This is a genomic window from Pseudomonas sp. PME37.24/025 (assembly GCF_055556615.1).
This window is the reverse complement of sequence record NZ_JBVHNK010000007.1, coordinates 228,973-282,635: the sequence shown is the minus strand read 5'-3', so window position 1 is coordinate 282,635 and position 53,663 is coordinate 228,973. Positions and strand designations below refer to the sequence as shown.

The 53,663-nt window shown below is 57.9% G+C and carries 62 protein-coding genes and 2 pseudogenes (2 of these 64 only partly in view); 22 read left to right on the top strand and 42 right to left on the bottom strand.

Going from position 1 to position 53,663, the window contains the following annotated elements; translation table 11 throughout:
• A protein-coding gene (locus ACZ3HH_RS15090; protein WP_305426051.1) for a hypothetical protein crosses the window boundary here: on the bottom strand, window positions 1-31 show its start. 161 nt of this gene lie to the left of the window's left edge; 31 of the gene's 192 nt are visible here — the first part of the coding sequence; its start codon is at window positions 29-31; the stop codon falls past the left edge of the window.
• Between ACZ3HH_RS15090 and ACZ3HH_RS15085 the strand changes: the two genes are divergently transcribed.
• Entirely contained in the window at window positions 30-248 is a 219-nt protein-coding gene (locus tag ACZ3HH_RS15085) for a hypothetical protein (protein ID WP_461771649.1), read from the top strand. The two genes, ACZ3HH_RS15090 and ACZ3HH_RS15085, sit on opposite strands and share 2 nt — an antisense overlap.
• A 16-nt stretch (window positions 249-264) precedes the next feature.
• Here ACZ3HH_RS15085 and ACZ3HH_RS15080 read toward each other — a convergent pair whose 3' ends face one another.
• Window positions 265-741, bottom strand: a complete 477-nt coding sequence (locus tag ACZ3HH_RS15080) for a YmfL family putative regulatory protein (protein ID WP_305426053.1) — start codon at window positions 739-741, stop codon at window positions 265-267.
• Between the two features lie 29 nt (window positions 742-770).
• Complete coding sequence (locus ACZ3HH_RS15075) at window positions 771-983, bottom strand: DNA-binding protein (protein ID WP_305426054.1); 213 nt, start codon at window positions 981-983, stop codon at window positions 771-773.
• Between the two features lie 84 nt (window positions 984-1,067).
• Between ACZ3HH_RS15075 and ACZ3HH_RS15070 the strand changes: the two genes are divergently transcribed.
• Both ACZ3HH_RS15070 and ACZ3HH_RS15065 read left to right on the top strand, forming a co-directional pair.
• Entirely contained in the window at window positions 1,068-1,397 is a 330-nt protein-coding gene (locus tag ACZ3HH_RS15070; RefSeq protein ID WP_461771648.1) for a helix-turn-helix domain-containing protein, read from the top strand.
• Between the two features lie 184 nt (window positions 1,398-1,581).
• Window positions 1,582-1,743 carry a hypothetical protein gene (locus ACZ3HH_RS15065; RefSeq protein ID WP_461771647.1) on the top strand — a complete coding sequence of 54 codons (162 nt, stop codon included), beginning with the start codon at window positions 1,582-1,584 and terminating at the stop codon, window positions 1,741-1,743.
• A gap of 32 nt (window positions 1,744-1,775) precedes the next feature.
• Here the strand turns inward: ACZ3HH_RS15065 and ACZ3HH_RS15060 are convergent, their stop codons facing one another.
• From ACZ3HH_RS15060 to ACZ3HH_RS14995, 14 genes and pseudogenes are all read right to left on the bottom strand, one after another.
• Complete coding sequence (locus ACZ3HH_RS15060; RefSeq protein ID WP_465805648.1) at window positions 1,776-3,047, bottom strand: phage late control D family protein; 1,272 nt, start codon at window positions 3,045-3,047, stop codon at window positions 1,776-1,778.
• Window positions 3,044-3,484, bottom strand: coding sequence for a phage tail protein (locus ACZ3HH_RS15055; RefSeq protein WP_465805647.1), 441 nt, complete (start codon window positions 3,482-3,484; stop codon window positions 3,044-3,046). The genes ACZ3HH_RS15060 and ACZ3HH_RS15055 overlap by 4 nt, the downstream gene beginning before the upstream one ends.
• Window positions 3,485-3,489: 5 nt before the next feature.
• Complete coding sequence (locus ACZ3HH_RS15050; protein ID WP_465805646.1) at window positions 3,490-6,162, bottom strand: phage tail tape measure protein; 2,673 nt, start codon at window positions 6,160-6,162, stop codon at window positions 3,490-3,492.
• The gene (locus tag ACZ3HH_RS15045; protein WP_041752072.1) at window positions 6,152-6,271 is read right to left on the bottom strand and encodes a GpE family phage tail protein; all 120 of its coding nucleotides are present in this window, start codon (window positions 6,269-6,271) and stop codon (window positions 6,152-6,154) included. The genes ACZ3HH_RS15050 and ACZ3HH_RS15045 overlap by 11 nt, the downstream gene beginning before the upstream one ends.
• A gap of 8 nt (window positions 6,272-6,279) precedes the next feature.
• Window positions 6,280-6,609 carry a phage tail assembly protein gene (locus ACZ3HH_RS15040; protein WP_465805645.1) on the bottom strand — a complete coding sequence of 110 codons (330 nt, stop codon included), beginning with the start codon at window positions 6,607-6,609 and terminating at the stop codon, window positions 6,280-6,282.
• 54 nt (window positions 6,610-6,663) lie between these two features.
• Window positions 6,664-7,179, bottom strand: coding sequence for a phage major tail tube protein (locus tag ACZ3HH_RS15035; protein ID WP_305426064.1), 516 nt, complete (start codon window positions 7,177-7,179; stop codon window positions 6,664-6,666).
• Between the two features lie 56 nt (window positions 7,180-7,235).
• Entirely contained in the window at window positions 7,236-8,405 is a 1,170-nt protein-coding gene (locus tag ACZ3HH_RS15030; protein WP_465805644.1) for a phage tail sheath protein, read from the bottom strand.
• Window positions 8,406-8,566: 161 nt separating this feature from the next.
• Window positions 8,567-9,034 carry a hypothetical protein gene (locus ACZ3HH_RS15025; protein ID WP_465805643.1) on the bottom strand — a complete coding sequence of 156 codons (468 nt, stop codon included), beginning with the start codon at window positions 9,032-9,034 and terminating at the stop codon, window positions 8,567-8,569.
• Window positions 9,035-9,048: 14 nt separating this feature from the next.
• Complete coding sequence (locus tag ACZ3HH_RS15020) at window positions 9,049-9,870, bottom strand: hypothetical protein (protein WP_465805642.1); 822 nt, start codon at window positions 9,868-9,870, stop codon at window positions 9,049-9,051.
• 21 nt (window positions 9,871-9,891) lie between these two features.
• Window positions 9,892-12,105, bottom strand: a complete 2,214-nt coding sequence (locus tag ACZ3HH_RS15015; protein WP_465805641.1) for a phage tail protein — start codon at window positions 12,103-12,105, stop codon at window positions 9,892-9,894.
• Between the two features lie 272 nt (window positions 12,106-12,377).
• A pseudogene (locus ACZ3HH_RS15010) lies at window positions 12,378-12,908 on the bottom strand (phage tail protein I); the annotation flags it as partial.
• Entirely contained in the window at window positions 12,908-13,819 is a 912-nt protein-coding gene (locus ACZ3HH_RS15005) for a baseplate J/gp47 family protein (protein ID WP_465805640.1), read from the bottom strand. The gene ACZ3HH_RS15005 and the pseudogene ACZ3HH_RS15010, both read right to left, overlap by 1 nt.
• Window positions 13,816-14,160 (bottom strand): GPW/gp25 family protein, encoded by a 345-nt coding sequence (locus tag ACZ3HH_RS15000; protein WP_465805639.1) that lies wholly within the window; start codon window positions 14,158-14,160, stop codon window positions 13,816-13,818. The genes ACZ3HH_RS15005 and ACZ3HH_RS15000 overlap by 4 nt, the downstream gene beginning before the upstream one ends.
• On the bottom strand, window positions 14,157-14,747 hold the full coding sequence (locus ACZ3HH_RS14995; protein ID WP_465805638.1) for a phage baseplate assembly protein V: 591 nt from the start codon (window positions 14,745-14,747) through the stop codon (window positions 14,157-14,159). Before ACZ3HH_RS14995 ends, ACZ3HH_RS15000 begins: the two co-directional genes overlap by 4 nt.
• A 220-nt stretch (window positions 14,748-14,967) precedes the next feature.
• Here ACZ3HH_RS14995 and ACZ3HH_RS14990 point away from each other — a divergent pair, with 220 nt between their 5' ends.
• A complete protein-coding gene (locus ACZ3HH_RS14990; RefSeq protein WP_465805637.1) occupies window positions 14,968-15,204 on the top strand; it encodes a hypothetical protein in 237 nt (78 codons plus the stop codon).
• Complete coding sequence (locus ACZ3HH_RS14985) at window positions 15,201-15,668, top strand: hypothetical protein (RefSeq protein WP_465805636.1); 468 nt, start codon at window positions 15,201-15,203, stop codon at window positions 15,666-15,668. The genes ACZ3HH_RS14990 and ACZ3HH_RS14985 overlap by 4 nt, the downstream gene beginning before the upstream one ends.
• A 14-nt stretch (window positions 15,669-15,682) precedes the next feature.
• Here ACZ3HH_RS14985 and ACZ3HH_RS14980 read toward each other — a convergent pair whose 3' ends face one another.
• The 12 genes and pseudogenes from ACZ3HH_RS14980 to ACZ3HH_RS14925 all read right to left on the bottom strand — a co-directional run bounded on the left by ACZ3HH_RS14980 (window position 15,683) and on the right by ACZ3HH_RS14925 (window position 21,937).
• Window positions 15,683-16,144, bottom strand: a complete 462-nt coding sequence (locus tag ACZ3HH_RS14980; RefSeq protein ID WP_465805635.1) for a phage virion morphogenesis protein — start codon at window positions 16,142-16,144, stop codon at window positions 15,683-15,685.
• The gene (locus tag ACZ3HH_RS14975) at window positions 16,137-16,616 is read right to left on the bottom strand and encodes a phage tail protein (RefSeq protein ID WP_465805634.1); all 480 of its coding nucleotides are present in this window, start codon (window positions 16,614-16,616) and stop codon (window positions 16,137-16,139) included. The genes ACZ3HH_RS14980 and ACZ3HH_RS14975 overlap by 8 nt, the downstream gene beginning before the upstream one ends.
• Window positions 16,613-16,798 (bottom strand): annotated as a pseudogene (gene lysC, locus ACZ3HH_RS14970) (Rz1-like lysis system protein LysC); the annotation flags it as partial. The pseudogene lysC and the gene ACZ3HH_RS14975, both read right to left, overlap by 4 nt.
• Window positions 16,713-17,156, bottom strand: coding sequence for an Rz-like lysis system protein LysB (gene lysB, locus ACZ3HH_RS14965; RefSeq protein ID WP_465805633.1), 444 nt, complete (start codon window positions 17,154-17,156; stop codon window positions 16,713-16,715). The pseudogene lysC and the gene lysB, both read right to left, overlap by 86 nt.
• On the bottom strand, window positions 17,153-17,359 hold the full coding sequence (locus ACZ3HH_RS14960; protein ID WP_465805632.1) for a hypothetical protein: 207 nt from the start codon (window positions 17,357-17,359) through the stop codon (window positions 17,153-17,155). The genes lysB and ACZ3HH_RS14960 overlap by 4 nt, the downstream gene beginning before the upstream one ends.
• Window positions 17,356-18,198 carry an N-acetylmuramidase domain-containing protein gene (locus ACZ3HH_RS14955; protein WP_465805631.1) on the bottom strand — a complete coding sequence of 281 codons (843 nt, stop codon included), beginning with the start codon at window positions 18,196-18,198 and terminating at the stop codon, window positions 17,356-17,358. Before ACZ3HH_RS14955 ends, ACZ3HH_RS14960 begins: the two co-directional genes overlap by 4 nt.
• Window positions 18,195-18,518 carry a phage holin, lambda family gene (locus tag ACZ3HH_RS14950; RefSeq protein ID WP_223569374.1) on the bottom strand — a complete coding sequence of 108 codons (324 nt, stop codon included), beginning with the start codon at window positions 18,516-18,518 and terminating at the stop codon, window positions 18,195-18,197. The genes ACZ3HH_RS14955 and ACZ3HH_RS14950 overlap by 4 nt, the downstream gene beginning before the upstream one ends.
• Before the next feature lie 45 nt (window positions 18,519-18,563).
• Window positions 18,564-18,776: a tail protein X gene (locus tag ACZ3HH_RS14945; RefSeq protein ID WP_223569373.1), complete on the bottom strand. Its 213-nt coding sequence runs from the start codon at window positions 18,774-18,776 to the stop codon at window positions 18,564-18,566.
• Window positions 18,776-19,237 carry a head completion/stabilization protein gene (locus tag ACZ3HH_RS14940; RefSeq protein WP_223569372.1) on the bottom strand — a complete coding sequence of 154 codons (462 nt, stop codon included), beginning with the start codon at window positions 19,235-19,237 and terminating at the stop codon, window positions 18,776-18,778. The genes ACZ3HH_RS14945 and ACZ3HH_RS14940 overlap by 1 nt, the downstream gene beginning before the upstream one ends.
• Window positions 19,238-19,341: 104 nt before the next feature.
• Window positions 19,342-20,040: a phage terminase small subunit gene (locus tag ACZ3HH_RS14935; RefSeq protein ID WP_465805630.1), complete on the bottom strand. Its 699-nt coding sequence runs from the start codon at window positions 20,038-20,040 to the stop codon at window positions 19,342-19,344.
• An 11-nt stretch (window positions 20,041-20,051) separates the two neighbouring features.
• Entirely contained in the window at window positions 20,052-21,062 is a 1,011-nt protein-coding gene (locus ACZ3HH_RS14930) for a phage major capsid protein, P2 family (protein WP_465805629.1), read from the bottom strand.
• Window positions 21,063-21,106: 44 nt separating this feature from the next.
• Window positions 21,107-21,937, bottom strand: coding sequence for a GPO family capsid scaffolding protein (locus tag ACZ3HH_RS14925; RefSeq protein ID WP_465805628.1), 831 nt, complete (start codon window positions 21,935-21,937; stop codon window positions 21,107-21,109).
• A gap of 155 nt (window positions 21,938-22,092) precedes the next feature.
• Here ACZ3HH_RS14925 and ACZ3HH_RS14920 point away from each other — a divergent pair, with 155 nt between their 5' ends.
• From ACZ3HH_RS14920 to ACZ3HH_RS14910, 3 genes are all read left to right on the top strand, one after another.
• On the top strand, window positions 22,093-23,850 hold the full coding sequence (locus tag ACZ3HH_RS14920) for a terminase ATPase subunit family protein (protein WP_465805689.1): 1,758 nt from the start codon (window positions 22,093-22,095) through the stop codon (window positions 23,848-23,850).
• Entirely contained in the window at window positions 23,850-24,881 is a 1,032-nt protein-coding gene (locus tag ACZ3HH_RS14915; RefSeq protein WP_465805627.1) for a phage portal protein, read from the top strand. The genes ACZ3HH_RS14920 and ACZ3HH_RS14915 overlap by 1 nt, the downstream gene beginning before the upstream one ends.
• 158 nt (window positions 24,882-25,039) lie before the next feature.
• The gene (locus ACZ3HH_RS14910; RefSeq protein WP_465805626.1) at window positions 25,040-25,834 is read left to right on the top strand and encodes a DNA adenine methylase; all 795 of its coding nucleotides are present in this window, start codon (window positions 25,040-25,042) and stop codon (window positions 25,832-25,834) included.
• Between the two features lie 103 nt (window positions 25,835-25,937).
• On the opposite strand, the gene ACZ3HH_RS14905 is transcribed toward ACZ3HH_RS14910, so the two are convergent.
• The 3 genes from ACZ3HH_RS14905 to ACZ3HH_RS14895 form a co-directional block, all read right to left on the bottom strand.
• On the bottom strand, window positions 25,938-26,129 hold the full coding sequence (locus tag ACZ3HH_RS14905; protein ID WP_465805625.1) for a hypothetical protein: 192 nt from the start codon (window positions 26,127-26,129) through the stop codon (window positions 25,938-25,940).
• Between the two features lie 11 nt (window positions 26,130-26,140).
• Complete coding sequence (locus ACZ3HH_RS14900; RefSeq protein WP_465805624.1) at window positions 26,141-27,424, bottom strand: hypothetical protein; 1,284 nt, start codon at window positions 27,422-27,424, stop codon at window positions 26,141-26,143.
• Window positions 27,425-27,520: 96 nt separating this feature from the next.
• Entirely contained in the window at window positions 27,521-28,249 is a 729-nt protein-coding gene (locus tag ACZ3HH_RS14895; RefSeq protein WP_465805623.1) for a hypothetical protein, read from the bottom strand.
• A gap of 1,165 nt (window positions 28,250-29,414) precedes the next feature.
• Here ACZ3HH_RS14895 and ACZ3HH_RS14890 point away from each other — a divergent pair.
• From ACZ3HH_RS14890 to ACZ3HH_RS14855, 8 genes are all read left to right on the top strand, one after another.
• Window positions 29,415-29,597 carry a hypothetical protein gene (locus ACZ3HH_RS14890; protein WP_253551729.1) on the top strand — a complete coding sequence of 61 codons (183 nt, stop codon included), beginning with the start codon at window positions 29,415-29,417 and terminating at the stop codon, window positions 29,595-29,597.
• A gap of 319 nt (window positions 29,598-29,916) precedes the next feature.
• Complete coding sequence (locus ACZ3HH_RS14885) at window positions 29,917-30,237, top strand: YbjQ family protein (protein ID WP_465805622.1); 321 nt, start codon at window positions 29,917-29,919, stop codon at window positions 30,235-30,237.
• 217 nt (window positions 30,238-30,454) lie between these two features.
• The gene (locus tag ACZ3HH_RS14880; protein WP_008072999.1) at window positions 30,455-30,649 is read left to right on the top strand and encodes a hypothetical protein; all 195 of its coding nucleotides are present in this window, start codon (window positions 30,455-30,457) and stop codon (window positions 30,647-30,649) included.
• 341 nt (window positions 30,650-30,990) lie between these two features.
• On the top strand, window positions 30,991-31,356 hold the full coding sequence (locus ACZ3HH_RS14875; RefSeq protein ID WP_038979874.1) for a glycine zipper domain-containing protein: 366 nt from the start codon (window positions 30,991-30,993) through the stop codon (window positions 31,354-31,356).
• 256 nt (window positions 31,357-31,612) lie between these two features.
• Entirely contained in the window at window positions 31,613-32,038 is a 426-nt protein-coding gene (locus ACZ3HH_RS14870) for a glycine zipper domain-containing protein (protein WP_465805621.1), read from the top strand.
• 128 nt (window positions 32,039-32,166) lie between these two features.
• A complete protein-coding gene (locus ACZ3HH_RS14865; RefSeq protein ID WP_427625226.1) occupies window positions 32,167-32,337 on the top strand; it encodes a hypothetical protein in 171 nt (56 codons plus the stop codon).
• Window positions 32,338-32,445: 108 nt separating this feature from the next.
• A complete protein-coding gene (locus ACZ3HH_RS14860; RefSeq protein ID WP_465805620.1) occupies window positions 32,446-32,664 on the top strand; it encodes a hypothetical protein in 219 nt (72 codons plus the stop codon).
• Window positions 32,665-32,765: 101 nt separating this feature from the next.
• On the top strand, window positions 32,766-33,131 hold the full coding sequence (locus ACZ3HH_RS14855) for a hypothetical protein (protein ID WP_465805619.1): 366 nt from the start codon (window positions 32,766-32,768) through the stop codon (window positions 33,129-33,131).
• Window positions 33,132-33,268: 137 nt separating this feature from the next.
• Here ACZ3HH_RS14855 and ACZ3HH_RS14850 read toward each other — a convergent pair whose 3' ends face one another.
• Together ACZ3HH_RS14850 and ACZ3HH_RS14845 are read right to left on the bottom strand one after the other, a co-directional pair.
• Complete coding sequence (locus ACZ3HH_RS14850) at window positions 33,269-33,694, bottom strand: hypothetical protein (protein WP_465805618.1); 426 nt, start codon at window positions 33,692-33,694, stop codon at window positions 33,269-33,271.
• A gap of 2 nt (window positions 33,695-33,696) precedes the next feature.
• Window positions 33,697-38,565: an RHS repeat-associated core domain-containing protein gene (locus ACZ3HH_RS14845; RefSeq protein ID WP_465805617.1), complete on the bottom strand. Its 4,869-nt coding sequence runs from the start codon at window positions 38,563-38,565 to the stop codon at window positions 33,697-33,699.
• A gap of 263 nt (window positions 38,566-38,828) precedes the next feature.
• Here ACZ3HH_RS14845 and ACZ3HH_RS14840 point away from each other — a divergent pair, with 263 nt between their 5' ends.
• Window positions 38,829-39,524 carry an HAD-IA family hydrolase gene (locus tag ACZ3HH_RS14840; RefSeq protein ID WP_465805616.1) on the top strand — a complete coding sequence of 232 codons (696 nt, stop codon included), beginning with the start codon at window positions 38,829-38,831 and terminating at the stop codon, window positions 39,522-39,524.
• A gap of 190 nt (window positions 39,525-39,714) precedes the next feature.
• On the opposite strand, the gene ACZ3HH_RS14835 is transcribed toward ACZ3HH_RS14840, so the two are convergent.
• Complete coding sequence (locus ACZ3HH_RS14835) at window positions 39,715-40,461, bottom strand: 3-oxoacyl-ACP reductase family protein (protein WP_465805688.1); 747 nt, start codon at window positions 40,459-40,461, stop codon at window positions 39,715-39,717.
• Between the two features lie 124 nt (window positions 40,462-40,585).
• Between ACZ3HH_RS14835 and ACZ3HH_RS14830 the strand changes: the two genes are divergently transcribed.
• Window positions 40,586-41,509: a LysR family transcriptional regulator gene (locus ACZ3HH_RS14830; protein WP_465805615.1), complete on the top strand. Its 924-nt coding sequence runs from the start codon at window positions 40,586-40,588 to the stop codon at window positions 41,507-41,509.
• Window positions 41,510-41,642: 133 nt separating this feature from the next.
• Here the strand turns inward: ACZ3HH_RS14830 and ACZ3HH_RS14825 are convergent, their stop codons facing one another.
• From ACZ3HH_RS14825 to ACZ3HH_RS14815, 3 genes are all read right to left on the bottom strand, one after another.
• Window positions 41,643-42,371 (bottom strand): aspartate/glutamate racemase family protein, encoded by a 729-nt coding sequence (locus tag ACZ3HH_RS14825; protein WP_465805614.1) that lies wholly within the window; start codon window positions 42,369-42,371, stop codon window positions 41,643-41,645.
• A gap of 59 nt (window positions 42,372-42,430) precedes the next feature.
• Window positions 42,431-43,972 carry an NCS1 family nucleobase:cation symporter-1 gene (locus tag ACZ3HH_RS14820; protein WP_465805613.1) on the bottom strand — a complete coding sequence of 514 codons (1,542 nt, stop codon included), beginning with the start codon at window positions 43,970-43,972 and terminating at the stop codon, window positions 42,431-42,433.
• 575 nt (window positions 43,973-44,547) lie between these two features.
• Window positions 44,548-45,288: a phosphoadenylyl-sulfate reductase gene (locus ACZ3HH_RS14815; protein WP_008074131.1), complete on the bottom strand. Its 741-nt coding sequence runs from the start codon at window positions 45,286-45,288 to the stop codon at window positions 44,548-44,550.
• Window positions 45,289-45,462: 174 nt separating this feature from the next.
• On the opposite strand from ACZ3HH_RS14815, the gene thrH reads away from it, so the two are divergent.
• The gene (gene thrH, locus ACZ3HH_RS14810) at window positions 45,463-46,080 is read left to right on the top strand and encodes a bifunctional phosphoserine phosphatase/homoserine phosphotransferase ThrH (RefSeq protein ID WP_465805612.1); all 618 of its coding nucleotides are present in this window, start codon (window positions 45,463-45,465) and stop codon (window positions 46,078-46,080) included.
• A 110-nt stretch (window positions 46,081-46,190) separates the two neighbouring features.
• On the opposite strand, the gene pabB is transcribed toward thrH, so the two are convergent.
• The 4 genes from pabB to rloA form a co-directional block, all read right to left on the bottom strand.
• Entirely contained in the window at window positions 46,191-47,528 is a 1,338-nt protein-coding gene (pabB, locus tag ACZ3HH_RS14805; RefSeq protein ID WP_465805611.1) for an aminodeoxychorismate synthase component I, read from the bottom strand.
• A 248-nt stretch (window positions 47,529-47,776) separates the two neighbouring features.
• The gene (locus tag ACZ3HH_RS14800) at window positions 47,777-48,763 is read right to left on the bottom strand and encodes an alpha-L-glutamate ligase-like protein (protein ID WP_367372284.1); all 987 of its coding nucleotides are present in this window, start codon (window positions 48,761-48,763) and stop codon (window positions 47,777-47,779) included.
• Complete coding sequence (gene rloB / locus ACZ3HH_RS14795) at window positions 48,763-50,298, bottom strand: osmotic stress tolerance membrane protein RloB (protein ID WP_367372283.1); 1,536 nt, start codon at window positions 50,296-50,298, stop codon at window positions 48,763-48,765. Before rloB ends, ACZ3HH_RS14800 begins: the two co-directional genes overlap by 1 nt.
• A 5-nt stretch (window positions 50,299-50,303) precedes the next feature.
• The gene (gene rloA, locus ACZ3HH_RS14790) at window positions 50,304-50,840 is read right to left on the bottom strand and encodes a retropepsin-like aspartic peptidase RloA (RefSeq protein WP_258621002.1); all 537 of its coding nucleotides are present in this window, start codon (window positions 50,838-50,840) and stop codon (window positions 50,304-50,306) included.
• A gap of 297 nt (window positions 50,841-51,137) precedes the next feature.
• Here rloA and ACZ3HH_RS14785 point away from each other — a divergent pair, with 297 nt between their 5' ends.
• The 3 genes from ACZ3HH_RS14785 to prpC all read left to right on the top strand — a co-directional run.
• The gene (locus ACZ3HH_RS14785) at window positions 51,138-51,860 is read left to right on the top strand and encodes a GntR family transcriptional regulator (protein WP_007902102.1); all 723 of its coding nucleotides are present in this window, start codon (window positions 51,138-51,140) and stop codon (window positions 51,858-51,860) included.
• Window positions 51,857-52,747 (top strand): methylisocitrate lyase, encoded by an 891-nt coding sequence (gene prpB, locus ACZ3HH_RS14780; protein ID WP_465805610.1) that lies wholly within the window; start codon window positions 51,857-51,859, stop codon window positions 52,745-52,747. The genes ACZ3HH_RS14785 and prpB overlap by 4 nt, the downstream gene beginning before the upstream one ends.
• Before the next feature lie 183 nt (window positions 52,748-52,930).
• Window positions 52,931-53,663: the 5' portion of a bifunctional 2-methylcitrate synthase/citrate synthase gene (gene prpC, locus ACZ3HH_RS14775; protein ID WP_465805609.1), read on the top strand. It continues 395 nt past the right edge of the window; 733 of the gene's 1,128 nt are visible here — the first part of the coding sequence; it begins with the start codon at window positions 52,931-52,933; its stop codon lies beyond the right edge, outside the window.

Here is a 53,663-nt window from a genome sequence, read left to right as displayed (position 1 = left end):
GATTTCTTTCTAAATCGGAGATGTAGGTCATGGCGGCTCACTCAAAAAAGGATGTTGAAAGCTTGATGCAGCGCTTGCAGGAGCGGCATGAAGCGCTGGTGGAAATCATGCGTGGTCGCGAATCCATGAAGCTGACCGCTACCGGGGAGGTGCCAGCGCTATTCGTGAGGGCCGAAGACATTCGTTTTGCTGTCGATGACGTCGCAACAGCGCTGAAAGAGATCAAGGCTCGTCTCGGTAAAGGCTGAGTGCGGCTGTGCATGCTCACCTTCCTTCCGTCGTCTTACTGTGCAGTTGGATGGTCGCCAGTACCTCTGCATAGCGGGCAGACATGTAGTGCATCAAGGCTTTGATAATTGCTTCAGCTTCCCCAGCTTCAATGACTCCATCGTCCAGCGCTTTGGAAATGATCTGGTCGACCAAACCGCGCTTGGCTGCTGCTTTGACTGAGCGGCTATATAAATCGATATTGTCTAGGGTTCCCGGCATGGTCAGCGGCACAAACATTCCGCCATACAGCCCGCTGACGTAGTCAGGAAGGAACGTGGTCCCCGCGACTTGTTCCAAACGATGGATATGGTCATCGGTCAGCGGGCGGCTGCCGGCGTTTTCGTATGCCTGGTTATCGAACTTCTTGATGGTCATGCCGAGTTCGGCAGCGGCATATAGACGCCCACCGGGGTACGCGCAAATGACTGCACTGACTACATCCTTTCTGTTGGCTAGAACTGAACGTTTCATCTTCTGGTTTCCTCCCTGAGCCAACGGACCTAGTTTGTGACTACGCCGTCTTTTATGCCGAGAAGCACCGCGGCGCGGTGAGCTTCGCCCCGCAGACATTTCTTCTGTCCGTTTAGAACCGCGTACACCGTTGACGGATTGAGTTTGTGCTGTTCAGCCCAGTCTTTCGCGGAGAGTCCTTGGTGCGCCAAGCGACTTCGGGCTTCTTGGCATACTTGCTCGGTGGGGTATGCGTTCGGCATAGTCTCGTTTCGTGTGATTTCGTGTGATGACAAGCGCAGTATTTCCCATGATTGTGGGAATGTCAAACCGCTTTGGAGACGTTTGTGGGAATTGGTGATCGTCTAAAAGAAGAACGCGAACGGTTGGGATTGAATCAGACCGAATTTGCGGCGAAGGCCGGTGCCTCTAAAAACAGTCAGTACAACTATGAAAAAGGCGAGCGAAGCCCTGATGCCAGTTACTTGGCAGCAGTGGCTGAGCAGGGAGTTGATGTTCTCTATGTGGTGTCCGGAGAGCGAAAGCCGGCAGCAGCTGGCAGCCTTACCAGTGACGAGTCGAGCTTGCTGGAGTTTTACCGACTGATGGCTGAATCCGATCGTCAGTCATTGGTGCGGATGGCCTTTGCGCTTGCGAAGGCAGCAGGTCTGGCATAGCACATGCCCACAAGCGGGGTTAAACCGTATGACAGTCACATTGTGAAATGTAGTCGTACCAGTTTGTAATTGATCAGGGCTGGTGGCACGCCTCAACGTGCACAAAATTGGCTGTTCTCCGGGTGAGCTTTTTGAGGTGCTGTGTTGGCACCGGGCGCCCGTTGCGTGTGAAAGGAGTAATCGCATGTTGGAGAACAGTGTGTCGAAAACCGAAGTTTCAGTAGTTGATACTGGTTCTCTGAGCGAGCAGGAACAAACGTTGCTGACTAAGTTCCGGCGGATAAGTGAGCAGCGCCAGCAGGACATTCTGCGACTTTTGGAGGTATTCACTCAGTTCCCTGAGTAGGTTGGAGCAGACCCCGGCCAGGTGCTGGGGTTTTATGCTGGATCTGCCTCACCCATTTTTTTCCACTCTCGATCCACCGCACGCTTTGCTGTCCTTTCACTCGCATACAACCACCGCAGCCGCCTCGGTTTACCCTGATCCCCCGCCGTAATGGTTTTTTCCTTCCCCGTCTTCTTGTCGCGGTAGTAAGCGATGATCCCGGTGTAATCCCCCGTATTTTCTTCCGCCAGATCCTCGACCGTGTCTTCGGGTAGTTTGCTCTCCAGCTCCAGGCTCACGGTGTAGCCATTGTCAGCGCTGAGGGTGTGCTGCACATTGCCGCCGTACCAAATGATCTCGTCGATTTCCTGTTTCACACCCTGGAGCGTGTAGGTCAATTCCGGGATCAGATCCGGCCGGCCCATGGCCAGGGTATAGCTGAGGGTCGCGCTGCCGCGTTGCAGACGATTGAACTCGGCACGGGCAGCGCGCAGGGCGGACTGGCGGTCGCTGTAGGTGTGACGCAAGTCCTTTAGATTTTCCCCGCCACCGGCAATGGCTTCCTGTTTCTTGGCGCTGTTCACGTCGTAGAAATAGGCCCTCACGCCATCGTAGCTGTCACGGTCGGCTTGCAAGTAGCGGTGCTGGTCGCCGTCAGCGCGGGTGAGGGTGATGTGCGGCAGGTCTATACCGCTGGCGGTTTTACCGCCGCCGGCGGGGATACACAGCAGGCAGCCAGCCTTGACGGTGATCACCGCGTCGAACTCTTCCCCCACACGACTGATCAGATTGGCGTCGGATTCGTTGGCCTGGTCGAGTTGCAAGATGGGCAACCCATCCAGGGCGCCGGCAATGGTCGCGGTCAGGCCGTTGCCTTGGGAGATGTCCCCCAGGACATCTCCCAACGTGGTGTTGCTCCAGCTGCGCTCGCGTTTGGTTTTTAAGCCTTTGCGCAGATCTGCAGACCGAGCGCGAATACTCAGCACATCCGGTGCGCCGCTGTGTTCAGTTTCGTCGACCGTGTAGGTGCCCTTATCGATCAGACCAGTATCGCTCCAGCCAAGCCAAAGGTGGATCACCGCGCCCTTAGGTGGGATGGCCAGCAGTCCGTCATGATCGCTGAGGGTGAGGCTGAGTTGGTCCGCCTCGATCCCCCTGTTGTCGGTTAGATCCAGGCTCATCAGCCGCGGACTGATCAGTTTGGCGATGTCGTTGCCGTCAACGGTGATGCGGAACGCTGGCACCGAGTAGGCGGCCTCACGACTGTAGCGTTCGATGACGTTATCCAGAAAGCCTGTGACATTGGAGAGGGCGGCATCGATCACAGCAACGACCTCATGATACTGACACCTACGTTGGTACCGGCACCGAGCAGGTCTATCCGATCATCGTCGATGCGTTTGAGGCTGATGGAAAATTCGATACGGCGTGGTGTGCCGTCGCGGAAGAAGATGGTTTTGGTTTCGCTCAGGCTCTCAATGACCCACAAGCCATAGATTCGGCCGCTACCTTCAACCACGGGCCAGGCCTTGCCGGTATTGGCCATCAGGCGCACGGCGTCGAGGCTGAGAGCACTACCAGCCAACTCGGGGAGGATGACGCCGGGGAGGGTGATCGAGTCGTCACCGCGCCCGACAAACTGCCGTGCTGGCGCTGCGCCGAAGCGGTTGTTGCTGGCGTGGCGCCATTCGGTTTGGCGTTGCAGCTCCTGGTAGGCGGCAGTGGAGAGGCTGAACACGAACATGCCCAAGGCAAGCATCATGGTATTTACTCCAGGTCAGAGAGTTTGCTGCGCTTGCGAGCGCCTTTTTCGCTTTCGATACGGGCCAGCTCTGCGCGCACGGCACGGGCGATTGCTTGCGGGTCCATCCCAGGCATTGCCGGGATGTGGATTTCGTAAGTGTCGTGGCTGTCGTAAACAGAGCTGCCCGCGTTGCTGATGGGGGCACGAGTATCGACCGTTAACCCAGGCATTGAGGCTGTGCCCAACGCCATGGCGCCGGCAGTGGTGAGTTGCTTGCTCATGTCGGCCATTGCCCCCAACGGGCCGTTCTGACCGCCTTCCAGGCCTTGGGTGAGGCCGGCCATGGTGAAACCGCCCAATTCCGCAAACACGCGCGACGGGCTGTGGATGCCGAGCTTTTCCTTGAACCAGCCAATGGTGGAATCACCGATCGAGGTAATGGCACCTTTGATTTGACCCATGCCGGCAAACAGACCGTTGACCAGGCCATTGACGATCATGTTGCCGAACTCGGTGAAGCGGCTTGGCAAATCCACACCTAGATAACTCAGCACACCGGCAAACGCCTGGTAGATCAGACCGACCGGGCTGAAGTTGGCCAGGGTGTTGAGGATGGTGCCGATGCCACCGCTGAAGCCGGCTTTGATTTCGGTCCAGGTATTGGTGAAGTAGAGCTTCACCGCGTCCCAGTTCTTGTAGACCAGGTACGCCGCACCAGCGAGCGTTGCGACAACCGCAGCGATGGCGAGTACTATCGGGTTCGCGGCGAGTCCCCAAAGCGCGATGCTCACAGTGCGCAAAGCGGTCAGCAGAACGCCGCCCAGGGTACTGGCCACCGTCCGAATCCCCTGCGCAAGCATGGGGAAAGCGTTGCGCGCCAGGCCGGTCAGGGTGGGGGCCAGCTTCTGCATGATCCTCAGCGTGCCGCCACCCTGTACTCCGAACATGGCCATGCCGTAGCGAACCACGGCGAAGGGACCGAGCAGGCTCGCCAAGGTCAGTGCCAGACCACCGAACACAATCGACAGACCGGCCACCAACGCCACGACTTTGACCAAGCCGCCGGCCAATTGCGGATTCTCCCGTGCCCAGGCGCCGACCTTGTTGGCGATTTGGCCCAAGGTGTTGATCAGCGCTTTCAGATCGGGCGCAACGGCGGCGCCGAATTCGGCCATGGCATTGGTGAAGCTACCTTCGGCGGCTTCCATGACATTGGTGAGGGTGCCGAGCTGTTCGTTGACGCGCTTGCGCAGGTCGGCCTGGTTCTGAAGCTTCTGCTGAATCTCCCTGTATCCTGCCAGCCCCTTGTTCATCATGGTGTTCAGGGTGGTAATCGTTTCAGAGTCATCGCCGAACAGCGATTTCATGGTCGCGGTCCGGTCTTCATCGTTCAGCGTTTTAAGCTTTTCGACCTGGGCAAACAGGTTTTCCAGGCCGGCGAAGTTGCCCTTGTCGTCGGTGAACTTGAAGCGGATTTTTTTGCCTTCGATCTCCAGGATTTTGTTGACGTCCTTTACACCATCCTTATCCAACCCAGCCTGGAAGATTTTCCGGAAGGCGTTGCCGGCGGCGCCGCCTTCCATACTTGTTTGATCCATCATGACCAGCAGCGGTGCCAGCTCGTTGGCCGCATCGATGCCTGACTTTTTGATGGTGTCCAATACCGGCGAAATTTTGCTGAAGCCCTGGAGCATGTTGGTCGGGTCAACGCCCGAGTAAAAACCGCGCTGGATGGTATCCATCAACGCCATCATGTCCTTCTCGGAAGTGCGGGTGGCATCTTGCATCTTGGCTGCGAATTCGGCGGCTTCGGCCACTGGCATTTGCAATTGAACGCCCAGGTACGCCGCTGCTTCACCGGTACCGCCGAGAATGCTCTGCGCGCTGAGACCTTGGCGCCGGAGCATCGTCATCATTTCCTGAAAGTCGGCCGTGGTACCGGGCAATCGGTCGCCCAGCTTGGTGGCGAGGTCAGTGATTTTCTGGAAGTCTTCAGCGACCTTTCCCGTGCCGTCCATCATCGACACTTTCAGTTGTGTGGCTGAGTCTTCGTTCGGCGCAAATGCACCAATGGCTTTGGCAATCGGCCGGCTTGCCGCATAACCCGAACCCAGCCCTGCGGCGCCGTTCATGGCCATATTGCCCGCAAAGTTCTGGGTCTTCTCCATCTTGCTGCGTTCGATCGCCAGGCGTTTTTGTTGCGTGTTCAAGGCGACCAGGCGCTTGCCCTGTTCGCTGATGCTGGCGTTGGTGGCGCCGATCTGTTCGCGCAGCTGGCGCTCGTGGCTGCTGAGGTCCTTGGTGCTGATGCCGGCGCCGTACAGCTTAGTGCGCAGCGCTTGGAGCTGTTCACTCTGCTGCTGGTGCTGTTCTTTGAGTTTCTGTGCTTCACGCACGGCGGTGCGGAAGTCCTTGGCCATGGCCTTGGTCGGCACGCCGGTGGCAGCAAATTGCTGGCTGAGTGCCCGAACCTTGTCTCGGGCGGCGCCGAGAGCTTGCTCGGTTTGTTCGGCCGCAGCGCGCTGGGTACGCCAGGCGCTGACATCCTTCTGCTGTGCGTTGAGCTCCTTGAGGCGGTCACGAGCATCCTTGAGGGCGCGTGCGGCGCCGATGCTGCCGTTGTTGATGGCCTTCAGTGGACCGCTCGCCCGGTCGATGGCGTTGAGCAATACCTGAAGTTTTAGATCATTCGCCATCGGTGGAGCTCCGCACCCTGGCGCGCTCGCGCCAGTCCATCAGTTCTTGCAGGCCCAGCTGATCCATGTCCGCCGGTGCCCAGTGAAAAACCACGGCCAGGTCGGCCATGGCGTCCTCTACGCAACGAGGGATGCGTCCGTTTTCACCGACCTCTGCAACAAAAAACCGGAAATCTTGCTGCCACAGGCGAGCAGATCAGCCGGGTCCATGCTGGCGGCTTCCGGGGCGGTAATCCCAGGGCTGGTGATGCGCGGTAGGATCTTGATCAGGGTGGCCACGTCCATGTTCAACAGTTCAACCAGCTGGACGCCGCGCAGCTCGCCTGACGCTGGTTTGCGTAGAGTGAGGGTGTCGATGGTGGTCTTGCCGCGTTTGATCGGCGTATCGAGGGTGACGGTGTTGTCGTCGACATGTGGCAATGCTTCGACGGTGTCTTCAGAATTCATGGGAGGCTCCAGATTTCAAGGTTGGCCGTCCTCGATCGAGCACGGCGGGATGGATCAAAGACCAATGGCTGCGCGCTGTTTTTCCAGCATGTCGACGCCGTTGACCTTCTCGATGAAATTGAGCAGATCGATCTCGATGATTTCTTCGTTATCGACGATCAGCTTGTAATAGGTGCAGGTGGTAGTGATGCTGTGTTCGGTGTCTTCACCGGGCTGGGCATCGCCCATTTCGATGGTTTCGTGGCGGCCGCGTACGACAATCTCCACGGCGCTGACTTCACCGGTGTCGTCCTGCTGAAACGAACCGGCGAATCGAAGTTGCACACCCGAAGCGTTCACGGTGCCGAACTGACGGAGTGCGATCAGGTCCAGGCCGCCGGTCTTCCATTCGAACTGAATGCCGTCATCGGAGAAGCCCAGGTCAGCCTTGACCGGGCCGTTCATGCCACCGCCGCGATAGGCTTCCATCTTGCGACCGAGCGGTGGCGGGGTAACACTTTTGGCAACGCCCTGGTAGCTGTTGCCGTCGTTGAACAGATTCATGTTTTTGAGTTTGCGAGGCATGGCCATGGCGGTGTTCTCCGGTGTACTGACTCGGGTTGACTCCCCTCACAGGGAGTCCCGATTTAGCTGTTAACTTTGTTGGCGAACTGGATCAGGTAGCGGTCGGTAATACGCTGCCGAAGGGTCAGATCTTCCAGTGGCGGCACCGGCGTGTAGTCGTAATCGAGTACGAGCTGGCCAGCCTTCAGGGTGTCTTTGTCGTTGATGTCATCCGGGTACCAGCAGCTGCCGCCAATCAGGTAGCCGGCAGTGACCAGTTCGCGGAACTTGGCGTTGATGCTCTCGATCATGTCGCGCACCAGGGAGGCATGCATGGGTCTGTCCACAGCCCACATCTGCGCCTCGGCCATGGTGTCGGCGAGGATCTGCGCGGTACGGGTGTAGTTCTCGAAAGCGAACAATGGATCGTCGCTGCACGTCCGACTGCCCCAGAAGCGAAAGCCGCCCTCGTTGATCAGGGTGGTGACTTCGTTACCGTTGAGGTAGTTGGCATCGGTGGCGGGGTTTTGCAGGTCCCAGAACACGTCGGCGCTGATGCCGGTCACGCCGTTGACCGCAACGTTGGACAACGTTTTGTGCCAGCCCACTTCCTGGTCAATCTTGGCGCGCAGGCCCAAGGCGCGAGCCACAGAGGAAGCCTTCGCGGTTGCATTGGCGATGGTGTTCCAGTTCTGGAAATCCGGCCAGATGACCATGACTTCTCGGGCTCCGAAGTTCTCGCGGTAGGTGACGGCTTCTTCTTTGGTCTTGCAGTTCCAGGCGCTGACATAGTTGAAGGCGCGCAACTGCTGCCCGATAGCGACTAGGGCGCTGGCCACCGGTTGGCTGTCCAAACCAGGCACCCCGAGAATGCGTGGCACCAGGCCGACCTTGGCCTTGGCGGCAAGCAGAGCTTTCATGCCGGTGTATTTGCCGTCTGCGGTGGTGGTACCGATCAGGGCGCTGGTGGTTGCTGCTTCGGTTGCCCCTTCCTTGACACGCACTACGATCACGTAGGGTTTGGTCTGGTCGGCGATGGCTTGGAGAGAGGCTGCCAGGGTGCCCTTGGTACCGGCCTTGGCAATAGCGGATTGCACATTGGTCAGCAGAACCGGTGTGTCCAGTGGGAAGGCGGTGGCATCAGCGTCTTCGGCCGTGCAAACCATGCCGATAACAGCGGTGGGGATGGTGCGAATGGGGCGGGTGCCGTCGTTGAGTTCGATGACCCGCACGCCGTGGAGATAATCGGCCATGGGTTTGCCTGCGCAGTGAATGGGATGACAGTGCGCAGGCTGCCGCGTGCGCGCCTGATCGGCGAGCACTGGAGATTGTGAGAGCGGGGATTACAGGGAGAAGTGCTGATATTGTCTCCTGGACCGCTTTTACGGCCCAGGGTTTGGAGCAAGGGCAGGGGTTAAATCGCGTCCAGCTCGGCGGTAACCAATTCGCCAGCGGCGACCACCGCTTCGACGGTGGTCAGCTCTGCCAAAGACGCCTTGCCGCCGATGCGGGCTGCCTCGATGCGAGCCGCCACCGCCAGCCAGGCATCACGGGCTTCAATCACCCGATTTGCCTGCGCTTGTGGGGTGATCTGCAATGCCTCGGCTTCTGCCTTGAGCAACACGTAGTCGCTGGCATCCGCTGGCGAGCCGGCCGCGATGTAGCGCTCGGCTTCGTTCGCCTTGAGCAAATACATTGCATCCTGGCCATCGATACGCGTGGCATTGCGTGCGCGAGCCTGTGCCACAGCCGCATCAATCCCTTTCTGGACCTGCTCAGCCGCAGCCCCCGCCAGCACCAACACCGGGACGCCTACCATCAACGCATCCTCGACGGTAAACGCCGAATAAAACTGCCCTTCATATGTGAAATTAAGCCGCATTTTTAGTCACCGATTTAAACAAGGTTTACGTTAGTAACGACACTTCTGGTCGCGCCATTGGAGTCAAAAACAACGCCAGTCAAATAGTCACCCGACCATTTCGCGCCAGCCGGCAAGGTATTGGATTGCGCCGCAAAAATAATCGGACTACCGGCCGTTTCGATTAATGGCGTGTTCTTAACCACCGGACCCACGCGGCTGATCTTGTTCAAGTACAGCGAGACAATGCCGGTTTGCCCGTTGATCGTGTGACGAGTCAGCGCGGTATCGCCCAGCTCGATCTCACACCCGGTCACATGAACCATGCCCATCGGGCGGTCATAGCGACGGAAAAAACCCGTGTAGACGTTGTTTGTCGTTGACTCGGGCTTCGAATAATTGGCCGTGCGAATGCGGATGCTCCCCAAAACAACGGTGGAACTGTCCAGCATAAAACCGGTGGTCGAGTTGTCCTGATTCCCCGCGCCGTCAGCCCCGTTTGCCTGCACGCAAATGTTGCGGAGGGTGGGCATCACCGTCTCACCCTCGGCGACAGTAATTGTCAGGTTCTTGGATGCGACGAAAATCAAACTCTCGATCACATGTTCATGACCAGACAACCGGACGTAACCACCACCGCCGTAAGGAATGGTGTTCACGGCCTTCGCCACCGTTTTAAAAGGTTTGAGTTTGTCGCCCGTGCCGGCGGCATCATCGCCAGTAATAGCGTTCACGTAGTAAGTCTTGTTCATCGCCGGGACCGCACTTATCGCAGCGGCCAAGGCGTCTTTAATGCTCTTCTCTTTGTCCTGAAACATTGCAACAAGGCGAGTAGCCTCAGCCAGCAGTGCCGACATGCCCATAATGATTCCCCTGCTTTATTTCTGTTTAAGTTGCGAAACTTCGTTTTTAAGCACCTGGATCGACTCACCCATTTCCGCGATCGAGTCTTTTTGCGTCATGTAGCCGCGCATCAAATTCACCAAGCTGGTGGTACAGTCGCCCGCCAGGGCATCGACCGCTGCTGCCGCCCAGCCCCCTTCGTGGTACATCGGATAAACGGGGTAGCGCAGGTACAACCCGCCGGCACCCTCGATTTTCGGCAGCACCGCGTAGATGCCCGAGGCACGTACAAGCCGAGGTGTTCCGGCGCTATCCAATACCCAGCGTGGGCTCGCCCCTGTATCCGCCGGATCGGGATCTAGCACCGTGTCAGAGAACATCTCGGCCGGCGTGAGGTAGTGCCGAGAGCTATCGCTGCGTCCAGTCCAGGCGGTTTGCGCAGTGGCGCCATCGCCGACCGCGGCATTTACTGTGGCGATGCCGTAAGGGTTCCAGCCCTCCAGCGGGGTACGCAAAATCAGCTCCAACGGAATCGCGTAGCTGTTGCGGTAGGTTTGGCCATCGGCCACAAAGGACGCCACCTCAGGGCGGGTGTTGGACGCAACGAACAATGTCGGGTCGTTGTAACTACGCAGGCCCTTGGTGCGGCCGCTGGCGTTACGCTCGTGCCCATACCGGCGGTTGTAGTAAGCCGCGTTCAGCAGCTCGGCGCTGTCCCACTTGGTCAGCTTGGTCACCACGCCGCTGTCGGTGTACTGCTCGACCAAGTTCGCCCCGGCGCCGTTCAGTCCTGGAACCTTGGCCATCAGTTCATCGAGTAGGTCGATGGTTGGGGATTCGTTGTACGCGCCCCAGGTTGGATCGGCCGACAGCTCACGGTTGATACGCCACCGCTGACGGCGGCTTGTCGCCACCTGAGGCCCCGTCAGGTTTGCGTGCCAACGCTGTAACGGCAGATCGAGCGGGGTGACGAGTTTTTCAACGGGGTAATCCCCCACGCTGCCCACGTCTGCGACCGATATACGGTAGCGCCAGGCCACGTACTGCGGCCGCCCAGTCTTGGAAACTTGCCGTACCGAGCCGGGGATGAACGATCCGTTTTCATTTCGGCCGCTATAGCCGGTGGCGCCCATCAACAGGGTGCGCGACAACAGGTCGCGATAGCCGTTGATTTCCTCCAGATGGCGGAAGCTTTCAAAGGTGTCGTTCACCTCGTCGGTCAACAGTTCCGGCCAGATTTCCAGCACCGAAAGGTTCCAGCGAAAATGTGGTCGGTAGTCGCGAATCCCGGTATCCCGCGCAGCGAAAGCGCGGAAGTATTCGCGCATTTCTGCGACCTTCGCCGGAACGTCAACCGCCGCATTCACCGACGCGGGGGCCGCTGGTGGGGCAATGTCCACCATTGCCAGGTAGTTACCCGGAGCAGCGCTGCGCAGGCGGTAGTCGTTGTGTCGAGTCCTGACCATGTGGCCGTTGATCATGGCCGCGATTTCACCCAGTCCCGGAGTAGCCAGTAGGTTGGGATGGTTGTGCAGGTTGATGGCCGAATAGGCGCCGTCGAACGTTCGGTTGAACGACTCGGTCCCGGCAGAGCCGTATTGGCGACTGCCCAAAACCCCCGACTGGCCAAAGGTCCGGAAAATTTCCGCCAGGTATTCCGACTGGCTCGACTCGGCGACCCAGTCTGTTTCGATGAAATTGGTCAGCGGGTAGTTATGGGTTTTGCCTTCCGCATGTTCGGCCGACAGGTCCTTTTTGATGCTAGCCAATTCGACTTCGACAAACTCTTTCACCCAGGCACGGGTCGCCTGAATGACCGAACCGTCGAGCATCAACGTCACATTGTCGGCATTGCTGGTGGTGAAGATGGTGCGAATGTTGATTTCGCGACCGGCACCGGTGGCAATGAGCGGCTTGAACGACTCAGGGTATTTGCCGATGGCGTACAGAATGCCGGTGTCCGTCCAGACGGCAACCTCACGAATCCAGAAGCCACCGACGTTCTGAGGAATGATCGCCTCGACCACCAGCCAGGCCGTGTTCGTTTTGTCTTGATACAGGTTGCTGAAGCTGCCTTCCCATACTTTGCGCTTCAAAGCGACTTGAGTATCGACTGGATTGTAAGTGGCGCCGTTACCGTCACCGACGCTCATCTTGACCAGCTTGATCGGCTTGCCGGTGGCCTTGCACTCGGCTTCATATTGAATGCCGGCCTTGGTCAAAATCGTATAGAACTCTTGCGCTGCCATCACGCCTCCAACGGGTAGATAGTGGTCAATTCACCCGCGTCCGCAGCGATGGACTGATAGGCCGGTTCGGCCAGTTGTTCCAGGGCTGTGACGTGTAGGGGGTGGATAGTTGTTTGTTCGCCAGAATCACCGCCGACCGCCTCCCGTGCGGGATAGGCATGCTGTTCCAGCAACGTGGGTTGAAGCGGGTACAGCGTGGTCATTTCGGCGGTTACCGAGATGCTCGCCGCGTCCCTCGCCGTGCAGGTGAGTTCCAGCAACGTGACGTGCAACGGGTAGATCGTGGTGACCTCGCCCTCGACAACGCAGGCACCAAACCAGAGGGCGGCGGTGGTTTCCAAGCCAAAGGCGAGGCGGGTCATGTGCCGGCTGACCGGCTTTGCGTCATCAATGAGCCGGGTCAGCTCCTGGTACATTTCTTCGGTGATGCCGGTATCCAGAACTTCGACCTTCAGCGCGAAGGTGCCCGGCTCGCGCTCGGGCACGGTCTGCCACCATTCCTCCACCTCGATCAGGTAGCCCAGAGGCTCGACCACACGGCGCAGCGCACCGAGGGTGCCTTTGCGTGCATGGATGTAGAACGACGCGCGGATGGCGGTGCGCTTGGCGGCCTCGGACCATCGAGGGTCCCAGCGATCGACCGAGAAGGCCCATGCCAGGTAGGGCAATAGGTGCTGCGGGCATAGATCCGGGTTGTACAATTGTCGCAAAGGAATCGGCACACGCTGAATGTCAGCCAACGCTATGGCGGCCTGGCGTTCAAGCGGGGTGACGTTGCGCGGGAGCAGGGCTTGGGCGGTCATCACTCAGCCCCCAGGGATAAATCGATGTCCGTGCAGAAGGGCGCCTGGTAAGGGGTGGCAACGATATCCTGCCAATTCTGCAACACGACTTTGCGCACGCCTTCAACGTGAAGCGAGGCATGCACGATGGATTCGGACACTTCAAGCCCGAGGCGACGACGCTGGTTCACAAACTTGAGTAGGCTGGTCCTCGCCGCTGCAAGAGCGAGCTCGTTCTCGGGTCCGTTGCTCAGCATGTAGAGCTTCGCTTTCACCTGGTAGTTGATGATATCGGCGCCCTGAACGGTAAGTCGATCAGCGACCGGTCGGCGATCATCGTCACTCAGGTACGTTTTGACCGAGGCAAGCAGTGCAGGCGAGGCAGTACCGTCGCCGAGCAGCGATTGAACGATTACCACCACTGCGGCGGGTGAAGGGCTTTCAGCGGTTGCATCAGCCACTTGGCCATCTGCCGAGCGAGCATGAAAGATGTAGCTGTTACGAGAACCTGCGGTGCTCAGACCTTCCCAGGCCATCTGTGCACGCTCGCGCAGGCTGTCGTCACTCTCCATCACCCGAGGGATTGGCGGTATCGCGGAGGGCTTGGCTTCCTGAACGACCAGGCGTGCGACGTTGTAATTCGCGGCGATGTTTTCGAGATCGGTGCCTTTCGCTAAGGCCAGCATGTTGGCAACGGACGCTTCATTGACACGCTGACGCCAGACAGTCTCACGGTAAGCGTTCTCCTCGAGCAGCTTGGTCAGCGGCTCCGACTCCAGCGCAAGGCGTGCCGCGATCTCGGCCTGTTCTTCGACGGGCCAGAGGCTGATGGCGTATGCCTTTCGCTCGGCGAGGATCTGTTCGAAATCGATCTGTTCGACGATCTGCGGGGCCGGCAGCTGAGCCAGGTCGATGGCGGCAAAGGTACTCATACGCTGGCCCCCAGCTGCAACGGAACGCTAAGACTCAACGGCTCGTTGGTGTCGACACGGCTGCATTCGATGTCCATTACCGTTTGGCCTTGCAAAGTGCCCCCTAGGAACTGCACGCGGCTGAGGGTAATCCGGGGTTCCCAGCGCATCAGGGCCATGACGGTGGCGGCATAGACGCGCAGTCGGGTGACGTCATTGAACGGATGGTCGACCAGCTCCGGCAGAAAGCTGCCGTACTCCCGGCGCATCACGCGGGTGCCGATGCGAGTGGTCAGGATGTCGGTGGTCGACTGGGCGATATGCTCGACGGTGTTGATCGCGGCGCCGGTTTCTCGATTCATTCCGGTTTCCCCGTCTTGCCGCTGCCTGTCATCACGCCGCCATGCGGGTGGTTGACCAGGCTGATGTCGGCTGCCACAACGTCATCCGTCACGGTGACTTTTCCAGAGATGGCTTGATTGCCTTCCTGGGTGTAATTACCGGTCTGCGTGTAGTCGCCTTCGTGGGTGATTGGCCCGACGATGTGAATACCGCCGGTGCTAATCAAGTCCGTTGTACCGCCGTCCACCAGAACTGCGCTGAGATGGTGAGTAACGCTGTCGTACTCGATGACGGTGCCGTCGTGATAGGTGCGCCGATGCAGACCAGGGCGATCGCCATTGGCCGGATTGAGGTCGCTGAAGATGCCGGCCAGGGCAATGCCGTTACCCAGTTGTCCCGATGGGCTGACCAGAATGACTTGCTCGTCGACCGTAGGTGGGTCCCATTCTTTGTCGGCACCGGCGCGCAAAGTGATCCACGGTAGCCAGGCAGTGGTCAGCGTTCCGGTATTTACACGCACACGCGGGGGCTTCATCTGGACTTCGGCGATGGTGCCGAAGCGGATTAGGTTTTCGATCAGGCGGGCGAGGGTGGGTAAGTCGTTCATGGCGCCGATGGTGGAGCCATGCGTGCGTGAGTGCAGCTATACGTGTTTGTGGCGTTGATGAATACAAACTAGGTTTTTTCTCCTTGTGTTATTCCATTACGAACTATAATTCAGATTGCTTACTCCTCACGTGGATTTAGCCTGATTGGTTAAGAAGGGGTGATGAATTGTTAGGTTTGCATCGCTACTGTGAATTTGAATCTAATTGGGGTGGTTTAAGATGCTAAAGACGACTCATTTCTCAATACAGTGTCCCCAGTGTGGGGCTGTGGACTTTCAGCAGCCCGATGATGTTCAGGACGATGATCTCGTAACCTGTGATTTTTGTGGTCTTCAAATTCAGCTCTCCGAACTAAAGGAGGTTGGGCTCGAACAGGCTAAAAAAGTTGCAATACCAGAAGCGAAGAAAATCATCGAGGATATGTTAAAGAAGACATTTAAGGGGAAATTCAAATGAGTTTGTTCGAGACGTTAACATTGCTGATTTCAGTTTTGGCTATCGTGGTTTCAACAGTGTCTCTGGTGCGAACACGTAAAATTAGTGAGGAGCAGCTTAAGCTGGAAAGAATTACAGCTGAGCTTTCGGCTCATCAAATTCAAGAAATTGAGGAGCAAAAAAGTCTCAAGAATAAGGCCGGTATGCATGTGAGAATCAATAAGCTCGGTAATAGCTCTGAATTTGTTATAGCAAATAATGGTCAAGGTAGTGCGTATGATGTTGATTTTGAACTAGTTAATTGTGATGATAGCCCGTTATATGACGCGCAACATAAGCTCCCGCATCCAGTGTTGAAACCTCGATCTGTAATTAAGTTGAAAGCCGCGTTTCATATGGGTAGCGACATGAAGTATCAAGCGAAAGTAAGTTGGCGTGAAGAAGGAGGCGCCATCCAGGACGAGATTTTTTGGGTCTCACGGTAGTTTTTGTATCTGTGCTAGGGGTTGGACAGGTGCTCCAGTAGTCCGTTGCGGATCAGATCAAGATCTTCCTTTGTAAACCCTAATACCTCCCGCTGCTCATACTTCACATCCGGTGCGCCCTGTTCGGCACGATCCTTTAATCCGTATTGGTGAACCTTGGCAATTCGCGCAATCCGACCTGTAAACCCAACGCTGATGGCATTACCGTCGCCTTGTACCTTCAAAAAGTTCGCGGTGCGTAGCTTCTGGAACATCTGAACCTTCCGTTTCACTCTCCCCTGTTTGCCACGTAGATTGCGCTGTTTACGCGTTGCGTACTTGCTGCCATCCGGGTTGCGCTGGGCAATGACTCGTTGCTGTTGGCTGCGGCGCAACGCCTGGCCGAGGTTGCGAGCCAGCTTGTTGCGGGATGTGGGTTCCAGCTGCCCGAGCAGACCGGCCGCCCAGTCCTCTAGCGCTTCCAGTCTGTTAGTCATTCAGGACTACCCATTCACTACCTGTGCCCTGGTCGCCGGGAATCCAACCCGGATCGAGAAACGCCGCGACTCGCTGAGGTTCATCAGGGTGTCTGATGGTGGTTTTGCCTTCGGCGTCTTTGCCTACGACCACGCGTTCAGTTAGCGGCAAGGTCAGGCTGAGGTCCACTTTACTGTTGTCGAGAATGTCGGCTTCGAACTGGATTCCGGCCGCGGACTTGTTCAGGTTTTCCAGCAGCTCGGATTGATGGACGCTCAGCCAGCCGAGTAGGGGCAACATGACACTGTCGGGGTGGCCGGCGAAGTCAGTGAGGATGACTTGCAGGTCGAAGCTGTATTCAAACGAGAGGCTGGCCGCAGCAGTACAACGGACTTTGCCGTTATCGATAAAGATCAGCAGCCGCTCGGGGTTGTGTTTGAGTTCGGCAACGGTGGCCAACAGATGAGCGCGCAGGCTTTCGGGTTTGTTCATGGGTTGGCCTGTTGATGCTGGTAAACCATGTCGACCTGACCCGCGCATTCCGCCCAGGCAACCTCGACGCGATCCTGATCGGTAAGTTGATCGCCGTTACTGCGTGGGCTGGTCGCTGGCAGCGTGCAGGGCACCACGGCCGGACAACCACTGACGATAAGCGTCGGCGCCGGTGAGGGTGGGGCGCTCGCGCAACCGGCGAGCAGCATCAGGCAAGGGCTGATCAGCCCAATCGCGTAGTTCGGAATTTTCACGTTTCAGTGCCTCAATGGTGAGTTCGCGTTTTGCCAGGCCCTGGCGCAGCTGATCCTGCTGCGTGCGCAGGCGGGCCTGTGCCTCGCGTTCCTGTTGCAGGGTGGTGCGGAGGGTATTGGCAGTGGACAGGTTGCGGCCGGACTCTTCACGGGCGGCGTCCGCATCCTTGGTTGCCAGCTCTGTGTTCTTGTCGGCGACGGTGATGCGCTGCTCTTGGCCCCAGATCAGCAACGCCAGGGCACCGAGCAGGGCGATGCCGTACAGAACCTGGCGAAGGGTGCTCATGCGCGGTACCAGCCCAGCTTATTCATGTCACCGACGTCCATTTTTTCCAGTGGACCGCGAACGATGATGACTTTGCAGCCTGGCGTCAGAAAGTGCAGAGCCTCGGCCAGTTGCTCCATACCTTCCTGTTCGGTGTTCTCCGGCACCACCAATAGTTCGCCGTCCTGCACCTTCAACCGTTGAACTGCGTTGAGATCAATCATGCCGCCACCGCCTGGCCACAGTCGCAGCTGGCGTGCCGTTCGTAGGCGCGCTGAAGTTTGATGTCATACAGATTTCGTTGGTAGTCGGGGCCGTTGTAGAGCTTGGCGAATTCAGCCCATTTGCGAGCCTTCAGGGCCTTGTACAAAGTTGGGTCGGTTTCGATGAAGCGCACGAAGGCATCAAACTGTTGTGATTCACTCGCACTCATGGCCGTGACAAAGTCCTGCACGCTGCTGTATCCCAGACGCTGCCAGTGAAAGCCCATGATCTGGAAAGCACCCCAGGAAGCGGACTCCAGCGCGGCGGTGTCATCGATCAGGCGAGCGGTGGCCAGGCGTTGATGTTCGGCGGTGCCGCCGGCATAACCACCGGCTTTCGGGTTAACGATGGCCGGGTTGGCAGCGGCGAGTTGATCAGCGTGGCGCTTGAGTTCGGCGGCGTTATCGCCTTCGTGTTGAACCGTCGACAGCTGGCGGTACATGACGTGGCGTTCGAACAGAATCACCGGCTTGCCATTGTCGAGGAAGCCTTTGCCTTTCGATTCGATCTCGTTGACCGCGTAGACGCTGGCCAACGGCACATCGAGACGCTGCGCGGCATTGACCAGGTCGACATTCTTTAGCAACTGCTGGCAATCATTACCGGCTAGCATCGCCTGGGTTTTGCTGCCGGCGATACCATCGACGACCAAGCCGACTTTCAACTGATAAGTGCGTACGGCCGCCTCGGTGATGTCACCATAATCACCATCGATGATCAGCTTGGCGCCATGATTGTTCAGATTCTTTTGCAGGACGCGCACCGCTTGGGAACGGTCGCCGTGGCGAAGTGTGCTCATAGTTGCTCTACCTTGCGGGTGAAAAACTTCCTTGCAGCGGCGCGGGTACCTTCGACGCCCAGCAAGCCGATGACACCGCCAAAAAAGGGCGCGGTCGATGCAGGAATACCCAGCAACGACAAGCCGTGACTGGCGGCGAGTGCCAAGGCACCGCACAGCGGTGCCTCGATCGCCATACGCCGTAACGTGCCACCGCCGTACATGATCCGAAGGGCGGCAATGATCAAGGCCAGGATGCCGGCGTACAGCGTTGGCCAGTTCTGTTCGAGCCAGGCGGCGAGCCAGGCCCAGGTATCGGGACGGTCAGGCATGCGTTTCATTCCATGGTCCAGAGTGAGTGGTTTCAAGGACGCGGGGTGGGTGGGTCAGTCCCATAGGTTCACCATTTGCCGTTGAGGGGCGGCCGTTTGGGCTTCGGGCATTTGCACGGCCAGGCCTTGGGGCAATATCGGGCCGTGATCCGCCAGACCAGGATTGGCCTCAAACACCGCCTCGGTCACCCCCGCCGTGCGACCGTAGTGACGCCAGCACAGCGCATCGACGGTATCGTTTTGATGGGCGCGGACAATGACGGCCATCAGATCAACTCCACGGTAGTGCGACCGAGGCCGAGGAAGTCACGCACCGCCCAGCGCTGGTCGCGGCGCAACTCGTCGATGCTCGGTGTGAGTTCATCGGCGTTCTGGTTACCGCTGTTGGTACTGTCGTAGGAGCGGTAGCGCTCGCAAATTTCTGCGCCGGTCGCGGCGTAAATGGCTCGCTGGTACAGGTGAATGTATTGCGACACGTCTTTGACTTTGTCGGCCGGGACATCGGTGAGGGTGGTGTATCCGTCGGCCTGCTTGGCCAGGCGCCAGTTGGTGAGCTCCCGGTTGATGCTGATGGCTGCGGCGATGGTCGCGGTTTCCAGTCTGATCGGGGTGACGCTGGCATCGAGACGCAGGGTGCCGCGCACACTGTCCAGATCGATTGATGGCCAGAATGGATCGGTGTTGATGTGTTCGGTCGGCGCAGTGCCGCCCGCTACGAATCCGCTCATGGAACTGCGCTCTGCAATAGGTCGCCGGTGGTCGGGGCTTCACGTTCAGGAGGAGCGGCCTGGCCGATCCGCCCCGAGCCGGCGGGGTGCGTGGGGACGCTCGGTTAGCTGCCGGGGGCAGCGAGTTTGTTGAAGAGGCGCTCGGCGCGCTCCAGATCCTTTTTGCCACCGCAGGCGTCGTGCAGATCGATGGCTTTCTTCAGCAAATCGATGCCAGCCTGTACCTGTCCGGGTTGCCCAGGCAGCTCTTCGGTAATGCCTTCCAGGGTGGCGCGGCCAGTGGCGAGGAACAGCTTGGCGCGGGCCTGATCGGGCATGTCTTCAGCTTCGGTCAGTTCTGCGGTGCGGTGCAGGATGGCCAGATCGAACGGCTCGTTGATCTTTTGGGCCTTGAACGCTGCTGTCGCGACTTCTTCCGCGACCAGGCAACCCAAAGTGCGGGCGAAACGGTCGGGCATGACCATCTTGTGTTTCAGCACGTACTCAGCGATGTCCAGACCCCCGGAGAAGTCGCCGGCATCGATGCGCCACACCATCACGGTGGTCAGCACTTCATCCTGCGCACCTTGGCCGGCCTCCAACACGCCCTGTACATAGGGCACGTAGTCGGGCAGCAACTGACGTTTGAGTTCGGCCTTGCCCTGGTTCGACTGGACCTGTTTCAGGCGCAGGCGATCTTGCAGCAACTGGTTCAGTTGATGCTCATACGCGGTAGCACCGGCCATGGTTTGGGTCGGCTCGGTCGCTGCCGCCTCAATGGCGGCGGTGACGCGCTGGAAGTGACGACGGCATGGGTTGGTCATGGTCGTCTGCCTTACGATGCGATTTCGATGTTTTCAGCGAGGGACGCACATTCCAGGTCCTCGATGACGTAAGCGTCGTTGACCGATTCGTAGTTCTCGACGCGGTCGCGTTTGGCGTTGTCGAGGACGGTGCGGCGACGGCTGCCTTCCTGCCAATAAATCGACAGGTTTTCGAGCTTGGTGACCAGTAAGCCGCGGGCCGGGAAGTACGGCACACGCACCGCCGGCAGGTTGCCCAGGCGCTTTTGGCTGGTGACGATATCGGCGGCCAGCATTTCCGTCGGCGCGTTGTCCTTGTTGATGATTGGGAAGTACTTGTCGGCCAGCAGCTGGCGACCGCAGATCACCACCAGATCGGGGTCTTCCTGGTACCACGGCGCGATGAATTCCTCGACCATGCTGAAGACCAGGGCGTCGAGGTTGGCGAAGTTCTTGCCGGCGCCAATGGTGATCTTGCCGGAACCTTCGATCACTTCATCCATGACCCGTGCGGCGTTTTCGGTTCGCATTTTTTGCAGCCAGCCGACGTTGACGTCCTGGCGCAGTGGATTGGTTGCCGGGTTGGAGGTGGCAGCGCGACTGGTACCGTTCCAGCCGATCAGGATGCGGTCCAACGCCTGACGTTTCAGGATTGCGTCACGAATACGTGCCTGGAAGTCGGGGAACTTGGCCCAGGCATCCAGCTTGCTGTAGCGCAGGTGGGTGTCAAAGTTGGTCTGCGAGCAGAAGTAGCCGCGATCATCCAGAGTGGTGATGTCGGTCGTTTCGCGGTCTTTCTGGGTGGTATCGGTAGTCCCGGCATTCGGTCCGCCGATGCCCATGCCAATTTTTTCGCCCATCTGCTCGGTGACACCGTAGATGTTGATCGCGCTGAGGAACTGACTGGATTCCTGCATGCGGGTTTCCAGCGTCTGGGTGACGCTCGGCGCGGTGGCAAATTTGGTGGTGACGTCGGGCACGCCGTGCAGCTTGGCCAACTGGCCCAGGTAAGCGTTGAAGAGGCTACGGGTATCGTTACGCATGGTCATTGTCCTTCGTTATTCGGGGGCTGTGGTAGGGCTGACTGTCAGCAGTCGGTCACGACCTGGTTATCGCCGCCGGATACCGGAGGGCGCGTCTTCTGGTTATGGTCCTGGGTGTTTGAGAGGTTGGTTTTCAGCTCTTTCAGTTCAGTGCAGACCTGGTCGAGCTGAGTCTTCAGTCCCGCTGAAAATTGCTTCTCGGCGGCCAGCTGGTCGGGCAGATCTTTGACGTGTTCGGCAATGGTCTGGACCGCTTCGCCGATCTGGGAGAACTCGGCGTCATCCTTGGTCTGCTTGCCGGTCAACAGGCTTTTCACGGTGCTGAGCAATTGGGCGCCGATGCCAGGCTTTTCTTCGAACTCTTCGAACTTCAGTTCGGTCTCGACTGCCTCGGTGAACATCGAGGTTGCGGAGTAGTGGCGATCCTTGAACGGGCTGACGTCCGGCTTCTGCGCCGAGAACGCCAGTACGTCGGTGCCTAGGCTGGCCGGCGAGTCGGTCACGGCCAGGCCGACGATGTAGGCCTCTCCGGTATCCGCGAAACTGTCGTCGATTTCGATCGAGGTGTAGATCTTCTGTTTCGCCTTGTTCATGGCGATAAGTTCAGCGGTGGGCTCGACCTGGGCGAATAGCGCGAGCTTCTTCATACCGTTGATATCGATCTCTTCGGTTTTCACCGCCAGCACGTCGCCGTAGGCCTTGAACGGACTGTCCGGCAGCAGACTGCGGAAGTGCTCCAGCCAGATGCGGGCGCCGTAGGTGGACGGATTGAAGTTTTTGGCAGCCTGTTCCAGCCAGGCACGTTTGATGGTTCGCTTATCCGAGGTAGCGCCCTCGACGGCGACGCGGAACCAGTTACTGCGGAATTTCTTCATGCCGGGAATCCTCAATGCGTTGGGCGCTAAGTGCGTTGCAATGAGGGGCATGGTCGTGACGCGCGCGAGTTGCGGCAACGAGGCGGGACTGTAGAGGAGGAGGGTACAAGGGGCGGTGCTATTGAGCCGCAGGCATGGGCGGCAGCATCGCGGCCATGACTACGACCGAACTGCTGCCCATCGATCCCCGACGCCAATCCAAGTTTCTCTACTGGATGGGTTGGCGTATCTGCGAGATTGCCGAGGCTACGGGCGAAAAGGAAAAAACGCTACACAGCTGGAAGGCCCGCGACGAGTGGGATCGGGCCGACAATGTCGAGCGCATCGGCGGGGCGCTGGAAGCGCGCTTGGTGCAGCTGATCCTCAAGGAAAACAAGAGCGGCGGCGACTTCAAGGAGATTGACCTGCTGCACCGCCAGCTGGAGCGGCAGGCACGAATTCAGCGCTTCCAGGGCGGCGGTACCGAAACCGAACTCAACCCGAATCTCGCCAAGCGCAACGAAGGGCCGAAGAAGAAGACCCCGAAAAATGATATCAGCGAAGAACAGGTCGAGCTGTTGCGCGAGGCGTTTATCGATGGCTGCTTCGACTACCAGAAGGACTGGTACCGGGCCGGCAATCAGCGGACTCGTGTCATCCTCAAGAGCCGGCAGATCGGCGCGACTTACTACTTTGCCCGCGAGGCGTTTATTGATGCCCTGGACACCGGGCGCAATCAGATTTTTCTGTCGGCATCGAAGAACCAGGCGTACCTGTTTCGCGGATACATTCAGGCCTTCGCCCGCGAGGTTATCGGCGTCGAGCTGACCGGCGATCCCATTGTGTTGCCCAACGGCGCAGAGCTGTTTTTCCTCGGCACCAACGCCCGTACTGCCCAGGGCTACCACGGCAATTTCTACTTCGACGAATTCTTCTGGACGTTCAAGTTTGAAGAGCTGAACAAGGTCGCCTCGGGCATGGCGATGCACAAGAAGTGGCGCAAAACCTACTTCTCGACTCCATCGAGCATGGCACACGAGGCCTACACCTTCTGGACGGGCGAGCGCTTCAACAAGGGCAAGCCCGCCGCGCAGCACACGAAGGTAGACGTGTCCCACGGCGCACTCCAACAAGGGCGGTTCTGCGAGGACCGGTTGTGGCGGCAGATCGTCACAATCCTCGACGCGGAGCAGGGCGGTTGTGATCTGTTCGACATCGAAGAGCTGCGCCGCGAGTACAGCCCCGAGGCGTTCGCCAACTTGCTGATGTGCGAATTCGTGGACGACGGTGCAAGCATCTTCCCACTGACCGTATTGCAGCCGTGCATGGTGGACAGCTGGGTCGAATGGGCTGAGGACTACAAGCCATTCGCTATGCGCCCGTTTGGCGACCGTCAGGTGTGGGTCGGCTATGACCCGGCAGAAACGGGGGACTGTTCCGGCTTGGTGGTGTGCGCGCCGCCGTTGGTACCCGGCGGCAAATTCCGTGTGCTCGAGCGCCACCAATTCCGTGGTATGGACTTCGCCGCCCAGGCCGCCGCGATCAAAGGCGTCTGCGATCGCTACTGGGTGACTTACATCGGCATCGACGTCACCGGTCTGGGTAGTGGCGTGGCCCAGCTGGTGCGCCAATTCTTCCCTGCTGTCACCACCTTCAGCTATTCGCCCGAAGTCAAAACGCGCCTGGTGCTCAAAGCATATGACGTTATCCACAAGGGGCGGCTGGAGTTCGACGCTGGCTGGACGGACATGGCCCAGTCGCTGATGGCCATCCGCAAAACCATCACCGCCGGCGGCCGCCAGTTCACCTACACCGCCGGCCGCAACGACAACACCGGCCATGCTGATCTGGCCTGGGCGCTCTTTCACGCATTGCACAACGAACCACTCGAGGGGCAGACCGCTGCCAATACCGGGCGGATGGAGATTTATTGATGACCGAACAACTCGCCAACCAGACGCTGCTATCCGTGAACACTCCCGCATCACCCGCCAGCCAGGGCACGCAGGTGTTCAGTTTTGGCGAGCCGTCGCCGGTACTGGGCGGCAGAGAGGTTTTCGATTACTTGGAGTGCTGGTTCAACGGACGCTGGTACGAACCACCGCTTTCGCTCGACGGCCTAGCCCGGTCTGTGGGAGCGAGCGTGCATTTGCACTCGGGACTGATGTTTAAGCGCAATTTGCTGAGCAAAACCTTCATACCGCATCCGATGTTGTCCCGAGCTGCGTTTGAGCAGTTCGCATTGGATTCACTGTGCTTGGGCAACGCCTATCTGGAACGGCGACGCTCGGTGTTGGGGGGGACTCGGCAATTGGTTCCACCGCTGGCGAAGTACATGCGGACGGGGCCGGAGGATCGGTTCTATCAGGTGCAGGGTTGGAAAAATGAGCATGCATTTGAACCGGGCAGCATCTTTCATCTGCGCGAAGCGGATTTGCACCAGGAGATTTATGGGTTGCCGGAATGGATCAGTGCTTTGCAGTCAGCCTTGCTCAATGAGTCAGCCACCTTGTTTCGTCGCAAGTACTACGAGAACGGCAGCCATGCCGGTTTCATTTTGTACATGACCGACGCTGCGCAGACGGAGGCCGATATCGACGCACTGCGCAAGGCGCTCAAGGAGTCGAAGGGACCAGGAAATTTTCGCAATCTTTTTGTGTACTCACCGACCGGTAAGAAAGACGGGATTCAGTTGATCCCCGTCAGCGAGGTCGCGGCAAAGGACGAATTCAACTCGATCAAGAATCAGACCCGTGACGACGTACTGGCCAGCCTGCGTATACCGCCGCAGCTAATGGGGATTGTTCCACAGAACGCTGGCGGGTTTGGGTCGATCCGGGAAGCAGCACAGATCTATGCGGCCAACGAGCTGGAGCCCATTCAGACGCGGATGCTGCAACTGAACGATTGGGCAGGGGAGGAGGTTATCCGGTTTAGACCCTACGAAATCCGCGGAGAGGCGTAAAGCCCCCCGCGCAGTAAACGAGGCGACGAACCGGTGCGTCAACACCAGTCCGACGCTGAATCACTCGAACAACCCGAGTGCTCCAACCAAGGCCTCGCCCCACTGCGCAGGGGGGGCGAAGCCTAAGCGAATCCAATTTTTGAAACAAGGATCACTTAATGAGCACACCAATAATTCCATGGATGGGCGGCAAGCGTCGCCTGGCAGATCGTCTTATCCCGCTGTTCCCACCTCATGAATGCTACGTCGAAGTGTTTGCCGGCGGTGCCGCGTTGTACTTCATGCGTCCGCAGGCTGCACCGGTTGAAGTACTCAATGACATCAACGGCGACCTGGTGACATTGTACCGCGTGGTCCAGAACCACCTGGAAGAGTTTGTGCGTCAGTTCAAATGGGCGCTCAGTTCCCGGCAGGTGTTTGAGTGGCAGAAGATGACCCGGCCGGAAACACTCACGGATATTCAGCGTGCAGCTCGTTTCTTCTATCTGCAGCACCATGCCTTTGCTGGCAAGGTCAGTGGGCAAACATTCGGTACCGCGACCACTGGTCCAGCAATCAACCTGCTGCGGATTGAGGAAAACCTGTCAGCCGCCTGGCAACGTCTGTCTGGTACCTATGTGGAAAACCTGTCATGGCTTGAATGCGCTGAGCGCTACGACCGGCCGCACACCTTCCATTATATGGACCCGCCTTACTGGCAGACCGCTGGCTACGGTGTGGATTTTCCATTTGAGAACTATGAGCGGATGGCTGACTTCATGAGGCGGTGCAAGGGCAAGGTGATGGTCAGCATCAACGATCATCCGGACATAAGACGGGTTTTTGAGGGCTTTCACTTTGAGACGGTAGACATCCGTTACAGCTCCACGAATCAGCGACAAGGAAAGGCTGATGTCAGTGGGGAGCTGGTGATCATGAACTGGGAACCAGCTTCATTGGGAGGGCTATTTTAGAAGACTGGAGTCAGTTCACTGGCAACGAATCTCATTTTTGCACGAGTTTCTGAGCCCGAAAAAAACCCGCATATTTGCGGGTTTTTTTACCAGGTCATGACGATCAGTGGTGCGAAAACGCCTGCAGGATTTCCTGAGCGCTCGGCTTGCTGTCCACTTTTTGGAGCATGAGAGAGTAATCGTCGGTATGTTTTTCTTGCCGAACAGGGCGTATTTGCTGATTTTCTGAGCTCAACGCGTCTTTCGCAGCCGACAGCAATTCCGTCTGTGTAGGCTGAGGGGCTAAGAAGTTCATATCTATCTCCATCACTCTGATCGTTTGAAGAAACGGGGGTTTAGTTCAGGTTTGAAGTAATGTTTTCTATCGATCCAAACGAATCCATCATGTTTACTTATAACCGCTACGTCGATTGGCCCAGATACCGACTCGCTCGGTTTTGTGACCCTTTCCTTCAGGGATTCTAGCTCAATCAAGCTCTTTGCCAAGCCTGCCATGTCTGGCAACGGCAGCGAATGTATAATATTGGACAGGGGAATGACATGCTGATTCCTCATTTCCTGTACCCATTTGTCGGTATGGTCTTGGTGAGCCGCTGCAACCATTTCCTGCAGGCGTTCATCCGAGAGTGGCGTGGACGCTTCACATTCCTCCATCACAAGGCGGCCGAAACCGGCAAGCGAGTTGGTTGTCGAAGCGTAAACGGCATCGAAAACATCCGGAGCCACTCCCATTCGGAATGTATTAATCATATTTGTCGTGGCGAAAGGTTGGATCACCGCTGGTGCGCTTGCGTCCATCACACGGGGGGGCTTCCGGTCACAAATGAGCCGATCACCCAAAAAGCCGTAACAATCGAAAACTTCAAGCTTGGGGAAAAAATCCTCTTTTCCGTAACCGGCAATCACCACACCGGTTCTGTCGGCAAATGTGCAGAAATCTTTAACCGCATATTTCACCAAGGTAGCTACAAACCTCGCTACCAATGGCTCCCGAGCTGGATCTTGAGTGAATAGGAAGATAGATGTCGGGGCTACAGCAACGAACTCGTCAGTGATTTTTGCTGTTGCGTTCGCAATATCAGCTTCGATAAGCAACGCGTGAAGAGGCATCGCATCTACGTCGGCCTCCACGGTTGCTAATGCTGCATCAACTTCAGCTAAGGGTAAGTCTGCCAAATCGTCGATTTTTTCATAGCCTGCTTTTTCAGCTATCAGTATTTGCAAGCGGAAAGCTGCAGAACCCACAAGGCTGAATAGTGCTGCTCGTTTCGTTTCCTCAGAAAAAAGCTTGTCATGGTGCTGAACAAACTCAAAAAAGCGTTCTGGGTAGGTTTCAAGGTGGTCGTGTTGCTGATTTCCGAGGGCCTCACGAAAAGCTTTGATTGGGAGCTCCCAAGGAACTCCCTGCAAACCTGCAGAGCCGTAGATCATGAGCCCGACCGGTGCAGCGCGGGATAGTTCGAAGAGCTTGTTAGCCCCTTTAAAGTATCGCCGTTCTTGTACGCCTTCCTTCCACGAGGTGACAGTGGTTGCACTGTCTGCCGCAAGCACAACAGCGGTGCGGCTCATGATGGCGATTTCAGCTGTCATTCGTGGCTCTCCGTAGCGTTGGTATTCGTCTAGTGGTGGCAAGATGCCTAAGTCACAACCCTGATGTCATGCCTGATATTTGATACTTGGATTGAGTCAGCGTAGACCAGTGGCAGTCGACTTCATTACAAATCCTTGGCCTGAGCACGTCGGGCACTCTTCGCACCGATCAAAACGATCTAGGCAGGCCGGACAAATGCAGAACCTGGCTAGGTCGATAAGCGGCCTGACTCTTTCGAATGCACGCAGATCGCGGCACTCTCGGGCAACTTGTGCTGCATCCACTAATGCGCGGTAAATGTCTGGATCTTCTATCGGGTTGTAGGTGATTCCTTCGACCGTTCGCCCGGTTTCCACAAGGTCAAATTGCTGCCCATTGGGCAGAGTCAATGTGAGCCCGATGATTCTCGCGACAACCCCGGACGGGTTAAAAACAAGGTTCGCCCCGGCGGCGTCGCGGTAGATCTTCCCGTCGTATGAGGATCGTTTGCCTTCGGCAAGTGTGTTCGCGGCATAGAAAATAGATCGCGAAACTCGGCCGAATAGCTCCGTGCTTTTGCAGCACAAAACGTCGTAGGAGGAAGCGCCACAGTAGTGCGCCGGCGTGGTTTGCGACTCTTCCACCACATGCCAGTAGGCGGCGTTCGCTATCTCGTTCATGTCGAACTGTTGCAGTTCGTCAATTAAACCCTCTTTGAAAAGAGTCGCGCTCATTGTGTGAAGGGTATGTCGATGTGCCTCGGGGTTCTGCATTCGAAAGTCGTGGTCGTCGAGGGTCGAGCGCCACTGCTGAAGTCTCAGCGCCTTAGCCTGGTCGAAATTCATAGAAGGATGGATTCGCTATTGTTGATGCTGGATAAATGTACAGTAATCCATGTTCAAGCGGCACGCGACACGAGTCGACGAGCTGTCGAGCTGTCGAGAAATGTTTGGTGGGGTTTCGGGGTTGTGACGTGCTACAAGGGGGGAGGAGGACTGCTTTGCACCTGGCGCGCGCCGTCGTCCCCCCACCTCGCCTGCGGGCTAAATGGGTCTTTTTTTCTGCACTACTGCGGTCCACTGGACGCCGCTAAGGCTGGGGGCCTGGTTCGCAATTTGGGGGCGTTGGAATCCTGCGGATCCCTGCGAGGGTAGGGGCGGTGGCCGAATGGTCTGGGAGCGGACTATGGGCTTTTTCAGGAAGGGCGTCGGAAAAAGGTAATTTTGTAATGTGGGGCTGGTGGCACAGCTGAACGCCACGGATTCACTGGTTTTGACGGATTACTCGAAAAGGTTATTTTTAGTAATGCATCAAGTAATTTATTCATAAGTCATTGATTTATAAGGGTGTTGTTGTGATGAAAGATTACCTTTGAGAAGAGTAATTACATAACCTTAAAATTACTTGGATATTACCTTTCCGCTTTCCTCTTAAAGCCTTTAAAACCAAGGCTTGTAGCCAATCATCAAGCTTGCCTTACCAAAATTACTCCTTTCCGATGGTTCACCCAAAAAACACATCAAGCCTTACATGCCGGCTCGTCTTCAGTCGCACACACAGATCCATGGGAACGCCATGGGAATGCTTGCGCGCTAACTATCGCCGCGAAACCCTTATAAACCGGGGCCTGATTTGTCGAAAACCGCGATCGGGTGCTTTCGAATCTCTCCTTCACCGCCAAATTCGATGTAACCAAAACCCCTGATTTCGAGAGAAGTCAGGGGTTTTGTGGTTTCTGGTGTCTGGATTTTTCAATCATGGCCGCCGCTGGCTCAGGCGCATCAGTAAAGACGCGTCCGAAAATGATGTAGGACAAGTGCTTGGCATGTGGGAAGTAATGCTGGAAAGCTAGGCAGTTGGGTGCTTCCATAGGTTTCAGCACCTCACATGAGCCATCTCGGGAAGGGGTATCTGTTTTGCGCATCCAAGGTGCAAAATGAATCAAAGGGCAGCGCAAATGACGCCCCCATTATCCGGAACGGACGTACGCAAGTTATGCAGGAAATGAACATGAAACAGGCAGAGCTGGAAAAGGTTCATGTGGAGATCGTCAAACTGATCGCTGAACAGCGCAAGCTGAACGCCGAGGCCGGCAAGATGACCCGTGAGACCTTTTGGTATCCAGTGGCCGTTGCTATTGGGTTGATTGGTACGGTAGCTACCGTTACTGCGGTGTTGATCAAGCTGCTCTAATACTTCAGGCACCAGTCCCAACCTGGAGGCTTCTGCATATTTGTCGTCGAGTCGCCAAATCCGAACCGCTATTTAGGCGACATCCAGACAATACGCTCCCGCTCCAAACCAGAGCAATGCGCGAACGGGGCGTGGCTTCCGAACGATACGTAAGTTCGGGTACGACCTTTTCAAGCTGCCCCCAAAGCCGCGTTCAGGCGCGTTCCCCCCCCTGTTAGACTGCCAAACCCCTCGACGGTAATCGATCTCTATACTCAATTCTCGCGCCGTTTTTCCCGTCGTTTAACCCTGTCGACGACAGCTTGAACAAGGACATTTCATGATCACCACCACAACCCACACCATCGAAGGTCGGCAAATCGCTGCTTACCTGGACATCGTAAGCGCCGAGTCGGTGCAGGGCGTTAACGTGATCCGCGATCTGTTCGCTGGCATGCGGGATTTTTTCGGTGGGCGCTCTCAAACGTTGGAACGGGCATTGAAGGATGCGCGGATTCAGGCGACCGACGAGATCAAGGAGCGGGCGCGGGCGCTTCAGGCGGATGCAGTGGTAGGGCTCGATTATGAGATCAGCATGCCGGCCGGCAAGGGGGGAATGGTGGTGGTGTTTGTGACCGGGACGGCGGTCAAACTGAGGTAAGTTGGCGTCAAAAATCTTGAGGGCACCGTGCCAAAAGCGTGTGCGCTCTATCTATTCGCCATCTGGTTTTGTAGGAAGCAAGCGCGGCCATTCGTCGGCACGTAACAATCTGAATCACAAGTCCGGGAATGACCGGCTAGTCTCAAAATCCTGGGTGGTCGATATTTTTCAGGCAAATAGGGCTTGCCGGTATCGACCCGTTGAGAGGAGCGAAGATATGACTGAGCCGTATATCGAAGACGACGGGGCGGAGTTTCCAATCAATAATTGCGTGCAGTGTGGTCAGACGGACTATGTACCGAGCTTCGGTGAAGACCGTATCAAAATCAACAAAATCAAATCTACAGTGCCTCGAACTCGAGGGCCGAAGTCGAAATTCATGCCCAAGCTGGGTGCGCCTTCCAGGAAGTAAACAGTGACTCGTACGAGCCCCGCCATTGAGCGGGGTTTCTTGTTTTTGAAGGGTAAAAGCATGGCTTGATGGCAATGCAGAGAAATGTCCTACAGTCGTGTAGGCTTTTTCACAAACTTTTCACACGTGCCTACGTAATCTCAGCTCATCCGTTAGAAAGCAGTACCCTGGCCCGTCTCCCCAGCGGGCTTTTTTTTGCCTGCCATAAAACCTTTTCCATGAATGCTGTCCAACCGTCGCCAATGACGAGGTTGTCCCGTGTTTGTGTCTGGACTTTGCCTCCTCTAAAGCATTCAATCTCCGGCCTTTCGGTTTCCCCCCTTTTTTTTGAGGTTCTCGTTATGCGTTTGACACTGCCTGCTCTGGTTCTGGGCCTTTTGGTTGCACAAGGTGCAATGGCTGCCGGTGACGGCACTGCCGCGCTTGGTGGTGGTCTGGGTGGTGCGCTGGGTAATGTGGTCGGTCAGAAAATGGGCGGCAGCACAGGCGCAGCGATTGGTGCTGGCGTAGCGGGCGCAGCCGGCAGTGCTGTCGCAGCACGCAAAGGCAGCCGCACCAAAGCGGCCATTGGCGGCGGTGTGGGCGCGGCGGGCGGCTCGGTGATTGGCAACAGCCTGGGCGGCAAGACAGGTTCCACCATCGGCGCCGGCCTGGGTGGTGCATTGGGCGGCGGCGTGGGCAGCAATCTGTCCAAAAAGCGCCACTGATCGTAATGATTGTCTCGTCCTGAAACAGGGTGCAAACCTTGTTCAGGACGAGACAGATCCGCTGAAAAAGCCCGGCTCGATGCTGGGCTTTTTCGTTTTGGAACGTTTCTCCTGTATATGGCTCAAATCTCGTACAGTCGGTATCTTGTTTGCTGTTCCATGGTCATGATTGGCCAGGTCCAATAGACGCAGATACCAGGCTGAGGCCTATCCGCGGCACGTTCTTCCCCCGATGCGGAAATTAGAGGTTCATATCATGCGTTTGACATTGTCCACGGTGGTTTTGGGGCTTTTGGTTGCTCAGGGTGCGATGGCTGCCGGCGACGGCACCGCTGCAGTGGGCGGTGGTCTTGGCGGCGCGTTGGGTAACGTGGTCGGCGGTCAATTAGGCGGCAGCACAGGAGCCGCGGTGGGTGCTGGCGTCGGCGGTGCGGCAGGCAGCGCGGTCGGTGCGCGCAAGGGCAGCCGCACAGAAGCGGCCGTTGGCGGTGGTCTCGGCGCGGCGGGCGGCTCAGTGATTGGCAATAGCCTGGGCGGCTCCACTGGTTCGACCATTGGCGCAGGCGTGGGCGGCGCAGCCGGTGGCGCGGTGGGCAGCAACCTGGGTAATGACAGCGGCAGCTCGCATTCCGGTGGTGGCAACTACAAACACAAGCATAAAAATAAGTACAAGCATCGCTAACTCGATATCGAGTGACAGTAGAAACCCGGCCCCGCGCCGGGTTTTTCGTTTCTGTCAGTAGGACTCAGGAACGTTTGCCCGTAGGACGCCTCGAACGTCATACACCCCTGAACGTCGCGAGGCATGTCATGACTCCGGAAACCGAAGGCATGGAAGATGAAGGTCCGATCAACGATCCTGGCAACGAAGATCCGGGGTCTCTGATGGACGACGCCACGGTGCCGCTCAACGACGCCGATGACGCAGGCGATGTGGGCAATTACGAAAATGATGAGTACGACGAGGAAGACGACGAGTGATCGTACTTTGCGGTCGGGCCGACCGATCGTCCCTCTGATCGAACCGTGCCTATCGTGTTGTCCTCGAAATGTCAGGATCTGCTTTTCAGATCCATTGAGAGGTGCGTTATGAACGCTGATCCAAAAGACTCCGATATCGACGACGATACCCCCGAATATCCACTGCCTTCACCCACCGACTCACTGAGTCGCGATCAGCGCCCGCCCGACGATGACGACACTGGCGTGGAGCAGGTGCCCACCGATGATGTGAAGCGCGGTGATGTGGAAGCCAATCCCGATGACCCGGACATTGCCGGTGACGATCTATCGGGAGAACCGAGCTGAAACCTGTGCAGCGATCCATCGCCGCTCGTCGATTGTGCGGCAACTTTAAAAAGCGAACGCTGCCAGACGTCAGGTAAAGCACTCTTTAAAGGAGGTGCGCCATGATCAGGTCAAAACTGACGACCCTGACAGTGGTCGGCTTATTGTCGATCAGTTCATTGGCGGCGTTGGCTCAATCTTCTGGCCGCGATGCGCCGGTCGACAAGGGCGGGATGCCACCTTACTCGGAAATGAATGCGGGTACCTCGGATGGGAAGACGCCGCCACCGGATACCATTGGTGGCGGGAATGGCGGCGATGCCAATGGAAGTAGCACCAGCCCGGGGAAGGGAAGTGGGTCGATGAGCGATGGAAGTTCGATGGGGAGTGGTTCTGGAAGTGGGTCTGGAGAGTCAGGTGATTTTGAAATTGATGAGAGTGGTGGTGGAGCGGAAAGTGGAGGTAAAACCGGTGGTTCTGGCGGTTAAGTCAGAGTTTTTTTACTGTACAACTGAGCCCAGCGTCGAGCTGGGCTCTGGATGTTTTTCACCGGCGTCACTGATGCTTGACACATTTGCTCGATGAGCGTGTTGCGTGAATTCATGATTCTATGTTGTTGGTTGTTTTATTGAGTATCATCTTCAGGTTTTTTTTGCGTTGTAATAATTAATGACCCGATCCAGTTTTTATAGAAGGTTTTTTGCTCTTCAATATTGCTAGTAATATTTTCGTCTTCGTAGTCGAAAATTCGTACTATGTCCTCTTCTTCGCTAGGTTTTCCAAGTTTAAGTTCGTATGCGACTAAGCCGCTAGACATTTGGGACGACATTCGTGAAGGATGAACATTTAATTTGGCTCCTTTGCACAGAAATTTTATCTCAGGATAGTCGGCTCTTAACATGCCAAAGCACACGTAAAGGTCATAGGCTGTGTAAACTTTTTTTAAACCACTTTGCATCGTGAATGTGAGTGTCGGTTTTTTTCTGTCGCATTCGATTGTGGCCCTTTCTATGACCCCATGATTGTTTATTAAAATGTCTATTGTTTTCATGGTTACTTCCTGAAAGGGTTGGGTATTGAGTAGCCCTTATAGCTACCATCATCGTAGACGGGGGTGACGCCCACGATGTTGTGATTTTTTATTCCTCCTGGGAATGCTATCTCAGCCTCACGCCGATGTGGTGACATCATGCCCAATTCTTTATTTACATCGATGCCGCGAATGTTTTTCAGCACATATATATAGCCGTCAGCAAGACCGTACCCTGTGGCAAACTTTTTTGCCTCTTTTTCGTTTGTCGTAGTGCTGACAAAGTAACTGGGAGGGCTTCTGTTATCTGATGCATGCAAAAACAGATCTGTACTGTCTCCCAAGGGTTCAAATCCTGCCTCAAAAATTTCCCATGGTTCTCGGTCGTCACCACGGTATAAATAATAGTTCTCTTGTTTTGGATTTGGGGGGCCGGGCTCCCCCTCATCAACCCCCACCTTACCCGCCGGATCCTCATCTCCAAACGACGGCTTCTTACACCCATCCCCTCCAGGGCACTCACTCAACCCCAACGGATCAACCCAACCCACCGGATTGCGTGTGTACTGATAGCCGTTTAACCCGCCCGCCAACTTGCTCGGATCCGGCGTCAGGTACCGCCCGACATCCGGATTGTAGTAGCGATGCCGGTTGTAGTGCAGGCCGGTTTCCGCGTCGAAATACTGCCCCTGAAAGCGCAACGGCTGATCGAGGACCTGGTGGGTGTCGCGGTTGAGGCGGGTGAGGCGGCCATAGGCGGTGTATCGGGCGGCCCAGATGATGTCACCGCTGTAGTCGGTGAGTTCTTGCGGTGTGCCGAGGTGGTCGAGTTGGTAGTAGAACGGGCAGGCTTGGCGTGGGCCTTTGCCGTCGAGCATCGCCAGTGGACGGAAGGTGCCGGGTTCGTAGATGTAGCTTCGATGGTGATCCTGGCTGTGTTCAGTGACGAGGTGGTCGCCTTGCCAGAAGAACTCGGTGGTTTTGCCATCGACGGATTTGCTGATGCGGCGGCCGAAGGCGTCGTAGCGGTAACTCGAGCAACGACCGTCCGGAGTGGTGACGCCGATCAATCGGTGTTGGCAGTCGTAACGGTATTCGGTGACGAGTTTTTGCCCAGTGCCGCGGCGTTCGCGAATCAGGTTGCCGAAGGCGTCGTAGTCGTAGTGGCGGTCGCCTTGCATCAGCAGGCGATTACCCAGCACCTTCGCAACGCCGGGGCGATCCTGCATCAACAGGTTGCCCGCCGGGTCGTGGGCGAAGCTTTCCGGCGATTGGTCACGGGAATGGCGGACGCGGGTCAGGCGGTCGAGCGAGTCGTACTGGTAGCTGCGCTGGCCGTGGCGGGTATCGGCGATGTGGTCGAGATTGCCGTTGAGGCTGTAGGCATAGTCGCGGCGGTACAGGTTTTTTTGCTGTTGGCTGACAGCGTGGGCCTTCAAACGGCCCTGGTCGTCGTAGGCATATTCGCTGAGCAGCAGACCCTGTTGGCGGTTTTGTTCGCGACCGAAGGCACGCTGGTGGGTGGTGAGGCGTGTGCCGTTGAGGTCAATGGCCGTCAGCGCGCCGCCCTTGGCGTGGTGATAATCGAGTTTGCTGTTGTCCGGCAGGCGCAGGTGGTTGAGTCGGCCGCACGCGTCGTAGCGGTAACGCAAGGTGCCCCAACTTTGGTGCTCGGTGATCAGCCTGTCCTGGGCGTCGTATTCGAATTCCAGCGGATGGTCGTGGCTGTCGTCGACACTGACCAGTCGGCCGAGGCGATCGTAGCGGTACTTGACCTGGACGCCATCGGGCAGGGTCTTGACCAACAGGCGTCCGGCCGAATCTCGTTGATACCCTGTAACCAGCTGCGAGTCGTCATCGCCGAACTCGGTTTTCTCCAGCAGGTGGCCGTTGAGGTCGTAGCTATAAGCGGTGCGGCGGCCGTCGAAGCCGGTTTCCTGTCGGATCAGGCCGTTGGGCGTGTAGTCCAGGCGATACTGTTCACCGGATTCGTTTTCGATTTCCGTGAGTCGTAACTGCGCGTTGTCGTAGCGATAACGCAGTAGCGTGCCATCGGGATTGATCCGGCGGCTGACCAGGTGCAAATCGTCGGCGTATTCATAGCGAGTGACGCGGCCCAGCTCATCGCGTTCGGCGGTGATCTTGCCGTAGGCGTTGTAGCTGAACCCGCGGCTGGCCCCGGTAGGCAGCGTCGTCTGAACCAGTCGGCCGACGGCATCCCATTGGTACTGGGTGAGCGCACCGTATTCGTCCTGACGGGTAATCTGCCGCCCCAATACGTCGTAGGAAAAGTGCCTCTGACTACCGTCCGGCAAGGTCTCTTCGAGTAGTTGTCCCTGCCCGTTCCGGATGAAGACATGTCGACTGTTGTCCGGGGCGCGGATCGACAGCAAACGCCCCTGAGCGTCGTAGTGATAGTGAGTGACTTGGCCATCCGGATCGATGGCTTCGGTGACATCCCCCTGAGCATTGCGCTGATATTTCCACACCGCTTTGCCGCGATAGCGCGCATGCAGGAAACCATTGCGATATTCGTAGGATGTTGGCTCGTCTTCCGGCGGAATCAGCGCCACCAACCGCCCGACTTCGTCGTAGCGGTATTCGGTGACGGCCCCGAGCGGATCCTGCTCTGCAATCAGCCGACCCTGATCGTCATAGGCCTTGAGGTGTTCGCCACCGTTCAGCTCAACCTTGCGCACCAGACGCGCCCGGTCGTCGTGGATGTAAACCTCTTGGCTGCCATCGATGTTCAGGACGGTGACACTGCCTTGTTCATCCCAGGCATAGCGCGCCTCCATCTGCGCAAACGACGCCCAATGCCGGACGCAGCGCGCCGCCTTGCCGGAGCGTTCCCACTCCCAGAAGAAGCTCGCGCCACCGGCCAGTTGCCGCTGCAGAATCACGTGCCGGTCGTCGTAGTCGTAACGCTCGCTTTCCCCTGCGGCGTTGGTCGCTTCGATCAAGCGTTGGCGGGCGTCGTAGCGATAGAAAACCAGCGTCTGCTCTGTACGCCAGGCTTCATTCATGTCATCGGTGCGTTGAAACGACTGGTGCTCGACGGCGACGAGGTGCCTGCGCTCGTAGCACAACAGCAGCGAACGACCCGCGCCGTTGTCGAGACGTTGAATGCGATCCTGACGGTCGCGGGTGATGTGGAGGCGGTTGTTGTAGGCGTCGCTGATCGCCGTTAAGCGGCCCCCTCGAAAGTGGTAGAACCGGCTCGTCTCGCCCGCTAGCGCGAGAATCAACTCCTCCGGTTCGCTTCCGAGGTAAATCGCGGCCCTCGAAAGGCTGTTGTGGATCACAGGGCGCTCGACGCTTGGCAGCGGAAACGTGGTGCGGCGGTTTTCATGGTCGACCCAGACGACCTGTTCATCATCCAGCTCCAACCGCTGCGCCAGCGAATGGCTCCAGCCCCAGCCCAGCCCGCAATCGATCTCCACCGCGCTGGTGCGGTACAACCGGGTGAAGGCAAGCGGCAGTAGCCCGTCCAGCGCACCGTCGGTCAGGGTCAGCAGTTCTTCGCCGGTGACCATCGACACCGGGCAGCCGTTGGTGCAGGTCAGCGCCGCGCAATCGGCACTGTCGCCGTTGGGATTTTTCGCCTGGCTCGATGCATCGTCGTGAGGTTCGTGACGGCCCAGTCGGGTCATGGCTTCGGACTTGTCACGAGCAATGGCGACCGGATTGTTCACCTGTACAACCGGCGAATCGCCAGCGCTGATCTGCAGAGGAGCCGTCGGTGCAGGTTTCAAGGGTGCATTTCGCGCGTTGACCACGAGCGGTTTGAGCGCGCCAGCGTGGGCTGTGAGGTCGGATCTGGCCGTCAGTTCGGCCAAGCGCAAGCTGGCTGCAGCCAACCACTGCCTAGCTCGCTGGGACTTGATCTTGTCCAGTACTTTGGCGCTCATGCCGAGCTTCAGGCCAATAGGCCCAGTAAGTCGTACCAGAAGGAAACTGATCAATAGTTCTGTACGAATTTGCGCCACGACTTCGGCGATGTACTGCGGCGGCAGCATCCTCAGCCAACTCGTAAAAGCCGCGAGATGGATGAACATCAACGGCTCATCGCTCAACATCAGCAACACATTGGCGATGGCTTCAGCCGAGGCGTTCAGTAACGTCTCAAGCTCGCCTTGGGTCAGGTACTCAAGGAGTTTTTCGCTGTTGGTTTGCAGGTCTGCCAGCAGGGCGTAGACCTGCTTCACGTCATCCCACAAACCGTGCAGCGAACGCTCGAAACCGCGCCAGTCAGCCTGTTGCAGCATGCCGTAGCGTTGGGTGAAACCTGCGTCGGAAAAACCTGCCCATAAAGGCTCGAATTCGCTCGACCACTCATTGCGCAACCAGCCTTCCAGGTCGCCGATCACGTCCTGATAGGAGGCATAGAGCGCTTTGACGTGCTCAGCCGAAACATTGGGAAAGAAGGTGATGCGATAACGCTGGCCGCGCCAGCATTCGGGGATTTCGAGGATGCCGCTGGGGCCAATGGTTTCGTGGACGGGCTCACCGAATGTCAGTTCACCATTGCGCTGCGAGATCACCGGTTCGAGCATCACCGGCGTATTGCCGATCGGCACGAAACGCGCGGCCTCAAACAGGTGCACCAGGGTCAACGGACCGCTGGCGGGGCACATGGCGAGCGTCGAACTGACAGGGGTGGTGGAGTCCTTCGGTGCGCTGAGCCGGACTTCGTTGCCGACCTTGAACACTTGTTCGACACTCAGCGCCCCTCCGGTCCAGAACTTTTCCGCCCAGGCCTCGTAGTCGTTGAGGCAGAGTCGAAAATCATCGAGTAGCGCTTCGACGTCCGGCTGCTCGGGGTTCATGGCGGCGATCACCAGCAAGCCGATGGCATTGTTCAAGGCCAGGACCTTGTCAGGTTCGAACATTCGCAGTCCCTCGCGCTGATCAATTTGGAATGCGAGACTTTGCGGGGGATCAACGAGGAAAGAAGTCGGGAAAGGAGGTGTTTGGTGTAGGGGAAATCGCTAAATCATCGCGGGCGTCTCGACACAGTTTTTTGTATCCGCCAGGCATTGCCCGTTGCTCTCTGCCAATCGCGCTCGCTATGCTGCTGAACCCTTTAATCCATCACGGACCCGGTCGTGCCTTAGCCGCTCCTGGGATGTCATGAGAAAACGGATCAGATGCGATGAATGCACCCTTGCATGAGTTCGGCCCGATCAAGGCCGTTATTTTCGACATGGATGGCTTGTTGCTGGATACCGAGGGCATTTACACCGAGGTCACGTCCATCATTGCCGGGCGTTATGGCCGGACCTTCGACTGGAGCGTCAAACAGAACATCATTGGTCGTGGCGCGGGTGATCTGGCGCGCTATGTAGTCGAGGCGCTGGACCTGCCGATTACAGCCGAAGAGTTCCTGGTGATCCGCGAACCCTTGATGCGCGAACGTTTTCCGACGGCGCTGGCGATGCCTGGCGCGGAGGAGCTGGTTCGGCACTTGAAGGCCAATAACATTCCTATTGCAGTGGGCACCAGTTCTTCACGTCAGTCGTTCGGGCAGAAAACCACCTTGCACCGCGACTGGTTTGCGCTGTTCGACTTCATCGTTACCGCTGATGACCCGGAAGTGGGCGCGGCCAAACCAGCGCCGGATATCTTCCTGACGGCGGCGCGGCGCCTGGGTGTCGCGCCTGAGGATTGCCTGGTGTTCGAGGATTCACCGTTCGGCGTCACCGCAGCGAAAGCGGCGGGGATGACGGCGATTGCGATCCCGGATGCGGCGATGGCGGATGAAAAGTACGCACACGCCGATGGCATTCTTCGTACGTTGAAGGCGTTCAAGCCCAGTGCATGTGGCCTGCCGGCACTCGAGTGGGCTTAATGCCGGTAAGTGTGGGAGCGGGCTTATGTGGCGAGGGGGCTTGCCCCCGCTCGACTGCGAAGCAGTCGTAAAACCAGTCACCGCTGTCTAACTCAAGATCGCGGTGACTGGTTTCAGGGGGGGGGGGGCTTCGCGCCCCAACGGGGGCAAGCCCCTCACCACATAAGCCCGCTCCCACAAGTGACCTGTATCAGGCGCCGAAACCGCCGTCGATGGTCAGGCTCGCACCGGTGATGTAACCGGCTTCGGGACCGACAAGATAAGCGACGAAGCTGGCGATTTCTTCCACTTTGCCGTAACGACCCACGGCCATCAGCGGGATCAGGCTTTCAGCGAAGTCTCCGCTGGCGGGGTTCATGTCAGTGTCGACCGGGCCCGGTTGCACGTTGTTGACGGTGATGCCCCGGGGGCCGAGGTCGCGGGCCAGGCCTTTGGTCAGGCCTACCAGCGCCGATTTGCTCATGGCGTACGGGCCACCACCGGCGAAGGGCATGCGCTCGGCGTTGGTGCTGCCGATGTTGATGATGCGACCGCCTTCGGTCATATGTTTGGCTGCTTCCTGAGTGGCGATGAACACACTGCGTACGTTGATGGCCAAGGTCTGGTCGAAGTCTTCGAGTTTGAAGTCTTCCAGCGGTGCGACGGCCAAAACGCCTGCGTTGTTGACCAGGATGTCCAGGCGCCCAAAGGCTTCGACGGTGGCATTAACGGCATTGCGAATCGCGACGGCATCGGCGCTGTCGGCCTTGATGGCCAAGGCTTTGCCGCCTGCGCTGGTGATGCTGTTTTGCAGCTCTTCGGCTTTGGCTGTGGAGCTGACGTAAGTGAAGGCGACGGTCGCGCCTTCGGCGGCCAGGCGTTTGACGATGGCAGCACCGATGCCGCGTGAACCGCCTTGAATCAGAGCTACTTTACCGCTGAGGTGTTGAGTGGTCATGTCGATCTCCAGAAATTCAAGGCGGACGGCCTTGTTGTCGGAGTCGAGTATCGGCTTCGCAATACGCTCCGGGTAGACCGTCATTGCTATAGTCTGTGTAAACCAAAAGTTTATAGTGGCGCTTATGGAAACCTTCAGCAGTATCGAATGCTTCGTGCGCAGCGCCGAGGTTGGCAGCTTCGCCGAAGCTGCGCGGCGCTTGAGTCTGACGCCAGCGGCGGTGGGCAAGAGCGTCGCCAAGCTGGAGGCGCGACTGGGTGTGCGGCTGTTTCAGCGCAGCACGCGTAGCTTGACGCTGACTGAGGCCGGCCAGTTGTTTCTCGGTGAGGTCAGCGCCAGCCTGCACACGATCCAGAATGCCGTGGCCAACCTGGCCAGCGCCGAAGGACGTCCCGCTGGCACATTGAAAGTCAGCATGGGCACAGTGTTCGGGCGCTTGTACATCGTGCCGTTGCTGGGAGAGTTTCTACGGCGCTTTCCGGTGATCAACCCGGACTGGCATTTCGATAACCGCCAGGTTGATCTGATCGGCCAGGGTTTCGATGCGGCGATTGGTGGTGGATTCGAGCTGCCCCAGGGCGTGGTGGCGCGCAAGCTGACGCCCGCCCATCGGGTATTGGTGGCTTCAGCCGGGTATCTGGCGAGGTGCGAGGCGATCGTCGAGCCCGACGACCTCAAACACCATGATGGCATCTTGATACGGTCGCCGCAGACGGGGCGCGTGCGTTCCTGGCAGTTGACCAGTCGCACTCGGCAACACAGCCCGCTGACGCTCAAGGCGCGGATGACCATGAGCGATTCGGAAGCCGCCTGCGCCACGGCGGCTCAGGGGTTGGGCATTGCGTTGGTGAGCATGCCGTTTGCCGTGGGTTATCTGGATGCGGGGATGTTGCAGCGGGTGTTGCCTGACTGGTACGTCGATGACGGCAACATCTCCATCTATTACGCCGAACATAAACTGCTTCCGGGCAAGACCCGGGCGTTTGTCGATTTTATCATTGAGCAGTTTGCGGAGCAGGGGTTGGGGCAGCGGTTCAGTGCGCTTTGAACCTGGCTTGAGACCGAGGTGTGGCCATCGCGGGCAAGCCGCGCTCCCACAGGGTTTGTGTCGTTTACATCATTACGATACGACTCAAAAACCTGTGGGAGCGTGGCTTGCCCGCGATGAACGATAACGCGGTCTACCTGCCAAACCGTCCCGGCCAACCAATGATGGTCTTCGGCCGAGGCGTCGCATACGTCCGCACTTTCGACGTCGACAACCCCAGCCGCACCAGCGATTCGGCAATGGTTACCGCCGCGGTCACGCCATCCACCACCGGCACGCCGGTGCGCTGACGAATCTGCTCATCCAGCCCGGCCATGCCGCCGCAGCCCAGGCAGATCACCTCGGCCCTGTCTTCACTCACCGCCAGTTCCGCTTGCCGAACAATCGCCTCCAGCGCACGCTCTGGATCGGACTCCAGCTCCAGCACTGCCAACCCGCTGGCCCGTACCGACGCGCAGCGGTCCCAGAGACCGGACAGTTTGAGGCGATCCTCGATCAGCGGCACGGTGCGGTCCAGTGTAGTGACCACCGAATAGGCATGCCCGAGGAACATCGCAGTACTGGCGCCGGCATCGGTGATGTCCACCACCGGCACGTTGAGCAACTCCTGCAAACCTTCGCGGCCGTGCTCGCCATAACCGGCCTGGATGACCGCATCGAAGGGCTGATCGTAGGACATGACCCGATCCATCACCGCAATAGCAGCCAGATAACTTTCGAAATTGCCTTCGATGGAGTCGGCACCAAAATGCGGGGTCAGGCCGATGATTTCCGTGCCGGGCGAGGCCACGGCTTGGGCCTGGCGGGCGATGGCCTGGGTAATGGATTCGGTGGTGTTGACGTTGACCACGAGAATTCGCATGGGAGGTCCTTTTATAGCGAGGTGGTTCTACGGCCCGACGCTATCGGGCCGCCCGGAGATCAATGGCTGACGTTATCGACCGCGATGGCTTCACCGCTGACATCGGCGTAGTAAGGCTGTCGTTTGGCGATGATCAGGTAGAGCATCCCGGCAATCCCGGCACCAATCAGCCAGGAGAACGGCGAGACGCTGTCGAAACCTGGCACCAGGGCCAGGACAATGGCGATCAAAGCTGCCGGAATGAACGCCGCCACGGCACGCAAGTTAACCCCATGGCTGTAGTAATAATCGCCATTGGGATCTTCGCTGTACAACTGCGGCACGTTGATCCGGCCTTTTCGTACCTGCCAGTAGTCGACCATGATCACCCCGTACAACGGGCCGAGCAGGGCACCGAGGCCGGACAGGAAGTAGACGATCACCAGCGGACTGTTATAGAGGTTCCACGGCAGGATCAGCACTGCGATGGTCGCACTGATCAGCCCGGCGCGGCGGAAGGTCAGGTACTTGGGCGCCAGGTTACTCAGTACGAAGGCCGGGGCCACGAAGTTGGCCATGATGTTCACCGCCACGGTGACAATCAGGAACGCCAGGCAACCGAGTACCAGAAAGAAGGTATTGGGAATCGATGCGATGATCTCCGTCGGGCTTTCGATGATCCGGCCATTGATCTGAAATTGCGCACCGCACAGCAGGACCGTGATCCCGGCGAATACCAGAATGTTGACGGGCAGGCCCCAGAAGTTACCCACCCGGATGGTCTTGCGGCACGGTGAAGAACGGGCGAAGTCGCAGAAATTCAGGATCAGCGTGCCGTAGATCGACAGCCACAATGCGCCGCCCGCAAAGATGTTGCGCCACATCTCGCCGCCGCTCAGCGGCTCGCGAATCGACCAGGCGATGGTTGCGTTGGCCTGGAAGTACATCCACCCGGCGAGGGCGGCGACGGTCAACAAAATCACCGGGCCGGCAAACGCCTCGTAGCGTCGAACCATTTCCATGCCATAGGCCAGGATCGCCAACTGCACGAACCAGATCGCCACGAAACATACCCAACCCAGGCTCGACAGCCCGAGGATCGAGTTATGGTCGTAATCGGCGAAGCCGGGATGCACCGCCGTCAACAATACGCGAAAGACCACTGACGCCAGGTACGTCTGAATCCCGAACCAGGCAATGGCGATAACGGCGCGAATCAATGCCGGAATCTGCGCCCCATGGATACCGAAACTGATCCGGCTGATCACCGGAAACGGCACACCGGTTTTTTGGCCCATGTAACCGGAAAGGTTCATGAAGCAATACACCAGCGCCGCGCCGATTCCCAGGGATAGCAGAATCTGCCAGCCGCCCAGGCCCAGTGCATACAGACCAATGGCGAAGGAGTAGTTGGCAATGTTGTGCACGTCATTCGTCCACAACGCGAAGATACTGTAACGACCCCAGCGCCGGCCTTCAGCCTTGGTCGGCGCCAGGTCCTTGTTGTGCAGGCGGGGGCTGAGTACTACGGGTGGTTGAAACGTTTGATCATGAATGGCGGAGGTGGAAGGTGGGAAGGGCAGATCCAGCGCGATGTTGTTATTGGGGAGGCTAGTACGCATTCCGGCAGGCTCCTGAAGCTCGTTGCCGCGATGACTGTGCATGAGCATGAGCTCGACAAATCTTCGTCGCGGCCGGGAGAGCATCATTGGTTACGGGGCATCTGCAGCCTGTACGGGATAGGGCGCTTCAGGCTGCGGATATAAAGTGTGTGTATGTTTTGAATTTAATTGTATACAAAACATATGTTCACTTAAGCCAAATCTATGCCATCCAGTGATCTATAAAACTTAACGCTTATTTCGCTTTGTTATTGATTGAAGCTAAGTAGCTGAAAAAACGGCGATATAAGTTGACCAATTGAACAGGTAATTATTTTTTTCCGGGATTTTGTGGAAGTGTTCGATTGAGGAAGTCAGGACGGGGAGATGTAACTTTTTGGGGCGCTTAAACTAAAAGTGCACACAGATATGGCACTTACGGTGACATTTCTGTGTACACAATTGTTCGGATTGACCCAGGGCCCGTGTGGGAGCGGGCTTGCTCGCGAAGAGGCAGTCACATTCAACACTGATGTTGACTGACAGTCCGCCTTCGCGAGCAAACCCGCTCCCACAGGGATTGCATAAGGCGGGGATTAAGCTTTGGATTTGCTGATGATGTTTCCGGCATGCAGCCCGCATTCTTTCTGCGTGGCTTCTTCCCACCACCAACGACCTTCGCGCTCATGCTGGTTCGGCAATACCGGGCGAGTGCAAGGCTCGCAGCCGATGCTGATGAAGCCGCGCTCATGCAGGCTGTTGTACGGCAGCTCCAGCATGCGGATGTAACCCCAGATCTCTTCGCTGGTCATTTGCGCCAGCGGATTGAATTTGTACAGGGTGCGTTCCGGTGTGGAAAATGCAGTATCGATTTCCAGCACCGCGACGGCGCTACGGGTGCCCGGGCTCTGGTCCCGACGCTGGCCGGTGGCCCAGGCGGTCACGCCCGAGAGCTTGCGACGCAACGGCTCGATCTTGCGGATGCCGCAGCACTCGCCATGACCGTCCTTGTAGAAACTGAACAGGCCCTTTTCCTTCACGAAAGGTTCGAGCTTGGTGTAGTCCGGCGACACCACTTCGATATCGATCTTGTAGTGCTCGCGCACCTGCTCGATGAAGCGGTAGGTCTCGGGGTGCAAGCGGCCGGTGTCGAGGCTGAACACTTTGACGTTCTTGTTCAGCTTCCAGGCCATGTCCACCAGCACCACATCCTCGGCGCCGCTGAAAGAGATCCACAAGTCATCGCCGAATTCGGCGAACGCGAGTTTCAGGATGTCCTGGGCGGATTTGTTGGCATAGGTCGTGGCGAGTTCCACGACATCGAACGATGGGCTCATCAGGGCGGCTTCCTACAGGTCGGTGGCGCTGGGCGCTCTATATGTGCCTGATGGTAACAAAATCCTGCGGCGGCTGGTGCGCCCTCTGCGTTGCACAGAGAAGGACGAGTCGCTAGAGTTCGGCAGTCCTTTTGCTCGCTCGACTCAATAAACAGTACAAAATGGGAGTGTCTTGTGGAAATTGCCTGTCTGGATCTTGAAGGTGTGCTGGTCCCGGAAATCTGGATCGCCTTTGCCGAAAAAACCGGGATTGAGTCCCTCAGGGCCACCACGCGGGACATTCCCGACTACGACGTGTTGATGAAGCAGCGGTTGCGGATTCTCGACGAGCACGGCCTGAAGCTGTCCGACATCCAGGAAGTGATCGCCACGCTCAAGCCTCTGGAAGGCGCCAGCGAATTCGTCGACTGGCTGCGTGAGCGCTTTCAGGTGGTGATTCTGTCGGACACCTTTTACGAGTTTTCCCAGCCATTGATGCGTCAACTGGGCTTTCCGACCTTGCTTTGCCATCGTCTGATTACCGACGATGCCGGCCGGGTCACGGGCTATCAGTTGCGTCAGAAAGATCCCAAGCGTCAGTCGGTGTTGGCGTTCAAGAGCCTCTACTATCGGGTGATCGCGGCGGGGGACTCCTACAACGACACGACGATGCTGGGCGAGGCCGATGCCGGGATTCTGTTCCATGCGCCGGACAATGTGATTCGCGAATTTCCACAGTTCCCGGCGGTGCACAGCTTTGCGGAGTTGAAGCAAGAGTTCATCAAGGCTTCGAATCGGGCGTTGAATTTGTAGTCGTCTGCGAGGGCCCCATCGCGGGCAAGCCCGCTCCCACAGGATTTGTGTTGATCGCATAGTTATGGTTCGACACATAACCTGTGGGAGCGGGCTTGACCGCGATGCTTTTAAAGATTTTGCAAGGTATCGAGCAACACCTTCACCTTGGTTATCGATTCCTGATATTCCGCCTGCCAGTCCGAATCCGCGACGATCCCGCCGCCACCCCAGCAACACACCTGCCCATCCTTGACCAGCAAACTGCGGATGGCGATGGAGCTGTCCATCTCGCCGCGCACGTCCAGGTACAGCAACGAACCGCAATACAACCCACGACGGGTCGGTTCCAGTTCGTCGATGATCTGCATCGCGCGAATCTTTGGTGCGCCGGTAATCGAGCCGCCGGGGAAGCTGCCGGCGATCAAATCCAGCGCATCCTTGTCATCCGCCAGCTCACCGGTAACGCTGCTCACCAAGTGATGCACGTTCGGATAGCTTTCCAGGCTGAACAACTCCGGCACCCGCACCGAGCCGATGCGGCAGGTGCGGCCGAGGTCGTTGCGCAGCAGATCGACGATCATCAGGTTTTCCGCACGATCCTTGGGGCTGGCCAGGAGTTCGGCGGCGTTCGCCGCATCTTCAGCAGCAGTCAGGCCGCGGGGGCGGGTGCCTTTGATTGGGCGGGTTTCGACGTGGCGCTCGCTGACTTTGACGAAGCGCTCCGGCGACAGGCTTAGCACGGCGTCGCCGTCGGGCAGGCTCTGGAAGCCGGAAAACGGTGTCGGGCACGCCGCCCGCAGCGCGCAGTACGCGGCCCATGGATCGCCCTGGCATTGCGTGCGAAAGCGCTGGGCGAAGTTGACCTGATAGCAGTCGCCGGCCTGGATGTACTGCTGAATGCGTTCGAAGGCTTGTCGATAGTCATCGGCGCTCAGGTCGGCACTCATCGGGCCGTCCAGTTTGAAAGGCTCGATTTTCTGAGGTGCAGTTTGTGCAAACAATTCGATCAGCCGCTGTCGTTCGCTGTCGATCAACGCCGGGTGGAACACCAGTTGGCTGGTGGCGAGGTGGTGATCGCTGATCAGGGCCCAGTCGTACAGCCCGAAACGTGCGTCGGGCAATTGCAGGTCGTCCCGCGCCTGACTCGGCAGGTTTTCCAGATGCCGGCCGAAGTCATAGCTCAGATAACCGATCAGGCCACCGGCGAAAGGCAGGTCGAAAGGAACAGTGGCTTCGCCGAGTCGCGTCAGAGTGTCGCGAAGGCGTTGCAGGAAATGGCTGCCGCTTTCATCCGGTAACACGGCCAATTGCTCCAGCGGCCAGGCGCTGAGCAGGTCATAACGCCCACGCTCGGCGCTCGGCCGGCCGCTGTCGAGCAGCATGGCGCCGGGGGCATGACGAATCGCCGCGAAGTACTCGGCGGGGTTGGCGCGATAGGGCAGCGGGTGTACGGAACAGGTCAACATGGGCGGGGCAGATCAGCCATCGAGGCGGGGGAGCGATTGTAGTCCTCTGCAGGATTTGCTCCTAGAGGGGATGTCGGCAAGAGATATATCTGTGGCGGGTGATTGCATTTTGTGGCGAGGGAGCTTGCTCCCGCTCGGCTGCGTAGCAGTCGTAAAGCCGGCTGATGCGGTCTGCCTGACACTCTGGGGGTGAATGGATTGGGGCTGCTTCGCAACCCAACGGGAGCAAGCTCCCTCGCCACAAAGGGTCAGCCCTCAACCGCAGGAATATGCCCAAACATTTCCTGAACGAACTCCACGCGTTCCTGCGCTGTTTCGATTATCCCGCGGGCCTGTAATTCTTCCAGTCGCGCTTCGACCGCATGGGTACGCAACGTCAACCCGCAATCGTTGGCGATTTGAATGTTCAACCCGGGCCGGGCGTTAAGCTCAAGAATCAGCGGGCCTTTTTCCTGGTCGAGCACCATATCGACACCGATGTAACCCAGCCCGCACAGCTCATAGCAGCCGGCCGCGAGCTTCATGAAACCGTCCCAGTAGGGCAGTTGCACACCGTCCACTGCGTTGGTGGTGTCCGGGTGTTTATTGATGATGTTGTTCAGCCAGGTGCCGCGCAATGTCAGGCCTGTAGCCAGATCGACACCGACGCCGATGGCGCCTTGGTGCAGGTTGGCCTTGCCACCAGACTGGCGGGTCGGCAAGCGCAACATGGCCATCACCGGATAGCCCATCAGCACGATGATGCGAATGTCTGGCACACCTTCATAGCTGATGCTTTTGAAGATCTGGTCCGGGGTCACGCGGTATTCGATCAGCGCGCGGTCACGGTGACCGCCGAGCGAGTACAGGCCGGTCAGGATGCTGGAAATATGGTGCTCGATTTCCTCATGGCTGATGATCTTGCCCGACACCGTGCGATAGCGGCCCTCGAAGCGGTCGGCAATTACAATAATGCCGTCACCGCCGGCGCCCTGGGCCGGTTTGACCACGAAGTCGGTACGCCCGCCGATGATCTCGCCGAGGTTGTCGATTTCCTTCTCGGTGGAGATCACGCCGTAGAGTTCCGGCACGTGGATGCCGGCGGCGATGGCGCGCTCCTTGGTGATGATCTTGTCATCGACGATCGGGTACAGGCTGCGCTTGTTGTACTTGAGCACGTAGTCTGCGTTGCGCCGATTGATCCCCATGATGCCCCGGGCCTCCAGGGCTTTCCAGGTCTTCCAGAGACCGAACATCAGGCTTCAGCCTTCTTCAGGAAAGCCTTGAAACGCACCAGTTCGGTCAGGCGATAACCGCGATAGCGACCCATGGCCAGCATGAAACCCACCAGGATCAGCAGGATCGCCGGGAAGGTGAACACGAAGTACACCAGCTCAGGCACGCTCATGATCAAGTGCGCCAGGGAGGCGGCGAACAACGTGCCGATCGCCACTTTCATGGCATGGCCGCCACCGCGCTCTTCCCAGGTGATCGACAGGCGTTCGATGGTCATGGTCAGAATCACCATTGGGAACAGCGCCACCGACAAGCCGCGCTCCAGGCCGAGTTTATGGCTGAACAGGCTGATCGCCGCGATCAGCACCACCACGAAGGTCAGTACCACCGACAGCCTCGGCAACATTTGCAGCTTCAAGTGTTCAAGGTAGGAGCGTAGCGACAGCCCCAGCGCCGTAATGATTGTAAACAGCACAATACCGAAACCGAGCTGAGTTTCCCGGAAGGCGAGGGCGATCAGCACCGGGGTAAAGGTGCCGAGGGTCTGAATGCCGATCAGGTTGCGCAGGATCAGGATCACCAGCACGCCGATCGGGATCATCACCATGATCATGAAGGTCTGCTGGGTTTGCAGCGGCAGGCCGTACAGCGAGTAGTCGAGGAAGTTGGCGTCGGAGTTTTCGTCGGTCAGCTTGGCCAGGCGAATGGCGTTCATTTCGCTGTTGTTCAGGCTGAAGGTGACATTGGCTTTTTTGCCGCCATCGACGGTGATCAGGTTTTCATCGCCCGTCCACCACAGCAAGCGGTCGGTGGGCAGGCCCTGTTCGCCGGTTTCCGGGTTGAAGTACAGCCAGTCGGTGCCGTTGAAGCTGCGCAACCAGAGTTCAGGGATTTGCGGCTGATCGGCCACCAGGCGAACGGTGTGAACCTTTTCCACCGGCACGTGGGCGATGGACAACACCAGCTCGACGATTTTGGCTTTGTTCGCGGTGGACGGATCGCCGGCCAGCAGCAGTTTTACGTTGTCGTCATTGAGGTTGTTGACACGCTTGATGGCTTCGCCAATGAACGTTTCGACGTCGGCCGAATGCTGGCGGATCGGCGCGAGCAGGCCTTCGGCGGCAATTTTTTCCGGGCCTTCGACGGTGATGCTGTCGCGGAAGGTCGGGCCTTTGACCTTGGATTTTTCGCCGCTGTAGCGCTTGGTCAACACCAGACGGTAATAAAGGGTCTGGTTGCCCTTGGCCCGACGCGCCGACCAGGTGACCTTGCGGTTGCCGTCGACACGGTTCACCGCCACGCCGTAATTATTGGAAATGAAACTCTCGTTGAGGCTCACGTAGTCGCGACTCAGCGGTGGCACGAACATCTGGATCTTGATCGGATCCTTGGCGTTGGCGACGAACTCGACCTTGGCGTCGATGTTCCACAAGTCGTCGGTAGCGTCTTCGGTCACCGGAATTCCGAGCACGAAAATCTGATAGGCCGTAACTGAAATGCCCAGCACCACCAGGATGGCGATCAGCAATTTCAGATGGAGGGTAAGAGAGCGCATTGGAATTACTCTGCGGTATGTGCGTCGGTGGCGCAGGCGGGTTTGCCAGCAGCGTATTTAAGACTGGGGTCGACCAGCGCATCGAAACGCTTGAGTGCCTCGGAGCCGATCAAGAGCGGGTATTGGAAGGCGCTGCGGTCGGTCAAGTTCACTTCGATGCTGCGTAACGCCGAACCCATGCAGATATCCAGCTCGATGACCGGACGGGCGGTGTACTTCTTGCCTTCTTCAGGGTCGTAGTCACCGGCCCGGCGCTTGATCTTGCTGACACGGGCCAGCGGTCGTTCGATCGGGTGCGAATGCGCGGCGTCGATAGCCAGATAGAAGCGCACCCAGGATTCGCCATTGCGTTTGAAGCGTTTGATGTCGCGGGCACTCAGAGAAGCGGTTTTCGCCCCGGTGTCGAGTTTGGCGGCGACTTGCAGATTGATGCCGTCCAGCGAAGCGTACTCATTGAGGCCGTACACAGTCTTTTCCCCTGCTGCGGCAAAACCTGGCAGGCCAAAAAGACAAAGGAATGTGGTGAAGGGCTTGAGTCTCATAAATCCTGGTGCGCAGCGGTCCGTTCTTCAATTCAAGGCCCTGGCATTGCTGCACAAGCTCCCTCGTATGCCTATCCGTTTTTTATGACAGGCAATGCAGATGACAAGCAAATGCGGGCGGCATTCTAGCACGGTGGGTTTATGGCGCCAGCGTTGGCCGACGGCTATAACTTGAGGTGTTGCTTCCTTATGGTGCAGCGGGTTATTAGACGATTGTCGACAATATCGAATTATCCTTTGACGTAACCGGTCGTATTCGCTAGTTTTTGCGGCATTGGTTTTAAAGGTGTCGACAATATGCTGGATCAACTCGATCCCCCGGTCACAGTTCAGGACGACTCGGAAACACTTTCCGAAAACGTCTTCCGACGCATTCAGGCGGCCATCGTCAAGGGCGAAATCGCCCCTGGCAGCAAGATCTCCGAGCCGGAGCTGGCGCGCACCTACGGCATTAGCCGCGGGCCGCTACGTGAGGCCATTCACCGCCTGGAAGGCCAGCGCCTGCTGGTTCGCGTGCCGCACGTCGGGGCGCGGGTGGTGTCGCTGAGCCACGCTGAGTTGCTGGAACTCTACGAAATTCGCGAATCCCTGGAAGGCATGGCGTGCCGTCTGGCGGCTGAACGCATGACGGTCGAAGAAATCGACGAACTGCGTCGGGTGCTGGAAACCCATGAGCGCGATGCGGCGTTTCAGGCCGGTGTCGGTTACTACCAGCAGGAAGGCGATTTCGACTTTCATTACCGGATCATCCAGGGCAGCGGCAACCGCACCCTGACCCAGATGCTGTGCGGTGAGCTCTATCAACTGGTGCGCATGTACCGGATCCAGTTTTCCACCACGCCCAATCGGCCGCGCCAGGCGTTTGCCGAACACCACCGAATTCTCGATGCCATCGCCGACCGTGACGGTGAATTGGCCGAGTTGTTGATGCGCCGTCACATCGGCGCCTCCAAACGCAATATCGCCCGTCACTACCAGGACGGCGCTAACCCGACAGCCACTGAACGAGGTGAGTCATGAGTTCCAACAAGAGCACTCCAGGCCAGCGTTTCCGCGATGCGGTCGCCAGCGAACATCCGCTGCAAGTGGTCGGCACGATCAACGCCAACCACGCACTGCTGGCCAAGCGCGCCGGTTTCAAGGCGATTTACCTGTCGGGTGGCGGGGTGGCTGCCGGCTCTCTGGGCGTGCCTGACCTGGGGATTACCGGTCTGGATGACGTGCTGACCGACGTGCGTCGCATCACTGACGTCTGCGACTTGCCGCTGTTGGTGGACGTGGACACCGGTTTCGGTTCTTCGGCGTTCAACGTCGCCCGTACCGTGAAGTCGATGATCAAGTTCGGCGCGGCGGCGATTCACATCGAAGACCAGGTCGGCGCCAAGCGCTGCGGTCATCGTCCTAATAAGGAGATCGTCACGCAGCAGGAAATGGTCGACCGCATCAAAGCGGCTGTCGATGCCCGCACCGATGACAGCTTCGTGATCATGGCCCGCACCGACGCCTTGGCGGTGGAAGGTCTGGAGTCTGCGCTGGATCGCGCCGCCGCGTGCATCGAAGCCGGTGCCGACATGGTGTTCCCGGAAGCGATCACCGAGCTTGAGATGTACAAGCTGTTCGCCAGTCGCGTGAAAGCGCCGATCCTGGCCAACATCACTGAATTTGGTGCGACGCCGCTGTACACCACCGAGCAGCTCGCCGCCGTCGATGTGTCGCTGGTGCTGTACCCGCTGTCGGCGTTCCGTGCGATGAACAAAGCCGCGGAAAACGTCTACACCGCGATCCGCCGCGACGGCACGCAACAGAACGTCATCGACACCATGCAGACGCGCATGGAGCTTTACGATCGCATCGATTACCACACCTTCGAGCAGAAGCTCGATGCGTTGTTTGCTGCGAAGAAATAAAGAACAAAAGATCAAAAGATCGCAGCCTCGTTTCACTCGACAGCTCCTACAGGGCTGTTGTCGAACGCGGTCAATGTAGGAGCTGTCGAGCAAAGCGAGGCTGCGATCTTTCGGCATCACAAAGAACCTGATGAAACACAATTTGCCGATTCCCTAACAAATTCAAGAAAACTGGAGACAGCAATGGCCGAAGCAAAAGTACTCAGTGGCGCCGGGCTCCGTGGCCAGGTTGCCGGGCAAACCGCACTGTCCACCGTGGGCCAGTCGGGCGCAGGCCTGACCTATCGCGGCTACGACGTTCGCGAACTGGCGGCTGACGCACAATTTGAAGAAGTGGCTTACCTGCTGCTGTACGGCGAGCTGCCGACCAAAGCGCAACTGGCTGCCTACACCCAGAAACTGAGCGAGCTGCGTGACCTGCCGCAAGCGCTGAAAGAAGTGCTGGAACGCATCCCCGCCGACGCCCATCCGATGGACGTGATGCGCACCGGTTGCTCGTTCCTGGGCAACATCGAACCGGAGAAAGACTTCTCCGAGCAACACGACAAAACCGACCGCCTGCTGGCCGCGTTCCCGGCGATCATGTGCTACTGGTATCGTTTCAGCCACGACGGCAAACGCATCAATTGCGTGACCGACGAAGCCTGCATCGGCGGCCATTTCCTGCACTTGTTGCACGACAAGAAACCGAGCGAGTTGCACGTCAAGGTGATGAACGTTTCGCTGATCCTCTACGCGGAACACGAGTTCAACGCCTCGACCTTCACCGCCCGGGTGTGCGCCTCGACGTTGTCGGACATGTATTCCTGCGTCACCGCAGCCATCGGTTCGCTGCGCGGTCCGCTGCACGGTGGCGCCAACGAAGCGGCGATGGAAATGATCGAGCGCTTCTCGTCGCCTGAAGAGGCGGTCGAGG

Coding starts and splice junctions, on each gene's coding strand:
- ACZ3HH_RS15085 (WP_461771649.1), top strand. CDS start 30: ATGGCGGCTCACTCAAAAAAGGATGTTGAAAGCTTGATGCAGCGCTTG.
- ACZ3HH_RS15080 (WP_305426053.1), bottom strand. CDS start 741: ATGAAACGTTCAGTTCTAGCCAACAGAAAGGATGTAGTCAGTGCAGTC.
- ACZ3HH_RS15075 (WP_305426054.1), bottom strand. CDS start 983: ATGCCGAACGCATACCCCACCGAGCAAGTATGCCAAGAAGCCCGAAGT.
- ACZ3HH_RS15065 (WP_461771647.1), top strand. CDS start 1,582: ATGTTGGAGAACAGTGTGTCGAAAACCGAAGTTTCAGTAGTTGATACT.
- ACZ3HH_RS15055 (WP_465805647.1), bottom strand. CDS start 3,484: ATGATGCTTGCCTTGGGCATGTTCGTGTTCAGCCTCTCCACTGCCGCC.
- ACZ3HH_RS15050 (WP_465805646.1), bottom strand. CDS start 6,162: ATGGCGAATGATCTAAAACTTCAGGTATTGCTCAACGCCATCGACCGG.
- ACZ3HH_RS15045 (WP_041752072.1), bottom strand. CDS start 6,271: ATGGCCGACCTGGCCGTGGTTTTTCACTGGGCACCGGCGGACATGGAT.
- ACZ3HH_RS15040 (WP_465805645.1), bottom strand. CDS start 6,609: ATGAATTCTGAAGACACCGTCGAAGCATTGCCACATGTCGACGACAAC.
- ACZ3HH_RS15035 (WP_305426064.1), bottom strand. CDS start 7,179: ATGGCCATGCCTCGCAAACTCAAAAACATGAATCTGTTCAACGACGGC.
- ACZ3HH_RS15030 (WP_465805644.1), bottom strand. CDS start 8,405: ATGGCCGATTATCTCCACGGCGTGCGGGTCATCGAACTCAACGACGGC.
- ACZ3HH_RS15025 (WP_465805643.1), bottom strand. CDS start 9,034: ATGCGGCTTAATTTCACATATGAAGGGCAGTTTTATTCGGCGTTTACC.
- ACZ3HH_RS15020 (WP_465805642.1), bottom strand. CDS start 9,870: ATGTCGGCACTGCTGGCTGAGGCTACTCGCCTTGTTGCAATGTTTCAG.
- ACZ3HH_RS15015 (WP_465805641.1), bottom strand. CDS start 12,105: ATGGCAGCGCAAGAGTTCTATACGATTTTGACCAAGGCCGGCATTCAA.
- ACZ3HH_RS15005 (WP_465805640.1), bottom strand. CDS start 13,819: ATGAGTACCTTTGCCGCCATCGACCTGGCTCAGCTGCCGGCCCCGCAG.
- ACZ3HH_RS15000 (WP_465805639.1), bottom strand. CDS start 14,160: ATGAATCGAGAAACCGGCGCCGCGATCAACACCGTCGAGCATATCGCC.
- ACZ3HH_RS14995 (WP_465805638.1), bottom strand. CDS start 14,747: ATGAACGACTTACCCACCCTCGCCCGCCTGATCGAAAACCTAATCCGC.
- ACZ3HH_RS14990 (WP_465805637.1), top strand. CDS start 14,968: ATGCTAAAGACGACTCATTTCTCAATACAGTGTCCCCAGTGTGGGGCT.
- ACZ3HH_RS14985 (WP_465805636.1), top strand. CDS start 15,201: ATGAGTTTGTTCGAGACGTTAACATTGCTGATTTCAGTTTTGGCTATC.
- ACZ3HH_RS14980 (WP_465805635.1), bottom strand. CDS start 16,144: ATGACTAACAGACTGGAAGCGCTAGAGGACTGGGCGGCCGGTCTGCTC.
- ACZ3HH_RS14975 (WP_465805634.1), bottom strand. CDS start 16,616: ATGAACAAACCCGAAAGCCTGCGCGCTCATCTGTTGGCCACCGTTGCC.
- lysB (WP_465805633.1), bottom strand. CDS start 17,156: ATGAGCACCCTTCGCCAGGTTCTGTACGGCATCGCCCTGCTCGGTGCC.
- ACZ3HH_RS14960 (WP_465805632.1), bottom strand. CDS start 17,359: ATGATTGATCTCAACGCAGTTCAACGGTTGAAGGTGCAGGACGGCGAA.
- ACZ3HH_RS14955 (WP_465805631.1), bottom strand. CDS start 18,198: ATGAGCACACTTCGCCACGGCGACCGTTCCCAAGCGGTGCGCGTCCTG.
- ACZ3HH_RS14950 (WP_223569374.1), bottom strand. CDS start 18,518: ATGAAACGCATGCCTGACCGTCCCGATACCTGGGCCTGGCTCGCCGCC.
- ACZ3HH_RS14945 (WP_223569373.1), bottom strand. CDS start 18,776: ATGGCCGTCATTGTCCGCGCCCATCAAAACGATACCGTCGATGCGCTG.
- ACZ3HH_RS14940 (WP_223569372.1), bottom strand. CDS start 19,237: ATGAGCGGATTCGTAGCGGGCGGCACTGCGCCGACCGAACACATCAAC.
- ACZ3HH_RS14935 (WP_465805630.1), bottom strand. CDS start 20,040: ATGACCAACCCATGCCGTCGTCACTTCCAGCGCGTCACCGCCGCCATT.
- ACZ3HH_RS14930 (WP_465805629.1), bottom strand. CDS start 21,062: ATGCGTAACGATACCCGTAGCCTCTTCAACGCTTACCTGGGCCAGTTG.
- ACZ3HH_RS14925 (WP_465805628.1), bottom strand. CDS start 21,937: ATGAAGAAATTCCGCAGTAACTGGTTCCGCGTCGCCGTCGAGGGCGCT.
- ACZ3HH_RS14920 (WP_465805689.1), top strand. CDS start 22,093: ATGACTACGACCGAACTGCTGCCCATCGATCCCCGACGCCAATCCAAG.
- ACZ3HH_RS14915 (WP_465805627.1), top strand. CDS start 23,850: ATGACCGAACAACTCGCCAACCAGACGCTGCTATCCGTGAACACTCCC.
- ACZ3HH_RS14910 (WP_465805626.1), top strand. CDS start 25,040: ATGAGCACACCAATAATTCCATGGATGGGCGGCAAGCGTCGCCTGGCA.
- ACZ3HH_RS14905 (WP_465805625.1), bottom strand. CDS start 26,129: ATGAACTTCTTAGCCCCTCAGCCTACACAGACGGAATTGCTGTCGGCT.
- ACZ3HH_RS14900 (WP_465805624.1), bottom strand. CDS start 27,424: ATGACAGCTGAAATCGCCATCATGAGCCGCACCGCTGTTGTGCTTGCG.
- ACZ3HH_RS14895 (WP_465805623.1), bottom strand. CDS start 28,249: ATGAATTTCGACCAGGCTAAGGCGCTGAGACTTCAGCAGTGGCGCTCG.
- ACZ3HH_RS14890 (WP_253551729.1), top strand. CDS start 29,415: ATGAAACAGGCAGAGCTGGAAAAGGTTCATGTGGAGATCGTCAAACTG.
- ACZ3HH_RS14885 (WP_465805622.1), top strand. CDS start 29,917: ATGATCACCACCACAACCCACACCATCGAAGGTCGGCAAATCGCTGCT.
- ACZ3HH_RS14880 (WP_008072999.1), top strand. CDS start 30,455: ATGACTGAGCCGTATATCGAAGACGACGGGGCGGAGTTTCCAATCAAT.
- ACZ3HH_RS14875 (WP_038979874.1), top strand. CDS start 30,991: ATGCGTTTGACACTGCCTGCTCTGGTTCTGGGCCTTTTGGTTGCACAA.
- ACZ3HH_RS14870 (WP_465805621.1), top strand. CDS start 31,613: ATGCGTTTGACATTGTCCACGGTGGTTTTGGGGCTTTTGGTTGCTCAG.
- ACZ3HH_RS14865 (WP_427625226.1), top strand. CDS start 32,167: ATGACTCCGGAAACCGAAGGCATGGAAGATGAAGGTCCGATCAACGAT.
- ACZ3HH_RS14860 (WP_465805620.1), top strand. CDS start 32,446: ATGAACGCTGATCCAAAAGACTCCGATATCGACGACGATACCCCCGAA.
- ACZ3HH_RS14855 (WP_465805619.1), top strand. CDS start 32,766: ATGATCAGGTCAAAACTGACGACCCTGACAGTGGTCGGCTTATTGTCG.
- ACZ3HH_RS14850 (WP_465805618.1), bottom strand. CDS start 33,694: ATGAAAACAATAGACATTTTAATAAACAATCATGGGGTCATAGAAAGG.
- ACZ3HH_RS14845 (WP_465805617.1), bottom strand. CDS start 38,565: ATGTTCGAACCTGACAAGGTCCTGGCCTTGAACAATGCCATCGGCTTG.
- ACZ3HH_RS14840 (WP_465805616.1), top strand. CDS start 38,829: ATGAATGCACCCTTGCATGAGTTCGGCCCGATCAAGGCCGTTATTTTC.
- ACZ3HH_RS14835 (WP_465805688.1), bottom strand. CDS start 40,461: ATGACCACTCAACACCTCAGCGGTAAAGTAGCTCTGATTCAAGGCGGT.
- ACZ3HH_RS14830 (WP_465805615.1), top strand. CDS start 40,586: ATGGAAACCTTCAGCAGTATCGAATGCTTCGTGCGCAGCGCCGAGGTT.
- ACZ3HH_RS14825 (WP_465805614.1), bottom strand. CDS start 42,371: ATGCGAATTCTCGTGGTCAACGTCAACACCACCGAATCCATTACCCAG.
- ACZ3HH_RS14820 (WP_465805613.1), bottom strand. CDS start 43,972: ATGCGTACTAGCCTCCCCAATAACAACATCGCGCTGGATCTGCCCTTC.
- ACZ3HH_RS14815 (WP_008074131.1), bottom strand. CDS start 45,288: ATGAGCCCATCGTTCGATGTCGTGGAACTCGCCACGACCTATGCCAAC.
- pabB (WP_465805611.1), bottom strand. CDS start 47,528: ATGTTGACCTGTTCCGTACACCCGCTGCCCTATCGCGCCAACCCCGCC.
- ACZ3HH_RS14800 (WP_367372284.1), bottom strand. CDS start 48,763: ATGTTCGGTCTCTGGAAGACCTGGAAAGCCCTGGAGGCCCGGGGCATC.
- rloB (WP_367372283.1), bottom strand. CDS start 50,298: ATGCGCTCTCTTACCCTCCATCTGAAATTGCTGATCGCCATCCTGGTG.
- rloA (WP_258621002.1), bottom strand. CDS start 50,840: ATGAGACTCAAGCCCTTCACCACATTCCTTTGTCTTTTTGGCCTGCCA.
- ACZ3HH_RS14785 (WP_007902102.1), top strand. CDS start 51,138: ATGCTGGATCAACTCGATCCCCCGGTCACAGTTCAGGACGACTCGGAA.
- prpB (WP_465805610.1), top strand. CDS start 51,857: ATGAGTTCCAACAAGAGCACTCCAGGCCAGCGTTTCCGCGATGCGGTC.